This window comes from Acinetobacter sp. AOR14_HL (genome assembly GCF_027855175.1).
Lineage (GTDB): Bacteria > Pseudomonadota > Gammaproteobacteria > Pseudomonadales > Moraxellaceae > Acinetobacter > Acinetobacter calcoaceticus.
The window spans coordinates 1-57,671 of record NZ_JAKTII010000012.1 but is presented as its reverse complement, the minus strand read 5'-3'; the positions used below and the strand labels follow the sequence as shown (position 1 = coordinate 57,671).

Annotated in this window: 50 protein-coding genes, 3 tRNA genes, 3 rRNA genes and 1 pseudogene (1 of these 57 running past the window's edge); 28 read left to right on the top strand and 29 right to left on the bottom strand. The window is 38.8% G+C overall.

Annotated features, from left to right (window positions below; genetic code table 11):
- Together MKL38_RS12905 and MKL38_RS12900 are read left to right on the top strand one after the other, a co-directional pair.
- Positions 1-1,655: the 3' portion of an acyl-CoA dehydrogenase C-terminal domain-containing protein gene (locus MKL38_RS12905; protein ID WP_004638890.1), read on the top strand. The gene continues 127 nt to the left of window position 1, outside the view; 1,655 of the gene's 1,782 nt are visible here — the last part of the coding sequence; its start codon lies beyond the left edge, outside the window; its stop codon occupies positions 1,653-1,655.
- 122 nt (positions 1,656-1,777) lie between these two features.
- Complete coding sequence (locus tag MKL38_RS12900; RefSeq protein WP_209832009.1) at positions 1,778-2,260, top strand: phosphate-starvation-inducible protein PsiE; 483 nt, start codon at positions 1,778-1,780, stop codon at positions 2,258-2,260.
- Positions 2,261-2,308: 48 nt separating this feature from the next.
- On the opposite strand, the gene MKL38_RS12895 is transcribed toward MKL38_RS12900, so the two are convergent.
- Positions 2,309-2,698, bottom strand: coding sequence for an RcnB family protein (locus MKL38_RS12895; protein WP_005036171.1), 390 nt, complete (start codon positions 2,696-2,698; stop codon positions 2,309-2,311).
- 165 nt (positions 2,699-2,863) lie between these two features.
- Here MKL38_RS12895 and MKL38_RS12890 point away from each other — a divergent pair, with 165 nt between their 5' ends.
- The gene (locus MKL38_RS12890) at positions 2,864-3,310 is read left to right on the top strand and encodes a hypothetical protein (RefSeq protein WP_004638883.1); all 447 of its coding nucleotides are present in this window, start codon (positions 2,864-2,866) and stop codon (positions 3,308-3,310) included.
- A 279-nt stretch (positions 3,311-3,589) separates the two neighbouring features.
- Here the strand turns inward: MKL38_RS12890 and MKL38_RS12885 are convergent, their stop codons facing one another.
- Both MKL38_RS12885 and znuD read right to left on the bottom strand, forming a co-directional pair.
- On the bottom strand, positions 3,590-5,053 hold the full coding sequence (locus MKL38_RS12885) for a phospholipase D family protein (RefSeq protein ID WP_270903446.1): 1,464 nt from the start codon (positions 5,051-5,053) through the stop codon (positions 3,590-3,592).
- A gap of 75 nt (positions 5,054-5,128) precedes the next feature.
- Complete coding sequence (znuD, locus tag MKL38_RS12880; protein ID WP_270903445.1) at positions 5,129-7,204, bottom strand: zinc piracy TonB-dependent receptor ZnuD; 2,076 nt, start codon at positions 7,202-7,204, stop codon at positions 5,129-5,131.
- A gap of 137 nt (positions 7,205-7,341) precedes the next feature.
- Here znuD and MKL38_RS12875 point away from each other — a divergent pair, with 137 nt between their 5' ends.
- Together MKL38_RS12875 and aspS are read left to right on the top strand one after the other, a co-directional pair.
- Complete coding sequence (locus MKL38_RS12875; protein WP_270903444.1) at positions 7,342-8,106, top strand: DUF4184 family protein; 765 nt, start codon at positions 7,342-7,344, stop codon at positions 8,104-8,106.
- A gap of 171 nt (positions 8,107-8,277) precedes the next feature.
- A complete protein-coding gene (gene aspS, locus MKL38_RS12870; protein WP_004789117.1) occupies positions 8,278-10,062 on the top strand; it encodes an aspartate--tRNA ligase in 1,785 nt (594 codons plus the stop codon).
- Positions 10,063-10,127: 65 nt separating this feature from the next.
- Here aspS and MKL38_RS12865 read toward each other — a convergent pair whose 3' ends face one another.
- Positions 10,128-11,156, bottom strand: coding sequence for a stealth conserved region 3 domain-containing protein (locus MKL38_RS12865; RefSeq protein WP_270903443.1), 1,029 nt, complete (start codon positions 11,154-11,156; stop codon positions 10,128-10,130).
- 204 nt (positions 11,157-11,360) lie between these two features.
- Between MKL38_RS12865 and MKL38_RS12860 the strand changes: the two genes are divergently transcribed.
- Both MKL38_RS12860 and MKL38_RS12855 read left to right on the top strand, forming a co-directional pair.
- The gene (locus MKL38_RS12860; protein WP_005036150.1) at positions 11,361-11,576 is read left to right on the top strand and encodes a hypothetical protein; all 216 of its coding nucleotides are present in this window, start codon (positions 11,361-11,363) and stop codon (positions 11,574-11,576) included.
- Positions 11,577-11,608: 32 nt separating this feature from the next.
- Complete coding sequence (locus MKL38_RS12855) at positions 11,609-12,532, top strand: glycosyltransferase family 32 protein (protein ID WP_017392425.1); 924 nt, start codon at positions 11,609-11,611, stop codon at positions 12,530-12,532.
- 6 nt (positions 12,533-12,538) lie between these two features.
- Here the strand turns inward: MKL38_RS12855 and MKL38_RS12850 are convergent, their stop codons facing one another.
- Positions 12,539-13,483 (bottom strand): glycosyltransferase family 2 protein, encoded by a 945-nt coding sequence (locus MKL38_RS12850; RefSeq protein ID WP_231762552.1) that lies wholly within the window; start codon positions 13,481-13,483, stop codon positions 12,539-12,541.
- A gap of 38 nt (positions 13,484-13,521) precedes the next feature.
- Positions 13,522-14,280 (bottom strand): glycosyltransferase family 25 protein, encoded by a 759-nt coding sequence (locus tag MKL38_RS12845; RefSeq protein ID WP_270903442.1) that lies wholly within the window; start codon positions 14,278-14,280, stop codon positions 13,522-13,524.
- 83 nt (positions 14,281-14,363) lie between these two features.
- On the opposite strand from MKL38_RS12845, the gene MKL38_RS12840 reads away from it, so the two are divergent.
- Complete coding sequence (locus MKL38_RS12840; RefSeq protein ID WP_270903441.1) at positions 14,364-15,251, top strand: glucosamine inositolphosphorylceramide transferase family protein; 888 nt, start codon at positions 14,364-14,366, stop codon at positions 15,249-15,251.
- Here MKL38_RS12840 and MKL38_RS12835 read toward each other — a convergent pair.
- From MKL38_RS12835 to MKL38_RS12800, 8 genes are all read right to left on the bottom strand, one after another.
- The gene (locus MKL38_RS12835) at positions 15,248-16,282 is read right to left on the bottom strand and encodes a glycosyltransferase (RefSeq protein WP_270903440.1); all 1,035 of its coding nucleotides are present in this window, start codon (positions 16,280-16,282) and stop codon (positions 15,248-15,250) included. The genes MKL38_RS12840 and MKL38_RS12835 overlap by 4 nt on opposite strands.
- 7 nt (positions 16,283-16,289) lie before the next feature.
- Positions 16,290-17,057 carry a glycosyltransferase family 2 protein gene (locus MKL38_RS12830; RefSeq protein ID WP_270903439.1) on the bottom strand — a complete coding sequence of 256 codons (768 nt, stop codon included), beginning with the start codon at positions 17,055-17,057 and terminating at the stop codon, positions 16,290-16,292.
- A complete protein-coding gene (locus MKL38_RS12825) occupies positions 17,054-17,809 on the bottom strand; it encodes a polysaccharide deacetylase family protein (RefSeq protein ID WP_270903438.1) in 756 nt (251 codons plus the stop codon). The genes MKL38_RS12830 and MKL38_RS12825 overlap by 4 nt, the downstream gene beginning before the upstream one ends.
- Positions 17,806-18,834 (bottom strand): glycosyltransferase family protein, encoded by a 1,029-nt coding sequence (locus tag MKL38_RS12820; protein WP_209735013.1) that lies wholly within the window; start codon positions 18,832-18,834, stop codon positions 17,806-17,808. Before MKL38_RS12820 ends, MKL38_RS12825 begins: the two co-directional genes overlap by 4 nt.
- A 22-nt stretch (positions 18,835-18,856) precedes the next feature.
- Positions 18,857-19,747, bottom strand: coding sequence for a mitochondrial fission ELM1 family protein (locus MKL38_RS12815; RefSeq protein ID WP_017392417.1), 891 nt, complete (start codon positions 19,745-19,747; stop codon positions 18,857-18,859).
- Between the two features lie 67 nt (positions 19,748-19,814).
- Complete coding sequence (locus MKL38_RS12810; RefSeq protein ID WP_045435575.1) at positions 19,815-20,741, bottom strand: branched-chain amino acid transaminase; 927 nt, start codon at positions 20,739-20,741, stop codon at positions 19,815-19,817.
- 24 nt (positions 20,742-20,765) lie between these two features.
- On the bottom strand, positions 20,766-23,516 hold the full coding sequence (glnE, locus tag MKL38_RS12805) for a bifunctional [glutamate--ammonia ligase]-adenylyl-L-tyrosine phosphorylase/[glutamate--ammonia-ligase] adenylyltransferase (RefSeq protein ID WP_270903437.1): 2,751 nt from the start codon (positions 23,514-23,516) through the stop codon (positions 20,766-20,768).
- A 67-nt stretch (positions 23,517-23,583) separates the two neighbouring features.
- Entirely contained in the window at positions 23,584-24,855 is a 1,272-nt protein-coding gene (locus tag MKL38_RS12800) for a sensor histidine kinase (protein WP_017389863.1), read from the bottom strand.
- Between the two features lie 601 nt (positions 24,856-25,456).
- On the opposite strand from MKL38_RS12800, the gene MKL38_RS12795 reads away from it, so the two are divergent.
- Together MKL38_RS12795 and MKL38_RS12790 are read left to right on the top strand one after the other, a co-directional pair.
- On the top strand, positions 25,457-26,803 hold the full coding sequence (locus MKL38_RS12795) for an AAA family ATPase (protein ID WP_270903436.1): 1,347 nt from the start codon (positions 25,457-25,459) through the stop codon (positions 26,801-26,803).
- 15 nt (positions 26,804-26,818) lie between these two features.
- The gene (locus MKL38_RS12790; RefSeq protein ID WP_270903435.1) at positions 26,819-27,523 is read left to right on the top strand and encodes a hypothetical protein; all 705 of its coding nucleotides are present in this window, start codon (positions 26,819-26,821) and stop codon (positions 27,521-27,523) included.
- Between the two features lie 270 nt (positions 27,524-27,793).
- Here MKL38_RS12790 and MKL38_RS12785 read toward each other — a convergent pair whose 3' ends face one another.
- The 3 genes and pseudogenes from MKL38_RS12785 to MKL38_RS12775 all read right to left on the bottom strand — a co-directional run bounded on the left by MKL38_RS12785 (position 27,794) and on the right by MKL38_RS12775 (position 29,494).
- Complete coding sequence (locus MKL38_RS12785) at positions 27,794-28,897, bottom strand: hypothetical protein (RefSeq protein WP_270903434.1); 1,104 nt, start codon at positions 28,895-28,897, stop codon at positions 27,794-27,796.
- Between the two features lie 274 nt (positions 28,898-29,171).
- Positions 29,172-29,321, bottom strand: a pseudogene (locus tag MKL38_RS12780) (phage portal protein); the annotation flags it as partial.
- A gap of 86 nt (positions 29,322-29,407) precedes the next feature.
- A tRNA-Leu gene (locus tag MKL38_RS12775) sits at positions 29,408-29,494 on the bottom strand.
- A gap of 182 nt (positions 29,495-29,676) precedes the next feature.
- Here MKL38_RS12775 and queA point away from each other — a divergent pair.
- From queA to secF, 7 genes are all read left to right on the top strand, one after another.
- A complete protein-coding gene (gene queA, locus MKL38_RS12770) occupies positions 29,677-30,714 on the top strand; it encodes a tRNA preQ1(34) S-adenosylmethionine ribosyltransferase-isomerase QueA (RefSeq protein WP_270903433.1) in 1,038 nt (345 codons plus the stop codon).
- Positions 30,715-30,950: 236 nt separating this feature from the next.
- Positions 30,951-31,979, top strand: a complete 1,029-nt coding sequence (locus MKL38_RS12765; protein WP_270903432.1) for a hypothetical protein — start codon at positions 30,951-30,953, stop codon at positions 31,977-31,979.
- Positions 31,980-32,061: 82 nt separating this feature from the next.
- Positions 32,062-32,631, top strand: coding sequence for a LemA family protein (locus MKL38_RS12760; protein ID WP_270903431.1), 570 nt, complete (start codon positions 32,062-32,064; stop codon positions 32,629-32,631).
- Positions 32,632-32,784: 153 nt separating this feature from the next.
- Positions 32,785-33,918 (top strand): tRNA guanosine(34) transglycosylase Tgt, encoded by a 1,134-nt coding sequence (tgt, locus tag MKL38_RS12755; protein ID WP_003655132.1) that lies wholly within the window; start codon positions 32,785-32,787, stop codon positions 33,916-33,918.
- A 99-nt stretch (positions 33,919-34,017) separates the two neighbouring features.
- Complete coding sequence (gene yajC / locus MKL38_RS12750) at positions 34,018-34,347, top strand: preprotein translocase subunit YajC (RefSeq protein ID WP_003655131.1); 330 nt, start codon at positions 34,018-34,020, stop codon at positions 34,345-34,347.
- Positions 34,348-34,398: 51 nt separating this feature from the next.
- The gene (secD, locus tag MKL38_RS12745; RefSeq protein ID WP_127493941.1) at positions 34,399-36,300 is read left to right on the top strand and encodes a protein translocase subunit SecD; all 1,902 of its coding nucleotides are present in this window, start codon (positions 34,399-34,401) and stop codon (positions 36,298-36,300) included.
- 8 nt (positions 36,301-36,308) lie between these two features.
- Positions 36,309-37,274, top strand: a complete 966-nt coding sequence (gene secF, locus MKL38_RS12740; protein ID WP_017392409.1) for a protein translocase subunit SecF — start codon at positions 36,309-36,311, stop codon at positions 37,272-37,274.
- Between the two features lie 64 nt (positions 37,275-37,338).
- Here secF and coaBC read toward each other — a convergent pair whose 3' ends face one another.
- Positions 37,339-38,592, bottom strand: a complete 1,254-nt coding sequence (gene coaBC, locus MKL38_RS12735) for a bifunctional phosphopantothenoylcysteine decarboxylase/phosphopantothenate--cysteine ligase CoaBC (RefSeq protein ID WP_003655128.1) — start codon at positions 38,590-38,592, stop codon at positions 37,339-37,341.
- Between the two features lie 99 nt (positions 38,593-38,691).
- Here coaBC and radC point away from each other — a divergent pair, with 99 nt between their 5' ends.
- Positions 38,692-39,411 (top strand): RadC family protein, encoded by a 720-nt coding sequence (gene radC / locus MKL38_RS12730; protein WP_198496866.1) that lies wholly within the window; start codon positions 38,692-38,694, stop codon positions 39,409-39,411.
- Positions 39,412-39,472: 61 nt separating this feature from the next.
- Positions 39,473-40,384: a bestrophin family protein gene (locus MKL38_RS12725; protein ID WP_270903430.1), complete on the top strand. Its 912-nt coding sequence runs from the start codon at positions 39,473-39,475 to the stop codon at positions 40,382-40,384.
- A gap of 4 nt (positions 40,385-40,388) precedes the next feature.
- Here the strand turns inward: MKL38_RS12725 and MKL38_RS12720 are convergent, their stop codons facing one another.
- Positions 40,389-41,240, bottom strand: coding sequence for a PHP domain-containing protein (locus MKL38_RS12720; protein ID WP_270903429.1), 852 nt, complete (start codon positions 41,238-41,240; stop codon positions 40,389-40,391).
- 44 nt (positions 41,241-41,284) lie between these two features.
- On the opposite strand from MKL38_RS12720, the gene MKL38_RS12715 reads away from it, so the two are divergent.
- From MKL38_RS12715 to mnmC, 4 genes are read left to right on the top strand one after another with little or no spacing between them, the layout of a single operon-like run.
- Positions 41,285-41,899, top strand: a complete 615-nt coding sequence (locus tag MKL38_RS12715; RefSeq protein WP_045435602.1) for a septation protein IspZ — start codon at positions 41,285-41,287, stop codon at positions 41,897-41,899.
- A 34-nt stretch (positions 41,900-41,933) separates the two neighbouring features.
- Positions 41,934-42,236 (top strand): YciI family protein, encoded by a 303-nt coding sequence (locus MKL38_RS12710; protein ID WP_080027789.1) that lies wholly within the window; start codon positions 41,934-41,936, stop codon positions 42,234-42,236.
- A gap of 4 nt (positions 42,237-42,240) precedes the next feature.
- Positions 42,241-42,705 (top strand): hypothetical protein, encoded by a 465-nt coding sequence (locus tag MKL38_RS12705; protein ID WP_270903428.1) that lies wholly within the window; start codon positions 42,241-42,243, stop codon positions 42,703-42,705.
- A gap of 23 nt (positions 42,706-42,728) precedes the next feature.
- Positions 42,729-44,603, top strand: coding sequence for an FAD-dependent 5-carboxymethylaminomethyl-2-thiouridine(34) oxidoreductase MnmC (gene mnmC / locus MKL38_RS12700; RefSeq protein ID WP_270903427.1), 1,875 nt, complete (start codon positions 42,729-42,731; stop codon positions 44,601-44,603).
- Positions 44,604-44,640: 37 nt separating this feature from the next.
- Here the strand turns inward: mnmC and MKL38_RS12695 are convergent, their stop codons facing one another.
- Complete coding sequence (locus MKL38_RS12695) at positions 44,641-44,955, bottom strand: rhodanese-like domain-containing protein (protein WP_004638747.1); 315 nt, start codon at positions 44,953-44,955, stop codon at positions 44,641-44,643.
- A 91-nt stretch (positions 44,956-45,046) separates the two neighbouring features.
- Between MKL38_RS12695 and MKL38_RS12690 the strand changes: the two genes are divergently transcribed.
- Together MKL38_RS12690 and MKL38_RS12685 are read left to right on the top strand one after the other, a co-directional pair.
- Positions 45,047-45,535: a YajQ family cyclic di-GMP-binding protein gene (locus tag MKL38_RS12690; protein WP_005036089.1), complete on the top strand. Its 489-nt coding sequence runs from the start codon at positions 45,047-45,049 to the stop codon at positions 45,533-45,535.
- Positions 45,536-45,570: 35 nt separating this feature from the next.
- Entirely contained in the window at positions 45,571-46,065 is a 495-nt protein-coding gene (locus MKL38_RS12685; protein ID WP_005036088.1) for a DUF4442 domain-containing protein, read from the top strand.
- A gap of 39 nt (positions 46,066-46,104) precedes the next feature.
- Here MKL38_RS12685 and MKL38_RS12680 read toward each other — a convergent pair whose 3' ends face one another.
- The 3 genes from MKL38_RS12680 to MKL38_RS12670 are packed head-to-tail and all read right to left on the bottom strand — an operon-like array spanning position 46,105 to position 47,860.
- Complete coding sequence (locus MKL38_RS12680) at positions 46,105-46,524, bottom strand: acyl-CoA thioesterase (protein WP_270903426.1); 420 nt, start codon at positions 46,522-46,524, stop codon at positions 46,105-46,107.
- Position 46,525: 1 nt separating this feature from the next.
- Positions 46,526-46,963, bottom strand: coding sequence for a thioredoxin TrxC (trxC, locus tag MKL38_RS12675; RefSeq protein ID WP_003655112.1), 438 nt, complete (start codon positions 46,961-46,963; stop codon positions 46,526-46,528).
- Entirely contained in the window at positions 46,964-47,860 is an 897-nt protein-coding gene (locus MKL38_RS12670) for an alpha/beta hydrolase (RefSeq protein WP_270903425.1), read from the bottom strand.
- A 189-nt stretch (positions 47,861-48,049) separates the two neighbouring features.
- On the opposite strand from MKL38_RS12670, the gene MKL38_RS12665 reads away from it, so the two are divergent.
- From MKL38_RS12665 to MKL38_RS12655, 3 genes are all read left to right on the top strand, one after another.
- Complete coding sequence (locus MKL38_RS12665; RefSeq protein ID WP_270903424.1) at positions 48,050-48,385, top strand: TIGR01244 family sulfur transferase; 336 nt, start codon at positions 48,050-48,052, stop codon at positions 48,383-48,385.
- Between the two features lie 364 nt (positions 48,386-48,749).
- Positions 48,750-49,946: a hypothetical protein gene (locus MKL38_RS12660; protein WP_270903423.1), complete on the top strand. Its 1,197-nt coding sequence runs from the start codon at positions 48,750-48,752 to the stop codon at positions 49,944-49,946.
- 83 nt (positions 49,947-50,029) lie between these two features.
- On the top strand, positions 50,030-51,403 hold the full coding sequence (locus tag MKL38_RS12655) for a dihydrolipoyl dehydrogenase (protein WP_270903422.1): 1,374 nt from the start codon (positions 50,030-50,032) through the stop codon (positions 51,401-51,403).
- Positions 51,404-51,463: 60 nt separating this feature from the next.
- Here the strand turns inward: MKL38_RS12655 and MKL38_RS19250 are convergent, their stop codons facing one another.
- The 6 genes from MKL38_RS19250 to MKL38_RS12625 all read right to left on the bottom strand — a co-directional run bounded on the left by MKL38_RS19250 (position 51,464) and on the right by MKL38_RS12625 (position 57,493).
- The gene (locus tag MKL38_RS19250) at positions 51,464-51,994 is read right to left on the bottom strand and encodes an NMCC_0638 family (lipo)protein (RefSeq protein WP_333724203.1); all 531 of its coding nucleotides are present in this window, start codon (positions 51,992-51,994) and stop codon (positions 51,464-51,466) included.
- Between the two features lie 134 nt (positions 51,995-52,128).
- Positions 52,129-52,243 (bottom strand): 5S ribosomal RNA (gene rrf / locus MKL38_RS12645).
- 180 nt (positions 52,244-52,423) lie between these two features.
- Positions 52,424-55,317 (bottom strand): 23S ribosomal RNA (locus MKL38_RS12640).
- 370 nt (positions 55,318-55,687) lie between these two features.
- A tRNA-Ala gene (locus MKL38_RS12635) sits at positions 55,688-55,763 on the bottom strand.
- Between the two features lie 56 nt (positions 55,764-55,819).
- A tRNA-Ile gene (locus MKL38_RS12630) sits at positions 55,820-55,896 on the bottom strand.
- A 59-nt stretch (positions 55,897-55,955) separates the two neighbouring features.
- Positions 55,956-57,493: ribosomal RNA gene (locus tag MKL38_RS12625) — 16S ribosomal RNA — on the bottom strand.
- The 16S, 23S and 5S rRNA genes sit together here with 2 tRNA genes alongside, the layout of an rRNA operon.
- Between the last annotated feature and the right edge of the window lie 178 nt (positions 57,494-57,671).

The following is a 57,671-nucleotide window of genomic DNA, read 5'->3' as shown; positions in this document are numbered from 1 at the left end:
TAGAAGAAATGGCTAAATTTGCTCAGAACGTGACTCATCCATTAAACCGTACTGGTGATGAAGAAGGCGCTCGCTATGAAAACGGCGAGGTGTTCACACCAGCAGGTTTTAAAGATGCATTCCGTCAATATGCAGAAGGCGGTTGGATTGGCTTAGGGGCCGACGAAGAATGGGGCGGTCAAGGCATGCCAAAAATGCTCACCGTTCTTTCTGATGAAATGTTATTTGCAACTAACCCATCATTTATGCTCTACCCGCTTCTTTCTGTGGGTGCAGGCATGGCTTTAAGCAGCTATGCATCTCAAGAACAAAAAGAAACTTACTTACCTAAGATTTACTCAGGCGAATGGTCAGGCACGATGTGTTTGACAGAACCACATGCAGGTACTGACTTAGGTATTATCAAAACTAAAGCTGAACCTAATGAAGATGGTACTTATAACATTACAGGTACTAAAATCTTCATCACTGGTGGTGATAACGATTTAGCAGAAAACATCATTCACTTGGTACTTGCTAAAACTCCAGATGCACCTGCTGGTTCACGTGGTATTTCTTTGTTCATCGTACCTAAGTACTTTGTGAATGAAGATGGTTCATTAGGTGAACGCAACCTAGTTGGTCCAGGTTCTATCGAACATAAAATGGGGATTAAAGCATCTGCCACTTGTGTGATGAACTTTGATGGAGCAAAAGGTTACCTCGTTGGTAAAGAAAACGAAGGTCTTGCTGCCATGTTCGTTATGATGAACTACGAACGTTTATCTATGGGTATTCAAGGTTTAGGTGCATCTGAGTTTGCCTATCAAAATGCAGCTCAATATGCGACTGACCGTTTACAAGGTCGTAGTGCATTAGGTGTTCAATCACCAAACAAACCAGCAGATAGTATTTTGGTACATGGTGACGTGCGTCGTATGTTGCTCAACGTACGTGCAAATAATGAAGCATCACGTGCATTTGCAGTCTATGTAGGTCAACAGCTCGATATCACTAAATTCTCAACTGATGCCGAAGCTGTGAAAAAAGCCAATAATCGCGTTGCGCTTTTAACACCGATTGCTAAAGCTTATCTGACCGATACAGCATTCCAAGCAACTTTAGATGCTCAGATGGTGTTCGGTGGTCACGGTTATATCCGTGAATGGGGCATGGAACAATGTATTCGTGATCTCCGTATTGCTCAAATCTACGAAGGAACGAATGGCGTTCAGTCTCAAGATTTAATTGGTCGTAAAACCATTAAATGTGGCGGTGCGTTCATTGCTGAATACATCACTGAAATCCGTGACTTTGCAAATGACTTAGACACAGACTTGAACTTTATTAAAGATGCAACTTTAGATGCTGCAACTGAAATTGAAGCAATCACTCAGTTTATTATCGAACAAGCTGCTGAAAATGTAGACTTCCCGAACTCAGCTGCGGTTGATTACTTACATGCAGTTGGTTTACTCAGCTTCGCTTATATGTTTGCGAAAATTGCTGCTGCTGCCAAAGATAAATCTGGTGATTTCTATCAAAACAAACTTGCTTTAGCTCAATACTTTGTTGAACGTATCTTGCCAGATATTGATGCGCGTATTGCTAAAATCAAAGCAGGTTCTGACTTAATTATGGGCTTTAGTGAAGATTACTTTACGAACCAAGCTTAATTAAGTTCTTTATGAAAAACGCCTGAAAAATCAGGCGTTTTTTTATTTTGTATTTACTATTTCCATTGGCATGGAATTTGTTTTAATTTCTAAACATTCTGAAGCAAATAAAAGATCTCACTATGCCTGATCCAAAAAAATACGAGCGACTACTTGACCGTTTCGGTCATTACGCCGTAGAAGCATTCCATTATTTAGCCTTATTCATTATTGGCTGTATGGTGGCTTGGTCCGCAGCCAATACTGTTTTTGAAATTTTGACAGTCAAAAAGTATGCTTCAATTGATGATATTTTATTATTATTTATATACTTAGAACTTGGAGCAATGGTTGGAATTTACTTTAAAACCAATCATATGCCTGTACGCTTTCTTATTTATGTTGCGATTACAGCATTAACTCGACTACTTATTTCAGATATCCAACATGACCATAAAGCGGATATGGACCAAGTCATTATTACAGGCTCAATTCTTATTTTAGCCCTTTCTATCTTAGTCGTTCGTTTTGCGTCTTGGAATTATCCTTCAGTGATGAAAGAAAAGCATGCAAAAACACCTACAACTTTAAAGCCACCTCAACCTCAAGATGATGAGTTAGCATAAAAAAATGGCCTCAATATTGAGGCCATTTATATATTCTATATTTCAAAATTAACGAACACGATAAATTTGATGTTTTGAGTCTACAAGTAAATATTGGTTAGGCGTTTTAACCCAACGGTATCCACGTGGCGGCTCATACAAACGATGCGATCTCCAGTCTGAAACATAATAGCGACTATTACGGTATTCCGCAGGAATACGATCACCGCGTTTAAATGCTACATATCGACCATAGTGCTTACCACGATCGGCATTTGACCAACTTGGAGCCCGATGATCATTACGATAATCATGGCGACGATCATCACGATCACGGTGTTCATATCGGTCATGGTCTCTACCATGATTATTATCCCAACGATGATTTGTATCGGCCATCGCGGTAGCTGATATACCTAACATTAACGTCGAAAGTACAAGAACGATTGGCTTTTTCATGCCCTATTTCCTTTTAATCTTGATATGAAGCTAGATTAGAAGACAGTCAAGGAGAAACCATGAATAAAACAGATAACATTGCTAAGGTTTGTAATGACTATAAAGAAAATATGAAGAATCTGTATCTATGCTAACATTAGCTTTTTTCTAGCTAGGTCAATTGCTGTGTCTGAAATCAGTTTTGAACGTCTTCATCAGTTTTTTTGCAAAGTTCCAAGTGTGCAAGAAGCACGTATCATGGCGAATGGAGCAGATGGCGAACACGCTTGGTGGTTTAAGTTCAGTATTGATGTAGAACACCCACTTGCATGGCAAACAGTTCAAGAGTTAGGGCATGTTTTAAACTACCTATCAACAAACGAACGCCTACCGACCTTATTCTTTCCTGTTTCTCCACCTCCGTATATGAATGGTGAAGCAAAAGATTTTTTATCGTGGATTATCCAATGTAATCATCCGGAGTTTTCTCCAGATGTAGTCTGTGATTGGCTTGAAGCGCGTTTGCCAAATCCTGTTGATGATGAGTCACAGTGGAAAATTAAGACTGATTTGAGTGAATTAGAAAAGTTAGATGATAAGACTTTGGATCAGTTGATTCCGCCAGCGCCTTAAATTATTTCAATGATGAGATAGGCTAAGTGATATAGAAATTAAATATTTTCCAATATTCGCTGGTGCTAAATGTTATCCACAACCTGCCCGAAATTTATGAATATATTGTTTTTGCAATAAAATCGGTTAAATGGAGATATTGAACAGGTTTTGTGGATGACAAATGCCTTTGGTTACTTTGGGCAAAACCAAAGTAACGAATGAGCTGTAGGTTTAGGGTGAGACTAGGTAAGACTCCGTCGTGAACATATAGCCTCAATGTTTATATAAAAAATAGAATTAGAAAGTCGATAAACCTGACCATTCCATAAAACGATAAATCCAATACTTCACTTTAGACTCATCTGCATACTTCGCATAGTCCACGCTCATCTGTCTGCCTTGCAGGTTTGACCACGATGTATTGAAGTAATTTTGAGCATCTTTAAAGACTTGATCTTGAACTTTTCCAATGACCAGCATGTCAGTTTCAAGGTTATAATTTTTTAAATTACGGGCTGTAAAATTGGCCGATCCTACAATCAACTCAGCTTGCTGAGCGTTATATTTTAATATCATTTTGCTATGGTTCTGCTCGCCATGCGTATCACACCAACGGATTGGAATGCCCGTAGCATGTAGCTCTGAAGCAACTTGTCGGTTTGGAATACCGTTCTTTTGTCTGCCAAAAGCATCTTTATTTGGATCAAGCAAAACTCGGACAATAACACCTCTTTCTTTAGCACTTTTTAGAGCCTGAATAATCTTACGTTCAGATAAATAGAACATACTTAAATCAAGGTGCTCTTTAGGCTTAGCTGAGTTAATCAATTTTAATACAGATTGATAAATCGCCCCTTCAGTTAAGACTTGGACTTGAGGTTTAGTTACGTCTTTTTCAAAATCACCTAAAATGAGTGAGGGTGCACTACTTCCCGACATTCGTGCAACCGCTGCTTCAGTTTGTAGAACATCAGCTGCTGTGGCTCCCGTTACAACCAAAGCAACATTTGAGTGTCTAGAACTACCATCATGTGGGTTTGCAGAAGTTACGAGTGATTTCCAGCCCGCATCGGTATCGACGACCACGGTTTTACGGTGATTTGCCTTAAAGTTAAATAAGTTTAAATAGCTACGCAGTGTAATTTTTTCATCACCGAACGGATTTGGTAACCAGCCTTTTTCAGGATTATTTCCAACATTCTGGCAGCAGATGTACCATAAGCCGGACCAGAATGGGTTAGACGCACGTAATGGGCCTAAATTGGTTTCAATCACATCAACACCTGCTTGACGTAACTGACGGTAATTTTCAGGTTTTAAGCCCCCATAGACCGAGTTAATCGGGTCAGTAATCATTACAATCTGAATTTGGCGATTTTGTCTTTTTTTACTTACCAATGCATCAGTTAACTCTTGCATGAGTGGTCTTTGCTTTATTTTTGAATCGCCAACTTCTGAATTAAACAAGAACATATCCACCACAATCGTGGTTTTGGCCTCATCAATCATTTTCAAGATTTCATCAAAGATGTGCTGATCAACCTGTTGTTGCCCTTTTGCATCAAGGTAGGTTTTATCTGCTAAAAATTTGACATCGGCATGTCTAAGCTTGCCACTAAAGTTAATCCCTTGTGGCAATGGTTTTACTGTGTGGTAAATTGCCGATGCAAGATATGCAATAGCAACAACGCAAAGTAATATCGCCATATAACGACGCCCTGACCAATTTATTTTTTGATGAATTCGTTGAAAAATACGCATAAAAAAGACCTAACTTGATAGTTTCAAGTTAGGTCTTTTGGTTTGATTTTTCAAGTTTAGTTTCGTGTTAAACCCTTAAAATTTAAAATCAACACCTACTGTAAAATTGCGTCCAACTTGTGGAATATTTGATAAGAATGATGCATGTTGATAAACGGTGTCATCTAACAAGTTGTTCGCTTTTAAATACACACGATAATCTGTTTTTACACCATATTGCCCTGAATATGCCACACCAAGATTTAGCATATTATAGCCTTCAGTTTCGGTCTCGTATGCCGCGATTTTGTCTTGGTTAAAGACATGATAATACTCAGCAGAACCACTAAAACCATCACCAAAATCTGCGTCGACTTTAGTCCCTAACCGTCCTGCTGGAATACGTGGCGCATTACCTTCAGCATCAATTTTACCGCGCACATAGTCACCAAAAGCACTGATCTTGTACATTGGGGTAATTTGATAACCAATTTCACCCTCTGCACCATAGAAACGTGCTTTATCTTGAGTGTATTGAACTAAACGGAAGTCTTTATAACGGTCAAGGGTTTGTGCATAGATGTAGTCATCAAACCAGTTATGGTAAACATGAAGATGATAGTCGAGTTTGTCATTATCAAAATGTAAACCTAACTCAACATTATTCGATTTTTCCTTACTGAGTTGATCATTTCCTAACTCATAAGTATTTGTCGCAAAGTGCCCACCATTTGCATATAACTCTTGAGCTAAAGGCAGACGTTCTTGATGTGAAGCTACAAAAGAGAGTTTGTAGTTTGGTGCAAACTCCCAGTTTGCAGCACCTGCGTAAGAAAATGCCGAACCATCAAAATCTTGTTTTGAGTTATCGTCTACATCAATTTCTTGCTGATCTGCACGTGCAGAAAGCTCAAAATGTACGTCTTTCCATTGCTTATGTTCTAAGGCAAATACGCTCCACTTTTTCGTAGTGGTCGGTGCCATAAACGCTTCTTCGCCAGTTAAATCTAATTTTTGCTGGCCTAACTGCGCGCCAATGACCCCTTCCCAATCAGCAATAGGGTTATGTACTAACTCAATACGCCCGTCATAACCTTTGTTTTGGAATCGGGTAGCAATTGCCCCTTCTTCAATTTCATCATGTTGATAATCAGTATAGCTCGCCTGAGCACGTAATTTTTGGAAACCAGCAAAAGGATCATTTAACTCAGTTTTAAAATCATAACGCTCAGATTTTAAATCAATCCATGGACCACCATGTTCGTGCTCGTGTTCTTCATTTCCATGATCATGAGCTTCTTCACCATCTTCATGCTCATGATCGCCACAATGTAAATGCGGTATTCCTGTTAGGTGAGCACTACAACTTTCATATTCATGGCTATGCCCTGGTAAGCCATATTGATCGCGACGGTTGCTATAAGAAATACCCGTATAACCACGGTCATAAATCCAAGACAACCCGACGTTAACTGAATCACCCTGAGCAAAAGTATTGTCTACACGGCGCTCTTTTTCACCTTCATGAATATAATTTGGTGCAATGTAGTTATTCGCATCACGTGTTAACCCTTCAACACGTAAAGCTACTTGGCTACCCAAGCCAACAGTTACACCCGCGCTTGCCAGTTTTTCATCACTTCCAGTGTTATAACGTAAGCCAACTTGTCCTTCATAGCCGTTTTCAGGCATTTGCGTAGGGATCTTGTTATCAATAACGTTAACTAAGCCGCCGACAGTTCCAGCACCAAACAGTAAAGTTGAAGGACCTCGAATCACTTCGACTTGTTTTGCAAGCACAGGATCTACTGTTACCGCATGGTCAGGAGACAAGGTCGAGACATCAATATTTTCTGATGAATTTTGAAGCACTTTAACGCGTGGACCATCTTGTCCACGAATAACTGGACGACTCGAACCAGCCCCAAACTGATTAGCATAAATTCCCACTTCGCTACTGAGTGCATCCCCAATGGTCGCAGCACCTTGCGATAAGTGCTTTTGGTCAACAACAGTATCTGCAACTGCAAAATCTTGTGAAGTTTGCTCAAGTGGATGAGCCTTAATTCGAATGGTTTCTAACTTTTCAACATTTTCACTTTCTGCTGCAAACGAAGGAACGGATATGACAGCTAAAATGGATAAGGTCAAAATATTTTTATAAAACTGCATTGGATGTGTCCCGAATCACGATATGTTTTATTTTTGTTATACTATAACATTTCATTTGTTTTGCAATAAAAAACATTTTTAATTAGACGATTCGTTAGACTGGTCAACTAAATGATGTGAGTAATTTTTGATTTCTAATGCCTTTTACCATCTCTCATGCCGTTATAGCTTCTCCCTTATCTAAGCTTAGCCAAAACACTTTACCGATTGCTGCTTTAGCCATTGGGAGTATGACACCCGATCTTTACCGCTTATTTACAGTTCATTCCAGTATGCTGACTCACCAATGGAAAGGTCTGATTTATCCCAACCTCGCATTAGGCTTACTGTTTTGTGCTGTTTGGTATTTTCTTTATCGCCCAGTAATTTACCGTTTTTTTGGTGTACAACATGATCTTGCTCTCAATTCTTTAAAACGTATTTCTATATTTTTTATTGGAATCATATTTGCACTCATCATCGGTATAGCGACGCATCTGATTTGGGATGGTCTAACACATGCAGACTTTCGGACCTTTGTATTTAAAGATGTATTAGCGACAACAGTTCATCTTTTTGGACGTCCATATCCATTACATCGTCTTTTGCAACTTGGCTCCTCTGCTCTTGCTTTGCCTTTTCTCGCTTGGATGTGTATTCACTATTACCAGCACTATAAACAGCATTGGAAAGTAAGTAGAAAAATTAAAAATTTTGCATGGTCTTTATTTATTCTATCTACGCTCTTGGGTTTATTTTCTTTTTGGGATTATGCTCGCTACATTCCTCATGAGGTTTGGCATGCTGATACCTATTATTTTACAGGCCGTTCGATTAATGAGTTTATGCAGGGCTGGTTAAGCACCTTTAGCTTAGGATGCTTATTATTCTTGTTTTTAGATCGGCAACAAAGAATGGGATGAATCAGGAAACTTGCTGCCAAATTGCTCATTTTCAGGTTAATTTCTGCGGTTTTTTGATCTACTTCTTGTGACAAACCATGCAACAAGGCATAATCGAAAACTTATTTTTTTTGACGGTGCGCGGTTTACGCATCCGTCTTTTCAGCCAATATAGTTTGGATAATCTTCATTATGATGCGAACTCATTACTGTGGCTCTTTAACTGAAGCCCAAATCGACCAAACCGTTACACTATGCGGTTGGGTACATCGTCGCCGTGACCATGGTGGTGTTATTTTCCTTGATATGCGTGACCGTGATGGTCTCGTTCAAGTGGTTATTGACCCAGATACTCCAGAAGCATTTGCAACTGCAGATAAAGCACGTTCTGAATATGTATTAAAAATTACAGGTCGTGTTCGTCGCCGTTATGAAGGTACTGAAAATGCCAACATGGTGAGTGGTCAAATTGAAGTTTTAGGTAAAGACATCGAAGTTCTTGCTGCTTCAGAAACACCTCCATTCCCATTAAATGATGAAAATACCAATATTTCTGAAGAAATTCGTTTGAAATATCGTTTCTTAGATATTCGTCGTCCTGAAATGTTGGATCGTTTACGCTTCCGTTCTAAATTGACTAATCTTATTCGTAATTATTTCGAAGATAATGGTTTCTTAGACGTTGAAACACCTATTTTGACACGTGCAACACCTGAAGGTGCGCGTGACTATTTAGTACCAAGTCGTGTACAAAATGGTAGTTTCTATGCACTTCCACAATCACCACAATTATTCAAACAATTGTTGATGGTGGGTGGTATTGATCGTTACTACCAAATCGCGAAATGTTTCCGTGACGAAGACTTACGTGCTGATCGTCAACCAGAATTTACTCAAATCGACGTTGAAACATCGTTCATGAGTGACGATGACATTATGGACTTAATGGAAGTCCTTACTGTGAAGATGTTCGATGAACTTCTTGGCGTTAAATTCGATAAATTCCAACGTATGACGTATGCAGATGCAATGCGTGACTATGCATCAGACAAACCTGATATGCGTATTCCGTTGAAACTCGTCGATGTTGCAGACTTAATGCAAGAAGTTGAGTTCAAAGTATTTGCGGGTCCTGCAAAAGATCCTAAAGGTCGTATTGTTGCCTTACGTGTTCCAGGTGCAGCATCATTGCCACGTAGTGCAATCGATGAATACACCAAATTCGTTGGCATCTATGGCGCAAAAGGTTTGGCTTATATCAAAGTTAATGAACTCGCTAAAGGAATTGAAGGTCTTCAATCTCCAATCGTGAAATTCATTGAGCCGATCGTACTTGAACTGTTGGCACGTGTTGGTGCGCAAGATGGCGATATCGTATTCTTCGGTGCAGATAAAGCTAAAGTTGTAAATGATGCAATGGGCGCGCTTCGTGTGAAGATTGGCCATGATTTGAATCTTGCAACTTGTGAGTGGGCTCCACTTTGGGTTGTTGACTTCCCAATGTTTGAAGAAACTGACGATGGCAAATGGACTTCTGTTCACCATCCATTCACGCTACCAAAATCAAGCGTAGAAGAAGTGAAGAGCAATCCAGGTGAAGCACTTTCTGTTGCTTACGACATGGTATTGAACGGTACTGAAGTTGGTGGTGGTTCACTTCGTATTTATACATTAGAAATGCAAAAAGCGATTTTTGAAGCGCTTGGTATTTCTGATGAAGAAGCGGAAGAGAAATTCAGCTTCTTATTAAATGCGCTTCGTTACGGTGCTCCTCCTCACGGTGGTTTGGCATTTGGTCTTGACCGTTTAGTAATGTTAATGACTGGCGCGACTTCTATTCGTGACGTTATTGCATTCCCTAAAACTAAGACTGCTGAATGTCCACTTACTCAAGCACCTGCTCCTGTTGAAGCAAATCAGCTTCGTGACTTGGGCATCCGCTTACGTGAAAAGCCAAAAGCTGAAGAATCTAAATAATTTTTAGATTCTCAAATTAAAAAACCCTGCTTATGCAGGGTTTTTTATTCATTAATTTTCAAATTTTAATGAGATATTTCTTTTTCAAAACTTGAGAGCGTTTTAAATTTTTGATCAAAAATCTGAATGATTTCTGTTTTAAGCTTTTCAAAATCGACCACGTGTTCATCGTCATTTAGACAAATTTGTGGAAGCCTTTCATTCTTAATAACATTATCAATTTCAGGAAGATTTTGCAGCCTTAAGTTAAAGTTTTGTCCACGCTCAAATATATTGACAGGATAAAAACGAGATGAGCACAACTGCCACAACCGAAAAAGATACTGATTAACATCTAAAGGCTGTCTAAATCGATGACTTGATACTTCTTTTAAATAAGCTTCTTCAGTTTTCCAAACTTCTTCAAATACCGATTTCAAAAAAGGTTGAGGCAAATGAGTACTGTAAAAACTTGAAAATTTTCGGTTATATAAACTTAAAAAATTACCCAAATTACTGCTCATAGAATAGCGATAGTTAAAAAGTGCATAGGGATTTTTATGAAGCAATTTTCGCTTATCAAAATGCTTATTAATAATCGCAACATCCGTTAGGGCAACTGCACCTAAAAAGTTCTCTTCACCTACGACCATGAGTGGCTGTAAACGCACACCATCACAAGGTAAACCCTTTCTAAAAAAGAAATCAGGCTCTAACGGCCTATTGATAAAGGTATCATCATTAAAATAGACAAAATGCTCTGCTAATCCCTCAATTTTATGAATATTGATTTCAATGGCATGTGAGTTAAATGTCGGTAAACAGTTTGGTTCCATGATTTGATCGTGTGTGACCAAATTTAACTTAGGATGATTTTTGACTAAAAATTCAGGAAAATGACCACAAGTCACCAGATGGATCTTTCTGACCCACGGACAATATTTCTCAACAGATCGAAACCAGTAATGAAGATTATTCCAGTCGCGATAGCGGCATTGATCAATAGATTCAACTACCTTTGTTTTAGTTTCTCTGGATTTATAATATATGTATTGTTGCTGCCATTTCGTATCGGTTGAATCCACCCAAATCATTACAAAATCAACAGGCTGCATTAAACATATATCCAAATAAGTACAGAAATTTACTAGAAAATTTCAGATAAAAAATGGACCTCAAAGTTTATTAATGTTAATAAAAATTCACAATTTATTCATAATTTTAGTTTTTCTACACAATTTTACTCAATTAAGGCTCTATTGAGATGAGAGTGGGCAAATGGCATAATACCTCCACTTTTTCTCCCTTGGTGATTCATTATGGCAATGCGCCCTGATGTACGTCGACATGCTTTAATCGTAATTGTATTCTCTCTTGCGCAATGGTTTTTCATGCGCTATATCCTTGCCAATGAATTATTTAACATCAATACAAATCAACGTATTCTTTATTTCTGTGTAAGTAGCTTAGCAGGTGCATTGCTTATTTTTGTTGCGCTGATTTATATGGTTTTAAAAGGAAATACGGATAAATAAAAAATTCTTTTTATTTATCATTTGAGGTTGTTATGGGTTTACGCAAATCTACAAGAAAAATTTTTTTCCTTTTAAGGTTTCATCTTAAATTCTATATAGATAAGCGTATCAAAAATCTTGAACCTAACAACCTAGCAAATCTAATTACCCTTCATCCTCAATCTGAAGGTAAAATTAATATTCCAAAAATCATATGGATATACTGGGACTCTAAAAAACCAGAACTTGTAGAACGTTGTTTAGAACGTATTAAAAGTTTGAATCATGAATATACTGTTCACATTTTAGATAATAACAATATAAGTGATTTTTGTGAAATTGACTTTTCTCAATTTGAAGGTCTCACTCCTCAATTAAAATCTGATCTACTACGCTTATATTTATTATATAAACATGGTGGTATATGGGTTGATGCAAGTGTAATTCTATATAGTAATTTAGACTGGATTATTGATCTATGTAATAACAATAAAACCAAGGCATTTGGTTATTATAGCAATGCCAATACTACTGTAAAACAGTACCCAGTCATTGAAAGTTGGCTTCTAGCTTCTGAGAAAGATAATCCTTTTTTTAAAGAATGGTTAATTGAACTAACCTATGCCATTAAATTAGGGGTTAAAAACTATATTGAGGAAATTAGAAAAACATGTCCGAACTATAATGAATATTTTCAAAATATTTGTCGACTCGAATATCTAGTTATTTATGTAGCTTGTCAAAAAGTTTTAAGAAAAATGGATATGAGTATTTCACTAGTTAATTGTGATGAAAATGCTTTTATCTATCATGGTTTTAATAAAAAATCTCACATCCATTTTATTGAATCATTAGTACTGAACTATAGACCTTCAAATATGCCTTATCTTATAAAGTTAATTGGTTCAGATAGAAATTTATTAGCACCATATATTAAATCAAACAAAGTTAAGAAAAATTCACTTCTTGATTTTTAAAATCTATTAATATCTATATTTAGTTATTTCTTTTTTAAATTTGTTATTTAAAAAAAGAAATAGTGCAAAAACAAATATATTAAAAACTACAATTATTTGAATATATCGAGTAGAACCACCCCAAAATGCAATAAAGAAACTTATTAGTGATACGATAAAAATCAGACTAACACTTCTACTATACCGTTTAGAAATTTTTATGGCTTCATTATTCTTTTCAACCATATTCCAGATTGAACCAAGTTGATCATTGTATAAATCCTTATGGTTATCAAATATTCGATTCAAAGCGATTTCTTTTGAAATTTTTTGACAATCGATTTGATCAGTTAAACTAGACTGATCTGATCTTTTTCTATAAAAATATAAATATTCCGGAATAACAAAATATTTTTCGTTATTTTTCAATAAAGATATATATAAGTTCCAATCTTCACATACTTTAAGTTTTTCATCATAGCCTCCTACTCTTTTAAAGTCAGCAGTCCGCATTAGAGCAATACATGGAAAAATAGCATTATGAAAAATGAACTCTTTTAAACTTACTATTTTATGGCTAATCTTATTATTTGAGCGTTCAAACTCTTGAACATTTGTACACACTAATGCTAAATCAGGACGCGTTTGCAATATATTTAAGCATTTTTCAATATAGCTAGATGCAATTTTGTCATCAGAGTCAACAAACATCAAATAATCACCAGAGGCATTATTTGCTCCCCAGTTTCTAGCACTCGACACTCCCCCATTTTCTTTTTTAAAATATTTATACTTATCTTTACCTAAATAATCAGATATATTTTCACACAACTCAGCACTATCGTTTGATCCATCATCTACAATTATGCACTCAAAATTTTTATAAGTTTGTTCGTCTATTGATTTAATAGTATCAAGAATAGTATTTGAGGCATTATAAGCTGGCACAATAATACTAACTAAAGCTGTCATATAAAATATCTCTAAGCTTAAAAATATAATTAAAAAATTTAAAAGTATCGTTTATATGATAATTTCGCCAAATTTTTTCTTAAGCCATGACCATATTTACTTTTTTCTAAATCTTCAGATTTTGCTCTTTCACTTTCTAACCGGCTTAATATTGGATCTTTTTCTCCAACTTCGATTACAGGATGATCGATGATAAATGACATTAAAATATGAACTGTTGAATCAAAATCAAATAAATAACTCCAATCATCTGCTTTTCTTATTTTATGATGATATTTAAGTAATGTTGCAGCCATTTCTCTATCAACAATGTACGCAAAAGCATAGCAAGCACGATGGAAAAAATCTGGAACCACTTCTAGCACTTTTTTATTCAAAAAATTATAATCTTTAAACTCACCTCTTGTTTTTAAACATTCCTTCATTTGAATACCGCCCAAACTAAATAGCAAATTCGATGGTAGAGCTACTTTTTCTAATTCTTCTTTTAACTTATCAATCGTTAAATCATCAGGCAATATTGCATCATCTTCAAAAATCAATGCATATTCATCTTCCGATTCAAGAAAAAGCTCTAAAGCTTTTAAATGAGATAAGGTACAGCCTAGCTCACTCGGTGTTAAAGGTTGGGAACGACCTTTTACGGCCATTTCAAAATATTGTTTTACGGATAAATCCACCCCCTTAACGCCTACTTTTGTGTAGTCAACCTTACTCGTCTTGAAAAAATTTTGGCCGAGGAACTTACTTAAACGAGGTGATTTTTCATCTTCTATAGTTACAACATAAATCTTCATTAAGCTATTCCCCTTTTAAACAGCGAGTATCATATCTAATGTAAAATAGAGTTAATATATCTTTTTTATTTTCTTGTATTGTCATGATTCGTTCAATTCAAAAAAAATGGTACAAATACCAACAAGCAAAAAAAGCAAAATCTTTTGACTCTCATTGGTATATGCGTTTCGGCTGGCTAGAACAACCTTTTACAACACTTGAGCAATTAGATTCACTCTTTGAGATCCATTCCCCTAAAAAGTTTACATTTGCAGATAGCTTTTATGCTTATGAAAATGTCCGTCATTTTATTTTTTTTGAAGAAGTCGATGATCAGCATCCTGTCGGCTTTCTTTCTGTTTTAGAAGTCTTTAAGGATGGCACCTACACACCGCCTGAGACAATCTTAAAACTCGATTACCACCTCTCATATCCTTGTGTATTTAAAGTAGAAGACACTTGGTACATGATTCCTGAGACTTCTGCTAATAAAACCATTGAGCTTTGGAAATGTACTGAGTTTCCACTGAAATGGGAAAAGCATTCTAATCTGATCGAGAATATCGAAGCAGTCGACAGTACACCTTTTTATCATCAAGGCTTATGGTATCTTTTTACTTCAACGCGCCGTGATTGTAAGAAGTTTGGTGACCGTTTAGATCTATTCTTTACCGAAGATATTTTGAATCCTGAATGGCAAGAGCACCCAATGAATCCAGTGTGCCGAGGCAGTCAGCAATTCCGTATGGCAGGTAAACCTTTTATTTATAAAGGACAATTAGTTCGACCAAGCCAAGATTCTTTAAAACGTTATGGCGGCAATATCGAATTAAAAGCGATTACTCAACTTAGCCCAACAGCCTATGAAGAAAAATTACTAGAAGTGGTTTTACCAGACTGGAATCAGGAAGATGACGGTTGCCATACCATTAATGTCGAAGATAACTTCGTGGTGCTTGATGCCATCCGCCTTACGCCAAAAAATAATTAAGTTTTTAACAGCTGCTTATAAATATTAAGCGTCTGCTCAGCCATGGCTGGCACAGTCAGTTCAGCCTTGGCTTTTTCATATAGAGGGCTAAAGTCATTTTGTGCATCTGGCTTAAGTGCAGCTTGAATTGCGCTTGCTAGGCCTTCTGCATCTCCAATTTCTGCTAGATATTGTTCTGGCAGCCACTCGAGCACACCATTCACGTTAGTTGAAGCCATAGCTTTATCGGCCTGTAAAGCTTCTACCATTACGAGCGGAAAACCTTCACGGTCAGAAGATAAAACTACAACATCTGCCAACTGAACCAAATCTCGAGCATCAGTTCTAAAGCCAAGAAAAGCAACCCGATTTTGCATATTCAGTTCACTGACTTGTTTCTCTAAACTTGCTCGAAGTGAACCATCGCCTACAATCCATAAATTGGCATCGATATGTTGCATCGACTCAATCAATAAACTGATATTTTTTACTGGTTCTAGACGTCCAATACACATGACAACTTTTTTGCTAGGGTCTAGCTCAGCAAAATCTTTTTGAATCGATTGAAGTAATTTTTCTTTATTTTCAGCTGTAAGTACGGGTTGAGGATATACCCCGTTGTAAACCACGTGTGCTTTCGACTCAGGAATGCCTTGCGTTAGAGCTTGGCTCACCGCAATAACAGCATCACCGGTTAAATAGGCAGATTGATTCTTTTTAGTACCGTGTACCGTCGTTACAAATTTAGGGCCAGCTAAAAAAGGCTTAATACGGGCAATCAGCTCAGCCGCCTTTCCTGCTTGTGCATGAACAATAGCAGGTTGAATTTTTTGGATCAGATTTTTAAGTTGCCAAAGTAAAAAAATATTCCAGCGGCTGCGTGCAAAATCAACAGCATGAAAATGTACCTGTTGGCTAAACTTGTCTAGATAGCAAGGATGTGCAATCACATGTACTTCATGATTTAAAGCGAGCTCATTAACAAGATTAAAAGTGTGCTGCTCTAATCCTCCAATTCCACCACTTGTTGCCAACACCTGAACAATTTTCATAGCTTGCCTACTTATTTTTATCTTTATTCATAGTCTGTTCAAATAGTTTTGCTTCTTTTAGAAAAGCGTAAAACGCGTTAATCATACTATTTACGAAACCACGCCAACCATTTAAGAAACTACGGCGAATAAAATAAGACTTCATGAAAGTCACTGGCATCACCAAAACCAATTTTGCAACGCTTGGAGACTTTCCTTTTTGGAATTTCTCTAATGCTTTTAAATTGGAATATTGGTTATTTTTTTCGACTTTAACAAAAATGCTCGACTCGCCATAATGATAAATATCATGTTGAGCGCGCTGAGATTCACCATCCACAATCACATTTTCATGGACTTTATTGGCAAGGTCGTAAAGTCCTTTAGACTTGCGAAAAAAACGCACTTTTGCATGCTTTTTAGTATGTTTGCTGTTGGGAACACCTAAGAACACATCATTAATCGGTGTGATTAATGCATCAAGCTTGTTCTGTTGAATGGTCTCAACGATCTCTTGTTTTAACTCGTTAGATAAGACTTCATCACCATCTAAATTAAGTACCCAATCATTTCGGCATTTTGCTAAAGCCAAACTTTTTTGCCCAGCATAACCTTGCCAATCTTGGTGAGAAATTTGCGTATTCTCAAAGCGCTGTGCAATTTCATAAGTATTGTCGGTACTGCCAGAGTCTAAAATAATGACTTCATCAAAATCACTGATACTTTGCAAAGTTTGCTCTAACCAAGCACCACAATTTAAAGTAACAATATAGACACTACATGGAATTTTATTCATAACTTATAACGTCCTTTAGCAAGGGCGATACGCATCTGTAAAGCATTCATGGCACCATGCGTGCTGACACGTGGAATATTAAATTGATTAACTGCTTCATAGGCTTCGATTTTTTTACGAGTTGATACGGCATTTTTAAAGCCAATCTCTTGCGCCATTTTCTGGTGTTTTTCATTAAAACGACCAAATGGATAGGCAAAGCTTGGGCACTTCCCAACTAGTGCTTCGACATCTTGTTTAGACTGAAGCATTTCGTCGTAAGCAGTTTGATCATCAAGCTTAAGTAAGTTCACATGGTGTTGCGTGTGCGCACCAAATTCAATGAAGCCTGAATTTGCCATTTCATGGATTTGATCATGAGTTAGCTTTTCAATTCCTTCAATTTGTGTCGCCAAATAAATGGTTGCCTTTGCATTATATTTTTTAAGTAATGGATAGGCATATAGATAATTATCCATAAATCCATCATCAAAACTTAAAGCAACAACGTTCTTTTGACCACGATATTGTTCAAGCTCAGAGACAAAGCAAAAAGTAGCTTTTTTACGCGTCAACAACTGTAAGAGTTGTTCAAACTTTTCAGGAGGCATATTCATGCCAGAGGCCGCATCTTTAGGGGTCACCTGATGCAGCATGACAATACGTGGTAGTTTGCTCGAACGAAACGGAAGCCAAAATGTATAATTACCCAGCACATATAACAGTGCAGCAAGTGCTAGTAGGCCTACCGCAACGTACAAAAACCACATCATGCATAAACCTCATGTGACCATTCATAATTTTCTGAAAGGGGCTGCTTAAATGTCACTTCAATCATAAATTGGGTGATGCGCTTAGCATTGAAAGATTTGCGTGTTTTCTCCCATCCCTCTTTCGCTATTTTTTCAGCTTGCTCTGGATTCTGATCAAAGAATTGTATCTTTTTGGCCAAGTCGAACTGATCATCAAAGTAAACCACTTCCTGCTCAGTGTAGAGTTTTTCAAAGCCAGGAATTCTTGGGCTAAAGGTGAGTAAACCATTACCGGTCAGTTGTACAATACGGTCAGAACTATACAAGGTTACATCATTACGGCGTGAGTAATTGAGTCCCATTTTTGTCTCAGACAGAACCTTATAATAACCTTTACCGTAAACACCTGGCTGTTCAAAGCAACCATAATATTGATAGTTCACATGGCCTTGTTTCAATGCATCTGCCAAATCTTTTAAGAACTTCTCACGCTCAGGTTCTTTATAAACCACGCCACAGAAAATAAAAGTCTTGTCTGTGTTAGCGTTTGAAAATTGTTGTAGCGTTTCTACATTACGGTGACCAACATTTGGCAAATAGGCGACGCTTAAATGAGGCTGCTTTAATTTTTGTAGATATTCGCCACCTGTTGTGCAGAAAATAGCGTCCAGATAAGGCGAAAATGCTTTTACGAAATCGAGTTTGCTTTCGAGATAAAGCGGGTCAACATACCAAAATGCAATTTTAGTATTTGGATAAGATTCTTTAATCTGTTTTAAAACATCTGGACTCATTAAATCACTATGTCCAATGAGTACCAGATCAGGTTCAATATTATTAACGACTTTTAGTACTTCTTTATTGGCCCAACTGGCACCCAGTTTTTTTGTTTTAAAAATGGTTCCCATGCGAGCCATGTCACGAAAACTAAAGTCATAAACGAAATGGCCATTTTCAATTAATCCGGCAGAAATTTTACGGTCTGTGCAGTAAAAATGGGCGCCTTGTTTATTAAAGCCAAAATTCGCAATATGCAATATTTTCATTTATTTACTCAAAATAAAAAATTTAATTTTTCGCTAAAAGATATGTTGCCACACGGTCTGCTTCTTTAAAAGCATAAGGTTGTGGTAACTGTACAACACAAGTCTGCTGTGAAATTAATTTTGATTCTAACATTTGATCAACTGAGTAGGTAATGCGGTCGTCTTTCAAACGGTCCATCGCCATTACCCCTACTCGACAACCCGCAGTAAGTGCCTCAAAAATCATAGATACGCTATCTTCTGTCACCCAAACAGCTTCTGCTTTTTGCATTTCTTCAAAAATCCAGCCTTGAGGTGTTTGCTCAACCGGAAATATTTGCAAATGCTCGGCAAAGCTTTGCTGTCTTAAAATATCGACAAATCCTGCTGGTGTTCGGCGTGAAGTCGTCAGAATAATTTCAGCGTCTGGATTATTCTCAACAATTTTTTGAACACTGCTTAATACTTTATCTTGGTTCCATTGATGTCGTTTAGATGAGCCACCTAAGGCTATTAAAATTCTGGCTGTTTGATGGCGGTTTTCATTACGAATTGGATTGAGTGCACCACGCGTGACAATCACATGGCTGTCAGCATGAATACCATCATGTTCGGGAATAACAGCATAATCAAAACAAACCACAGGTAAGTTAGGCTTCATCAAAATAATAGTTTTAGCTTTTCTAAAAATTTTACCGAGTAACCAGACCCGAAAATGAGTGTGACTGCCCACTCCAAATATAAAATCGGGGGCTTGTTGAAATAAGGAGTTTTTTGAAGAGAAAAGTACCTGAATTAAAGAAATAATAGGTAAATCAGAAATGAGGATTTCTTCAAAAGTTGTATCTGCCTGTTGTCTTTGCATCGCCTGAAACAAGCCTAATGCTTGTGAGCGATGTCCTGCCTTACCATCAGAGACATAGACAATATGCATAAAAGCTCCATAAGCCAAAAATAAAAAGGCGAAACCAAAGTTCGCCTTTTTATGTTAACGGATTAACTTATTTTACGTAAGTTAACCAGTGTTCATATTTCGGATTTCTACCTTGAACTGCATCAAAGTAAGTCTTTTGAATTTCAGTAGTAATTGGGCCACGGCCACCTGTACCGATTGGACGGTCATCGTATTCACGAATTGGCGTTACTTCCGCAGCAGTACCAGTGAAGAATGCTTCATCTGCAATGTAGAATTCATCACGTGTAATACGACGCTCAACAACTTGATAACCAAGATCTCTCGCAATTGTCATTACTGTTTGACGTGTAATACCATCAAGTGCACCACCAGCGATATCTGGAGTGTGTAAAACGCCATCTTTAATTAAGAATACGTTTTCACCAGAACCTTGGCATACATAGCCTTGTGGGTCCATTAACATAGCTTCATCGTAACCAGAATGTGCAACTTCTTGATGAGCAAGAATTGACAACGTGTAGTTACCAGATGCTTTTGCTTTACACATCGTCACGTTTGGATGATGGTGAGTAAATGATGAAGTTTTAACACGAATACCATTCGCCATTGCTTCATCACCAAGGTATGCGCCCCACGCCCATGCTGCAACTGCGGCATGAATCGTGTTATTTGTTGCTGCAATACCAAGTTTTTCTGAACCGATCCAGATTAATGGACGTAAATAGCAAGAAGCTAATTTATTTTCACGAACAACATCGATTTGTGCTTGTTCAAGCGTGGCTTGATCATACGGCACTTTCATTTGATAAATTTTTGCTGAATTTAACAAACGTTTTGTGTGGTCTTGAAGACGGAAAATAGCAGTACCTTTAGGCGTTTCATAAGCACGAACACCCTCAAATACGCCCATACTGTAGTGTAATGTATGGGTTAAAACGTGAATCTTTGCATCACGCCAATCAATTAATTTTCCATCTTGCCAAATAAAACCATCACGATCAGCCAAATTCATGGAACACTCCAAATTGTTATAAAATCATTCACTATCCAACTCAACCGAGGCGGTTGGGTCTATTAATCTTTGCCATAAATTGCAAACGACCGCACGGGTACTACGCCAGTCCGCTGCGCTTACTTGCATGGATTGATTTGCAAGGGCTAAACGGTGGCTTTCGGCACGTTCACTAAGATAGGCTCGAATTAATGCTGTGGCATCTTCACTGGATAAGCAGTCTGCTTTAGCAGCATCTTCTAATATTCTTACATTATCAGAATAATGGGCGAGATCGGGTTTCGTCCCGCTCCATGCAAGTACAGCATACTGTGCCATAAATTCGATATCGACGATACCACCTGCGTCCTGTTTTAAATGAAAAATACCATGTTTTTTTTGTTCAGAAGACGAACCTAGGTGGTCTTTCATTTTCTGACGCATTTTCAACACTTCTTCACGAACATAAGCCTCATCTCTAGATTGAGTCAATATCTCGCGGCGAAATATTTCAAATTTCTGGCAAAGCACCTCATCGCCAGCAATAGAACGTGCTCGAACTAATGCCTGATGCTCCCAAAGCCATGCACTTTTCAACTGATAGTGTTCGTAGGCCTTAAGACTCGTCACCAATAAACCTGCTTCACCTGATGGTCTTAATCGTGTATCAATTTCATAGACACGGCCATCAAGCGTTTGAGTGGTCATGAGTGACATAAACTTTTGAGCAACACGCATCGCAAACTCAAAGCCACTAATAGACTTCGTTCCATCCGTATCGGCTTGTTCATCCAGATAGTGAATAAAGACAAGATCTAAATCAGAGCCATAACCCAGCTCAATTCCACCTACCTTGCCATAACCAATGACAGCAAAGGCTTTGTAGTCGAGAGAGCAACGTTTTCCATCGACATCACATGGATAACCATGACGCTTTGCTACAGTCTGATAAGCTAAATGGAGGGTTGCGTTTACACTCACTTCAGCAATATCAGTTAACGCATCGGATACTTTCATTAGTGGGCTTTCAGCTAACACATCGCTTGCAGCGACAGTGAGTACATTGCTCTTTTTAAACAGGCGAAGCGCTCGCATTTGGTCTTCAACCTGATCAATTTCAATGCGAAGTAACTGCTGACGCAATGAGTCTTCTAAGTCCTTGCGTTTTGGCAACTCGAAATCCATCGATAAAAATTCATCAAGCAGTACTGGATATTGCGTTAGCTCTTCACAAATCCATGGACTTACGGTCGCCATTTTAACTAAGCGTTGTAATGCTCCTTTACTTTCAATCAACATCACTAAGTACACGGTTCGGCGCATGACTGATTCAATCAGCGGCATTAAGCGCAAAAGTGCAGTTTGAGGTTGTTCAGACTGTAAGATCACTTCAATTAAATGAGGCCAGAATGTTTTTAAACGCTGGACTGCATTTGAAGGTAGTTTTTTAAGTGCATGACCGTGCCAAAACTCATGAATCAGATTTTTCGCATTGTCATCCAACACTTCATCTAATTGCTGCTCTAACTGCCCAAAGTTTTCAGTCGCTGCATTTGAACTTGTATCTTCAATCAATTGCTTAAATTGAACTTTTACTTTCTGGCGTTTCTCATTGAGAACATCAATAAATTCATTCCAGCTCGCAAAGCCCAAGGTATCTATAATGCGTTGTCTTAGGTCAATTTCTTCTGGCAATAGCTGAGTTTGTTGGTCATTGAGCGCTTGAATTGCATGTTCAACACGGCGTAAAAACAGATAGGCATCTTCTAATTCTAAAACGGCTTGTTTTTCTAACAAACCAGCTTCGCCAATGTGCTCAAGGCTAACTAAACATTGGCGATCTTGTAACTCACGCTTAGACCCGCCATAAATAAGCTGGAACACCTGAACAATAAATTCAATTTCACGAATGCCACCCGCCCCAAGTTTAATATCATCCTCGATATGACGGCGTAGAACTTCTCGCTCAATCATCGCTTTCATATCGCGCATAGCAGCAAAGGCGGTGTAATCGACATAGCGGCGGAAAACAAAAGGACGTGTCATTTCTAACAAGTCTTGCCCTTCTTTATCTCCAGTTACAACACGTGCCTTGATCCATGCATAGCGCTCCCATTCACGACCATGCTGACTTAAATATTTTTCCAAAGCTGCATGACTAATCGCCAATGCCGAGCCATCCCCCCAAGGACGCAAGCGCATGTCTACTCGAAACACAAAACCATCTGCGGTAATGTGCTCAAGCAAATAAATGAGTTTTTGTCCCCATAAAATACAAAACTGCTGTACATCAATGCATTTACGACCATTGGTTTCGCCTTGTTCATCAAAGGCAAAAATTAGATCAATATCGCTCGAGAGATTAAGCTCTTGTGCACCGAGCTTACCCATGGCAACTACAATCAAATCTTGAACTTTGCCAGAGTAACCCACAGGTTCACCGTGTTTCGCTACGAGTGCTACACGTGCAAAAGCCTTTGCCGCACAAATGCTGGCATCGGCAAAATCAGAAAGTTCACGAGTAAGTGTCACAACATCGGTAAGCTGATTGGCATCTTGCCAGATCCAGCGAAACATTAAACGACCACGCAAAATACGAAGTGCGCGCATCCAAGATGTTTCATCACCAATTCCATCTAATGTGGTTTGTACAAATTGGTAAATTTGATCAGTTGAGAGCGGTGCAGTAAATTGATCTATTTGATAATCTTGTTCTAAAACAGCCTGATGCAGGCCTAAAACTTGTTCTGCATACTGACTAGCACGCAATGTTTTTTGTAACTGCTCCGCATTCATATAAAAAGCTCTTTTCCTCGTACTCTCTTTTTAGTTATATCAGCTCGAGTAGTGGTAGGAAAAGGGATTAGACTAATTTTGCTTCCGATGATGATTGATATTCGATATGAGGATCATGACTGTCTTGAGCCGAAGGTAATAAAACTTTAAATGTAGTTCCAACACCCTCTTTGGAACTGACATTAATTTTCCCCTGATTAATCTCGACAAAACGTTTACACAAGCTCAGACCTAAACCCGCGCCTTTTTCACCTGCGGTACCTTTGAAGCTGGCAGTAATACGTGGATGGAACAAATTCGCCATTTGTTGCTTGGTCATACCGAGACCTGTGTCTCGCACTGTTATTTCAATATTTTCGCCAGTTTGTTTGGCTTCAATAAAGACTTTGCCCGAACCATCAACATCTGTAAATTTCAGCGCGTTTGACACCAAGTTTTGAATCACTGAGGTCATCATATTGATATCAGCATAGATTTTTAAATCTTCTGGTACAGCATTCACCAATTCAATATTTTTCTTTAAAGCTAAGGTATATAAAACATCAAAAACGATATTACTGACTTGTCTAAGATTAAAGTTAATCGGGTGATAAACAAAACGCCCACCCTCAGCCATCGCCCATGTCAGTAGGCTTTCGAGCAAGTTATAGGTCGATTGAGAAGTGTCATATAGATAGTCTGCAATGTTTTGAATGCTCGATTCATCTAAAGTTTCACGCTCTTTGGCAAGTACTTCTGAAAAACCTAGCAGACCATGAAATGGTGCTCGAAGATCATGTGAAATGATTGAAAAGAATTTTGTTTTACTTGAGTTAATCGCGACTTGTTGCTCATAGAGTTCATTTAACTCTTCATAGTTAAACTTCAATTCCACCTGTTGCATAAAAGTAGAACAGTAATCGAGCAATAACTGAATGTCTTCATCTTCAAATGTTGCTGCATCGTCATCAAAAAAAACGGCGAAACCCATAGAGGTTTTATCAGGGTGTAGAAGATGTACGGCTAACGCCCTACTACACTCAATATTTAATTCTTTTAAATAGTTGGTTAAATTTTGATAGGAAGGATGTAAGTGATTAATCACCTGTTGTTTAGCAAAGCACTGTTTTAAATGTTTTGAAGGTTTAAACGAAATGGCGGTCATACCATCTGGGCAACGATGCCAAAAGTAAGGTTCTTGATTAAAAGTCAATAAGGCTTTTTTACACTTCAAAAGACGAAGACTAAACCGGAAAAATTGCTCGATATAGTTCTGCTCGGCATTTAATCCAAGCAAAAGCGATATTCTACAAGCACTTAACTGCTCAATCTGGTTTAGTTCTAAATGTTGGAATGTCATTGCCCGCCTCACAGATTTTGTCGTTTTTGGTCGGAACCGCTCTTAAAAGAAATGTACTTATAATCATTATGATCTACTACAAACTTTAACACAGTACATTAAAAGAGCAACTTTCTTTTCAAAATAGAAATGTGAAGTTTCAATTAAAGGTTTTTAGATACATAAAGTGGGCAGTTTTTAGGAAAATACAACAAATGTTTGAAGGTGGAGAGTTGTAAGATGGTAGAAATGCGAGTTCAGAATACTCGTAAAAAGATGGTAAAAAAGCATTATTTGAATAAAATTTAGAAAGTCCGAATGAATACGCTTGGTGTATCGCTGATACATATAGTGAAACGGACGTCTTACACGATTTCTTTTATAAAAAGGCATAACGAGCCTTCAGATGAAAATACTGCTTTAGCAGCGGTTGTCTACCATATTTTTTCTAAACGAGCGACCCACCTCGCCCACCATGTGGGTGGTAAATTTGAGTAGCTTAGATACTATTGCTAGTCGATGGTGTATATTTGAGAGAATCTCACATTGATGAAGAATTTTGATAACATAACTTTACGTCAAGAATCTTTAGTGAACTGATTTAAATAGGCTAATATTTAAAATGTTATACTCCATTTATGCAAAAAACTATAAATCCATTAAAGAAATACAAGTTCGTGTTGGTACTTTCAATATTTTAATAGGCGAAAATGGTGCAGGTAAAAGTAATATTTTAGAAGCGTTAGCTTCTTATTCAGCAATTATTGAAAATAGTTTTACAAATGAATTTATGCTCTCCCGAGGTATTCGAGTAACAGAATCACAAAACCTATTCTCCTGCTTTAGCAATAAAGAAGCCAAAAAAGCTGTTATAGGTATAACTGATACAAATACCTTCGGTTGTAGGGTTACTATTAAAAGTTCTGACGAACCCTTTGCGCCATTACAACATGAAATTCAATTGTTCTCGCCTAAATTTAATGATGAAGATGAGATAGATTTTGAAACTTTTGATCTAAAAGACTTAACAATTAATTTACTCGCTGAAAAATATGAAGATTTATGGAAAAAGTATGGGTCATTTGAAAACTTTTCCCAAAAATTAGATCTAATTACTGAAGAATTAGATAAATTAAATTCTTTAAAAAAAGAAAAAGATATAACTCCCTCCAAAGAATTCAAAAATGAAATTATGGAATATAAAAAATTTCGTGATGAGGTAAGTCGTATTAATGTTTCAGTACAAGCTCTTAATAAAATTATGAAAATTACTGAAAATTATAATGAAATTAACAAAGAACATAAAAATATTAAAAATTTTATCATTTTCTCGCCTGAGCTATCCTCTTTAAGAGTTTTTTCTAGCGACTCCCAAATAGAACCATTAGGTGTAAATGGAGAAGGCTTGCTCAAACTTCTTCAAGTTATGCAAGAACATGAACCTGAAAACTTTAAAAAGGTTTGCGAAACAGTAGAAATGTTTCAGTGGGTAGAAAAAATTATTATCGATAACGATATTAAAAATACTGAACAGCGTATCAAAATTATTGATCGTTTTATGGGAAGAGAAATTGATCATCGTAGTGCTAATGAAGGTTTCTTGTTTGTGCTTTTTTATGCAGCCTTATTTACTTCTAAATTTACGCCTCAAAGTTTTGCTGTAGATAACATTGATGCGTCATTAAATCCAAAATTATGCCGGGTACTAATAAAAGAATTAATTAGTTTAGCCAAGGAAAATGGTAAGCAAGCATTTGTTACTACACACAATCCTGCAATTCTAGATGGCTTAGATCTACATGATAATGAACAAAGATTGTTTGTAGTTGAGAGAGATGATGAAGGGGCAACTCAACTTAGACGTGTTGGTGTAGATGATTTACCTAAGCCTACCCGCTCAGGTCAATCAATTAAATTATCTGAGAGTTTTATGCGTGGCTTTTTAGGCGGTTTGCCAACCAATTTCTAAGAGATATGAAATAAAATGAAATTAGGGGTTATTTGCGAAGGTCCTACAGACTTTCATGTTTTAAAACATACAATACAAGCTTATTTAGATCCTATACAAATTCGGGATATACAGCCACCATTAAATGCCCAACAAACTCAAATAGCGTCAGATGCCTGGGGAGGATGGGAAAAAGTCAGTGAATATCTAAAATCAGAAGATTTTTTAATATTACTAGAAAATATGGACTACGTAGTTATTCAAATTGATACAGATGTTTGCGAACATAGAAATTTTAATGTTTCTCCAATAAGCTTAGCGAATAATGATCACAATTTATTCTATGACGCAGTAAAGCAGAAACTATTAGAATGGATTGATTCTGCAGGTATCCCATTTAATAAAAAGAAAGCAAAAAGGTTTATTCATTACCAAAATCTTAGAAATCGTAAAATTAGTATTAGTTATATTGATAAAATTATTTTTGCTATCTCTGTCCATAGCTTAGAATGTTGGTTACTTGCTTATCACGATACACGACCAAGACGTTGTAAAATTACTGGCTGTGAAAATGCTTTAACTAGATACCTTAGTAGTGTGGGAAAGACTATTAATAAAAATGCTAAAGACTATATTCAACATAGTCTAGATTTTAAAGATGTAAGAAATCATCCGCAAATATCCAATAAATCAGAAAGCTTTAAGATTTTTGTTGAACAGTTAGCGACAATTTCAGCTTAAAAGCAAGAGAGTTTAAAACTCTCTTTTTCATTTGTAGTGCTCACATTCTATTGTTATATCGAATGTTTAGTTCGAAAGTGCATTCACTTCTCCAAAAGATTTGAATCCTAATATTTCATCCCTTGCCCATTTATTGACAGTATTAACTATTAGGGGTTTTTCGGGAGTTATACCAAGTAGCTCAATCAAAAAGCTTCAAAATTTTATAAATCAGCTGGCTGCATCTACTTAATAGAAAAGAGAGCGTTAAGCTCTCTTTACACACATATATTATTGTTGATTTCGAATATTAATTAGCCCTTTCTTCTTTAGCTCCCAGACAGGTATTTCTGCGACCCTGCTCCCAATATTAGATGGTGTTTGTGCATTTTCAGTATCTTGAGGCAAAAATGGCACCTCCTTATAAGTAACATCTCTTAAATATGTCATACATATATCACTTAAACTTTTTTGGTCATCATTTAAATTACTATCCATAAACCTTTTTTGTAGTAGTGATAAACATAAACTTCCCAACTCATCTGAACGTATAATACTGTTTGCTAGTAAATAAATGCTTTTGGTAACCTCACTGATATCTTTAGCTGTAGGGGTAGTTGTGGGGATTGTGATTACACTCGCTGTACTACTCATTCCCTGATTTTTTAAGGTTTCTAAAGTAGTTTCAAATTTTGCAATTTGATCTGTGTTAGCTTTAATTTCAGTTTTTATACTTTTTTTCTCTTCTTCAGTTTTTCCTGTTTCACTAGCGGTTAATTGATCATTTTCATCTTTCAGTTTTTCCTTTTGTGTTTCTAAATTTTGTATTATCCCTCCCTCGCCTACAGCACCTTGCGAAATCAAAGCAATTGTTGGAACACGATTGACCCCATTAAGTTGTTCTATAGTAAATAATACAACTAGATTTTTTTGATACCGTCTCAAAAGTGATTCATATTGAACTTCATTAATTGCTCCTGACATATAGGCTTCACAAATACGATATCCATAATCCCTTAATGCTTGGATTGATGCAGTACGCATTCCCACAAATGATGCACTTTCCTGCATTGCAGCGGATAATTCACCATATGCCTTACCTTCAGACCCACCTTTTGCTGCCATTTCGGCGGCATATGCAGACATGGCATCTGGACTTGGTTCTGCACAAACAATTGGGTGCCTTATTGTTCTTGTAATTTTTTTATCTCCTGTACCCTCCTCAATCTTTTCTTCCGTCGAAGATATGAATATACCTCTTTGTTTAACATCAATTAATTGGCTCTTCTCATCGCTTATTTTAAACTTATGCCTGACACTATTCATATTAGCTATACATCCACTTAAAGTTAACGATGTAATAGCAATCACAATTACGTTTCCTAGAATTTTCATATCGCCCCTCACCTTATGCTTTTATTCCATTAAATTTTTTTCTGAATCTTATTTATGACTTGAGGTTCCTTATTCACTTAAGTAACCCTTAAATTATTATTCTCTTAATCTTTTATTTTAACTAATTTTTTATAGTCATTAAAAAAAATGGGGGTAATCAATTAAATTGATTAATGCAAATAAACTTGAAACTGAATCTAATTATTAAATAATATTTACATATACTGTTATCAAATCCCTATTTTAAATAGCATTCCTTTGCTATTTCGATTATTTATTTAGATTCTGGATTTACTTCTCCAAAGGATTTGAATCCTAATATTCTATCCCCTACCCATTCGTTAACGCTATTTGCAATACGGTTCTGCTCTGGAACAATTTCATTAAACCAATAGGCTTCTCTTGCATCTTTAATTGAACGAAAGCTTTTAGAAAATTAAAAACTAGCCCAACAAAAAACCCCTAAGCCGTTAGCTTAGGGGTTTTTGTAGAATCTTACGATTCTGAATATGGTCCCGAGGGTCGGACTCGAACCGACACGTCATCTCTGACAGCGGATTTTGAGTCCGCCGCGTCTACCAATTTCACCACCTCGGGAGAGGAAGTATGTTTGTGTTGCGTATATTAACGCGTTTGTAAAACTTGTCAAACCCTAAGTGAATATTATCGTTCACTTTTAGATCACTTAAACATTTTTCATGATTTAAGCCAGAAGCACAGCCATAAAAAAGCGAAAAAGTTTATACTAGGCGCAATTTTTGCGGTGTTTTTTTCTAAATATGCAACTGTCTGACTTTTCCTTTGAATTACCTGATGAACTTATTGCCCGTTACCCTCTCGAATCACGTAGTGCTTCACGGTTGTTGCACTTAGACTCAAAGGGTCAATATCACGATCACATGTTCACAGACATTATTGATCTGTTCGAAGAAGGTGATCTGCTAGTGCTCAATGACACCAAAGTCATGAAAGCTCGACTTAAAGGAAAACGTTCTACAGGCGGTGCTATCGAGATTTTAGTTGAACGTATGCTGAACCACACCACAGCGTATTGTCATATTAAATCGAGCAACTCGCCTAAAGCAGGTGCTGAGCTTTTTGTTGGTGCAGATAACATTCCTGTGATTGTACGTGGTCGTCACGAAAATTTATTTGTAGTTGAGTTTTCACAGCCAATTTTGCCTGTACTTGAGCAATATGGTCAGTTACCTATTCCGCCTTACTTTAACCGTGAAGCAGAAGAAATCGACACCGAACGTTATCAAACTGTTTTTCATAATCCTGAAAAAATTGCCAGTGTTGCAGCACCCACTGCCAGCCTACATTTTGATGAAGAACTATTAGCAAAGTTAGAACAAAAAAATGTTCAAAAAACTTTTGTGACTTTACATGTTGGTGCCGGCACATTTATGCCCGTTCGTACTGATGACATTACCAACCATATCATGCACAGTGAATGGTGTGATGTTCCTCAAGAAACAATTGATTTAATTTTGGCGACTAAAGCACGCGGAAATAAAGTGATTGCCATAGGTACAACTGCAACACGTGCTTTGGAAAGTGCAGCTCAAGCTCATGGCGGTAAAATTGCGGCTTGGACTGGCGACACGCAAATCTTTATCTATCCAGGCTACCAGTTCTGCATCGTAGACCGTTTAATTACCAACTTCCATTTACCAGAATCGACCCTGCTTATGTTGGTGTCAGCTCTTTCAAATCGCGACAACATTTTAGCTGCCTACGAACATGCAGTTAAAAACCGCTATCGTTTCTTTAGTTATGGCGATGCAATGCTGATTGATAAATTAGAAGTTTAAAAAAATTGAGGTTGGGTTAAACCACACTGGTGAATTAAAAGGTTTAACCCAGCCCAGATATTTACAATAAAAAATCATGAATTTAACCCTGTGTGTTGCAGAAATTTATAGATAAAACTCAAGCATCAATTTTTTGAAGACAATTTCTTAATTTAAAAGAATTTAGTATTTATCTCTTTCAATTTAAAAGATAATCTTAGATAGCACTTTTCTATCATAATCAACTCATTACCTCCATGCCAATCGATACCGTACAAGAAGCTCTTCATATAAGACGTAAAAAAAATACACAGGTTTTCCGCAATATTGCTCGACTTTGGGATGCTGGACAAAAATCTCATTCAGCCCAAGATCTTTTAGATGCTTTACATCCATGGCGTGAAGATCACAACCTTCGCTTTTTTAATGTGCTCCCCTACTTACTCGCAATTTGCAGCATCACAATATTGGCCTTTGGCTATTTTCTTCATCCGTATATTCAATATATTTGGAGCTTTTTAGGTGCCTTTTTAACGGGTTTTTTAGCGTATTTACTCTATCAATCTCAAGAACCCTTAACACAAGTCATTCGTTATCTAGAACAGCGCATGGTGATATTGCGTTATGGTTTACAATTTCAGCAGTTGCCAGCCTATCTTCCCATTCATGCGCAGCCAGTTTTAGTTCTGAGCAAATTAAAACAGTATTTCCCACTGTTTAACCGAGGGACTGAATCTAATGAAATTACCCAATATGCTTCTGTCACATGGAACGATGGCGTAACCGATCATCAAGTCTTGCTGTTTCAATATCATTACGTTAATGAAATACCGATTATTCAAGATCAAAGTAGCGATAAAAAAATTATAAAAGAAATTCATAAAGACCTATGGGGCGCTTTTATATTTGAAATGCCTGCCCTAGGTATTGCTGTCAGCAATCAGCGTTCTCGTTTTTTTACTCCCTACAGCAGTAAATGGCAAAGTAGTGATATTTTAATTAACCAAGAACTTAATATTTTTGGGGTTAATCAACATCAGTTAGCCAAAGAAGTCAGCCCAAGTCTAACTTTAAAATTACATGATTTTTTTCAGCACTTTACAGGTGATTTAATTTATCATCACGAAGAACAAATTTTGTGTTATCTGGGTGAGCAAAATCTTTTTCAGACCACCAGTAAGCAAAGTGAAATTCATGATGTTTCAGCATTGCGTGGGCACTTACGTACCATGACCATGCCGCAATATGAAAAATTTCAGCAATTAATGTTGAACTTAATTAAATAAATCTCTCGTATTACTTAATTGTCGACTCATAAAAATGAGAAGTTAAAAAGTAAACTGAGGGAATAACAATAAGGAACTGACCATGACTGGTTTATTTATTTTCCTGGGGATTTTTGTTGTACTGATTGTCTGGGGCATTCACATCCGTAATACCATCGTACGTTATTTTAACGCGACCAAACGTGCTTGGGCAGAGGTTACCAATTTCGAGCGTCAAAAAGTCAAAACTTTAGAAGCGCTTGAGACAACACTGAATCAATATACTCAGTTTGAAAAATCGACATTAGAAAAAGTCACCGAACTACGTCAGCAAATTCTTAATTTAAATGTAAATAACACTGATATTTCTCAGCTACAGCAAATTGAAAAAATGAGCCAAGAACTGATTCGTAGCTTAAATGTGGTTGTTGAAAACTACCCTGAGCTTAAAGCCGATTCACTTTATAGCAAAATGATGGATGACATTCAGGAACAAAACGAAAATGTGGGTGCGGCTATTACCATTTTTAACCGTAATGTCGAATTATTTAATAACCAAATTGAAGTATTCCCTAACAATCTCATCAATACATTAACTTTATCTAAGAAAGCGATTCGTCCTTTTAAGGATAATCTTGTTAATGAAAATTTTGACTATAAACCTAATTTTTAATAGGAAAAAAACAGCCTGTAACCTAGCGAAAATTTTATCTATTTTATAGCCAGCTACATTTAGTAGTAGAACTACATCGCAGAATCAAGGAAAATAGCTCTCTTTTTAGCAGCGAACTGTTTCTTCGCCTCTGCTCGTGTTCAGGATTTTTAGATGAAGTTTGAAAAATTAGGTCAGTCGGGGCGCGCCCGTCGTGGTCGTTTAACTTTAGAGCATGGTGTTGTTGAAACACCTGTTTTTATGCCAGTGGGGACTTACGGCACAGTCAAAGGTATGTTACCGCGTGATATCGAAGATATTCAGGCACAAATTATTTTAGGAAATACCTTCCATTTATATTTGCGTCCGGGTCTTGAAGTGATTAAAGAACACGGCGGTTTGCATAACTTTATTAAATGGGATAAGCCAATTTTGACTGACTCTGGCGGTTTCCAGGTTTTTAGTCTTGGCGCAATGCGCAAAATCAAAGAGGAAGGTGTTACTTTCCGCTCACCGATTGATGGTTCAAAAGTATTTTTATCACCTGAAATTTCTATGGAAATTCAGCAGGTTTTGAACTCTGACATTGTCATGATTTTTGATGAATGTACACCTTATCCTGCAACGCATGAAGAAGCACAAAAATCATTGCAGCTTTCTTTACGCTGGGCAAAACGTTGTAAAACCCATCATCATGATGAGCTCAAAAATAAGAATGCATTATTTGGCATTATTCAAGGTGGTATGTATGAAGACTTACGTGATGAGTCTTTAAATGGCCTTCTTGAAATCGGATTTGATGGGTATGCGATTGGTGGTTTATCTGTAGGTGAACCTAAAGATGAGATGATCAAAGTTTTAGATTATCTACCAAGCAAAATGCCACAAGATAAACCGCGTTACTTGATGGGCGTTGGTAAACCGGAAGATATCGTTGAAGCGGTGCGCCGCGGTGTCGATATGTTCGACTGTGTAATGCCAACCCGTAATGCGCGAAACGGTCATTATTTTGTCACTGATGGTCTGGTACGTATTCGTAATAGTAAATATCGCCATGACCAGAGCCCACTCGATCCACATTGCGATTGCTACACTTGTAAAAACTTTACCCGTGCTTATCTATTCCATCTTGAAAAATGTGGAGAGATGTTAGCGTCTATGCTAGGTACCATTCATAACTTACGTTATTACCAACGTTTAACTGAAGGTATGCGTGATGCATTAGAAAATGGCACATTTGACGAATTTGTTCAGGACTTTTATGCCCGCCGTGGTTTAGAAGTTCCACCATGTCCGATCGATGAATAAGCCCGATTTGCGCTCAACCTCAAGACAAGGTAAATTGCAAAACGAATTAGGATTATGTCAGGTATCTGACTCATATTTTTTAACTTTAAGGAAATCAAAATGAGCTTTTTAATTTCTGCTGCACATGCAGCACCAGCAGCTGGCCCAACTACGGGTATTTTGCCAAACATCTTGATGATTGTCGTATTCGTTGCAATCTTTTATTTCTTAATTTGGCGCCCTCAAGCAAAACGTGCTAAAGAACACCGTTCTTTAATCGAGAGCTTAGGTGTAGGCAGTGAAGTTGTGTTCGCTGGTGGTTTAATGGGCAAAGTGACCAAAATTGAAGGTGACTATGCAGTTGTTGAACTTAGCCGTGGTGTAGAAGTAAAAATTCAGCGTGCCAGCGTAATTTCAGTATTACCTGAAGGCACTCTAAATAACCTTTAATCATAAAACAGTCGTGCTTTAGCACGGCTTTTTCATTTAAGAAGAAAGCGAATGCGTTACCCTGCATGGAAATATTTACTGATTCTGGTTGTTCTGGTAATCAGTACATTATACGCACTGCCTAGTCTATATCCGGATGAGCCCGCCGTTCAAATTTCCGGTGCCAAAGCTGGCACCCAAATTGATCAAAGTGTGGTGCAAAAAGCAGAGCAAATTTTAAAAACAGCAAATATTGCAAGTCACGATAATACTTTTACAAATAATGCTGCCCTATTGCGTGTCAGCTCTTCTGAAGCGCAGTTGAAAGCAAAAGAAGTATTACGCCGTGACTTAGGTGATCAATATGTTGTTGCCCTAAACCTTGCACCAACCACACCGGAATGGTTGCAAAAGATTGGGGCTAAACCAATGAAACTTGGTTTGGACTTACGTGGTGGTGTCCACTTCTTGCTTGAAGTAGATATGGACAAAGCCGTTGCCCAACGTATGGAAACCTCTGCCACCGATTTGCGTCGTCAGTTCCGTGAAAACAAGATCAAATTTAATAGTCTTGCATTAACCAATAATGTGATCACTGTTCAATTTGCTGACAATGCTGACCGTGATGCAGCAATGGATTTTTTACGTCGTAATGGGAATGAATATACCCAACAGGCATTAGCAAGCTCTACAGGTTCTACTTTAAAGCTTTCTTATACTGATGTACGTCGCCAAGAAATTCAGTCATATGCGGTGAATCAAAACTTAACAACATTACGTAATCGTATTAACGAACTTGGTGTTGCAGAAGCATTGGTACAAAGTCAGGGTAGCAACCGTATTGTCGTTGAATTACCGGGTGTTCAAGATACAGCTGAAGCTAAACGTGTTTTAGGCCGTACTGCAAACCTCGAATTCCGTTTGGTTTCTGACGCAAATGATCAATATATTGACCCATATACAGGTAAATATAATGGTCAACCTTTACCTCCGGGCACAGAAGTTTTTGCTTATGAGTCTTTAGATAGCGGTCGTCAACTTTTGTTGCAACGTAACCGTATCTTGACGGGTGAGCGTGTTCAAAATGCAAGTTCTGGCTTTAGCCAAGACTCTGGCGGTGCCGAAGTAAATATTACTCTCGACAGTGCTGGCGGTAAGCTTATGTCCGATGCAACTCGTAATGCTGTTGGTAAACGCATGGCGGTATTGTTCATCGAAAATAAGCAAAAAATCACTTATGTCACAGATCCTAAAACTGGTGCACAAACAGAAGTTCGTACTCCATACACTGAATCTGTAGTCATTAATGCTGCAACTGTTCAGGCTGTTTTAGGTTCAACTTTCCGTATTACCGGTTTAAGTTCTCCTCAAGAAGCATCAGAACTTGCATTAATGCTACGTGCAGGTGCTTTGGCTGCACCAATGTATTTTGTTGAAGAACGTGTGGTTGGTCCAAGCCTTGGTCAAGAAAACATTGATAAGGGCGTATTATCAACTCAAATCGGCTTCTTGCTTGTTGCAATCTGGATGGTGGTTTTCTTCCGTCTATTCGGTTTAATCGCTAACTTTGCACTCGTTGTTAACTTGGCAATGATTTTAACGGTTATGTCATGGATTGGGGCTTCCCTCACCTTACCAGGTATTGCGGGTATCGTTATTACCATTGGTATGGCCGTCGATGCGAACGTATTGATATGTGAGCGTATTCGAGAAGAAATGCTCTGGGGTGCATCGCCCAAACAGGCCATTGTGGCCGGTTATGATCGAGCCTACAACACCATTTTTGACTCGAACTTAACGACGTTCCTCGTTGCTTTCATTCTGTTTGCAATTGGTACAGGCCCGATCAAAGGTTTCGCCGTAACATTAATGATTGGTATTATTTGTTCAATGTTTACTGCAATTACAGTGACTCGCGCAATTGTACAGATCATTTATGGTAAACGCCGTAATTTGAAAAAGTTGAGCATTTAAGGAGATCGATGATGACTAAAGTGACTCAACAAGATTCAAAACAATATGGACGTCCGGATGATGCAAAAATCATCCCGTTCATGAAGATTGCCAAACCTGCGGCAATCTTCTCGATCCTTATTACGTTAGCAAGTATTTTCTTTATTGTAACTAAAGGTCTTAACCTCGGTTTGGACTTTACAGGTGGTGTTTCAGCTGAGCTTAACTACGCTCAACCAGCAAATCAGTCTGAAGTTATTCAGGCACTCGACAAAGCTGGCTTTAAAGATGCTGTAGTACAGACACTTGGTAGTAATAAAGACTTACTTGTGCGCATGCCTGTACAAGAAGTTAAGGTTGAAGACCTTAATAATGCGATTACTAAGGCTGTACAGTTGCCAAACAATGCCGCAGAAGTTCATAAGGTGGACTCTGTAGGTGGTCAAGTTGGTAACGAGCTTTATGTTCGCTCTGCTGGTGCGGTTGCACTTGCACTTATCTTAATGTTGATTTACGTGACGATCCGTTTCGAGTTCAAACTCGCGATGGGTGCCGTGATGTCTTTATTCCACGACATCATCATTATTATTGGTGCTTTTGCATTATTCCAGTGGCCATTTGACCTTACGGTTTTAGCTGCGGTACTTGCTGTTATTGGCTTCTCGCTTAACGATAACATTGTAGTTTCAGACCGTATCCGTGAAAATTTCCGTAAAATTCGCGGTGCGACTCCTCGTGAAATCATCGATATTGCTTTAACCGAAACTTTACGTCGTACCATTCATACATCAATGACCTTATTGCTTGTCGTTCTAGCAATGATGTTCTTAGGTGGTGATGGTCTACACTGGTTCGCTGTTGCAATGTTTGTTGGTGTCTTTGTAGGTACTTACTCTTCAATTTATATCGGTACAGCTTTTGCCTTATGGCGTGGTCTTAACCGTCAGGACTTCATCGTTCAGGTTAAGCCTGAATTTGAAGATGAAATTCCTTAAGTTGTCTAAAGTAAGACATATAAAAAAAACCGCGATTAATTCGCGGTTTTTTATTTAAAACATATTATTTACGGCGCAATGCATCCGAAATTGCTTCAACTAACTGTTGAGAAATTTCTTGTTTAGATGCTTTCTCTAACTCACGCTTTTTCATGTGATAGTTTTCAGCAAAGAAAACCGTCATGGCATTTTCATCAGAAGCAAAACCAATATCTGCACGTGACACATCGTTGCATGCAATCATATCTAGTTTTTTAGCGACCAGTTTTCCTGCCGCATATTCTTCAACATTTTGTGTTTCAGCAGCAAAGCCCACCATAAATGGACGTTTTTCCTGACCCGCAATGGTTGCCACAATATCTGGATTTTTCACAAGGGAAACATTCAACTCATCCCCTGCCTTCTTAATTTTATGCTCGGCAACTTCTGCTACGCGATAGTCCGCGACTGCGGCAGTTGCAATGAAGATATCACAGCCTGTTTCTAACGAGTTCATGCTGATATCTAACATTTGTCGTGCTGAGGCAACATTTACTCTTTTTACACCATTCGGTGTATCTAAACTTACAGGTCCAGCAATTAACGTCACTTGTGCACCAGCAGCGTAACAGGCAGCAGCTAAAGCAAAGCCCATTTTACCAGTACTGTGGTTCGAGATATAACGAACAGGGTCAATCGCTTCACGCGTTGGCCCAGCGGTAATCACAACTCGCTTTCCAGCCAACAACCCAAATTTTTCAGCGATTGCACGTTGAGCCTGATGGAAATAGCCAGCCACTTGCCTTGCAATTTCTTCTGGCTCTGGCATACGGCCTAAACCGACATCACCACACGCCTGCTCACCCGCATCTGGCATAATCACATGCACGCCATCTTCGACCAAGGTTTGTAAATTTCGTTGTGTTGCTTTGGCCGCCCACATTTGCTGGTTCATGGCAGGTGCAACCCACACAGGAGATTTTGTTGCCAAAAACACTGTACTGAGCAAATCATCTGCTAAACCATGCGCAAATTTTGCCAAAGTATCGCAACTTGCAGGCGCAACCAGTAATAAATCAGCCCAACGTGCTAATTCAATATGTCCCATCCCAGCTTCAGCCGCAGGGTCTAAAAGTTCAGTATGAACGGGATTACCAGAAAGAGCCTGAAACGTTAGTGGGGTAATAAATGCTTGAGCACCATGTGTCATGACCACACGTACGTCAAAGCCATAATCTTTAAGGCGACGGACTAAAATGGCACTTTTATAGGCAGCAATTCCGCCAGTGACAGCTAAAACAATGTTTTTATGAGGAATAACACTTAGATCAAAGCTCACGAACAGGATACCTTACTGTTGCAGTGGCGCTCACAATAGCATTAAATACGCGCAGACCCAAGATTGATTGGGCAAACAAAATAAAATTTTAAGCGAATTATGCTGGGGAATATGAATACTTCTATTAAAAATTGGCCCGAACAAGAACGGCCAAGAGAACGGTTATTACAACAAGGTCCGCAAAGTCTATCAGATGCAGAGCTGCTCGCGATTTTTCTTCGATCAGGTTCACGACAACATTCAGCAGTCGAACTATCACGTTTACTCATTCAGCACTTTGGTAGCCTAAATGCAGTATTTGATTCATCGTTAAGTGAGTTAACTCAATTTAATGGAATTGGAGCAACAAAATATTCACAATTATTGGCAGTTAAAGAGCTCGGGCGGCGTTATCTCGATCATCACTTTCAGAAAAATAATCTCAGCCTTCACACTTCTGATTTGGTTTTGGATTATTTGCGCTACGAATTAAAAGGCGAAAAACAAGAAGTCTTTGCAGTGCTGTGTCTAGATCCAGAATTAAGAAAGCTCCATTTTAAAAAGTTATTTTTTGGGTCAGTTCAACATTGTGCGGTTTCAGTCAATCAAACCCTACGCTACGCCCTACAACAACATGCTTGCCAACTGGTCATTGCACACAATCATCCCTTTGGTTCAGCACAGCCTTCTGCTGAAGATATTGCCTTAACTCAGCAACTGGAACATGCCTGTCAGCTTGTCGAAATACGCCTCTTGGATCATTTTATTATCTCACCAGAAGGAAGCTTTTCATTTGCTGAACAACAACTGCTCAACCCAACAATAATATCAGTTCAATGATATTGACAAAGGGGCACTAAGCCTAGAAGATCAAAGCAAAAATAGTGACGTTAAAAACAAAATGATTGTTCGTGAGCAGCCTAGTATTTTCAAAGTATTATTCTCTTGGCGAGGGACAATTTTACCCAAAATTTTACCCTCTCTAGGGGTCGTTATGCTGATTTCGGCAATCATTGGGGGCGTAGAATATATCAATCTTTATCGCTTTCCAGAGATTCCTTTGGTTGGCTTTACCCTTATTGGCGTCGTACTTTCTATTTTCTTAGGATTTAAAAATACTGCATGTTATGACCGTTGGTGGGAAGCCCGAAAATTATGGGGCGTTTTAATTGCAACCTCACGCCATTTTGACCGCGACTGCAGAATTTTGACTCAGGCCCGCCGTGAACGTGTGATTCAGCATGTAATTGTTTTTGCTAACGTGTTACGAGATCGTTTACGTCGTCAGACGGCGAACCCAACTGAGCTCATACAAACCAGCGGTATGAGCCAGCAAGCACTCAACCAGCTCTATCAGCAAAATAATGCCCCTCAGTACACACTTAGCCTCATTCACTGGGAATTATTACAAGCGCTTAAAGAAGGTGAAATATCAGACATCATCTATGCACAGATGAATAAAAATGTTGCAGATTTAAGCGTTGTGCAAACAGGCTGTGACCGAATCGCCAATACGCCTATTCCATTTGCCTATTCAGTTTTGCTCAATCGCACTGTCTATTTTTTCTGTTTTATGTTGCCGTTCAGTCTTGGTTCATTGCTTGGGTTAGCAACACCTTTACTGGTGGGAATTTTGGCATATACATTCTTAGGACTTGATGCACTCAGCTCGGAAATTGAAGAGCCTTTCGGTACTCAAAGTAATGATTTACCTTTAGATGCCATGGTTCGTAGTATCGAAATTGAACTTTTAGGGACTTTGGGTAAACCTACCCCACCACCAATTCAAGCTCAAGATAATAACTTGTTGTAATGTCTTAGAGAAAACGTTCCCAAACACCTTGCTGATTAGCCGTTGGCTTAGGTGTATTTCCCAGTTTAATCCATGGCATATTTTCACCATGAAAATCACTGCCAATCGATACAGCTAATTGATATTGCTCAATCATCCGATCAATCATCTGGCGAGTATATAAAGTTTCCATCGGTGGAGGTAATTCAATTGCATCTCCACCTGAAGTTGCGAACAATTCAATTAAATATCGAACGTTAGTTGCAGATAAATCATAACGAGTCGGATGTGCTAAAACTGCCAACCCTTTACTTTCGTGAATCATGTCAATTGTTTCTTTTAACCCCAATCCTTCAAACTTTACAAAAGCACGTCTTCCTTCTTTTAAGAAACGATCAAATGCTTGTTGAGGACGGGTTACAACTTTTTTCTCGACGAGTGTTTTAGCAATGTGTGTTCTGGTGATGCGGTCTGCCTGATCTTCTACTTTGGCAAGAACATCCTCATAAATCTGAAAACCAATACATTTTTCTAATAAATCGCAAATTACTTTAGCTCTTTGCGCTCGTACTCTTTTTTGTTGTTCTAATGCTTCTAAAATTGGCGCTTCATTTTGCATGTTTAAAGCAACAATATGTACGCCATAACTCTTCTTCGTTGTTGGACGTGACCACTGACTTGAAATCTCTGTACCAGAAATGATTTTTAAATCATGACCTTGTGCAGCAATTCTAGCTCGCTGCAACCCATCCATTGTATCGTGGTCAGTTAAAGCCAAAGTATGCAAATTCACATCTATAGCAGCTTGCACCAGTAATTCCGGAGACAAAGTTCCATCAGAAATATTGCTATGTGTATGTAAATCTATGCCTTGCATCTTTTATACTATGCCATTCACCAAACCTGATCAGATACTCTAACATGAAAGCACTTCTGGACTTTGTTCCATTAATTATTTTCTTCTATTTATATAAAACAGTTGATCCAACCGATACACAGCATCCTTTACTTAAACTGATCGGGTCTGCTGGTGGTGCCGATAATAATAATATTCTTGTAGCGACTACTGGCTTAATTATTTCAATGCTTGTGGTATATGGTGCCCTATTTGTTTTCCAAAAATTCCGTCTAGATAAACAACAGTGGTTTGTATTGTTTATGACTGTCATTTTTGGTGGCATCACCCTCATGTTAAGTGATGATTTCTATATTCGTCTGAAAGCTGCAATTTTGAATTTGGTTTTTGCAGGTGCATTCTTAGTTTCACCTTGGTTTGGTAAAGATCGTAAGCCACTCATACGACGTCTATTTGACCCTATTTTAGAGTTAAGTGAAAAAGGTTGGAAAAATCTAAATTTTGCTTGGGCAGTCATGTTTGTGGTGATGTCTTGTTTACATATCTTCTTCGCGTTTTTATTTCACGGCGGAAAATATTGGGGTGAATTCACTGCATTTGGTGACATGATCGTCATGTTTTCATTTATCATTATTCAGTTCATTATTTTACGTAAACATTTTAAGTCACCTGAAGCTTAAAATGATTCCTGATTGATTACAGAGATACGATTACATGCCTTTTTTTGTTCTAAGCTGTACCGATAACGAAGGAACTTTAGAAAAACGCTTGGCCGTACGCCCTCAGCATATCGAACGTTTGCAAAAACTTGATGATGAAGGCCGCCTTGTTACAGCGGGAGCTATGCCAAAAGACCCGAATGATCCTCAAGCAGGTTTTTATGGCAGCACCATGATTGTTGAATTCGACAGTCGCGAAGCATTAGACGAATGGTTAAAAGACGAACCATTTCTCAAAGAAGGCATTTACGCTCATATTGATGTAAAACCGTTTAATAAAGCATTTCCAAAAGGGTAATCATATGCACCCTGCAATCAAAAGCTTTCTCGGCTTGTGTTTGATCTGTTCAACTGCTAATGCAGTTGAACCTGCTGCCACACCAGCAACGACTCCTCCAAGTGCACCTTCAACTCAGGCTGCGAATCAGCCAGTTCCAACAGCTGCTACAACGGCGTCGACCGCAACAAAACCACTCACGGCTGAGCAACTTGCAAAGAATAAACAACAGCAAGATGCGAAAATCAAAGCTTTAGTTCAAGATCAAGCATCTCGTTTAAAACAGTTAGAACATGCCAATCTTGAAGCACTCGCCCAAAACCAAGAGTTACAGTTAAAAAATGATAGCCTCTATGTTCAAGTCCAAGTCTTACAAAGCGAACGTAGTGCGCAAATGTTTTTATATGGCGCGGTTACCTTAGCTGGTGGCGTATTGCTGGGTTTCTTTATCTCTAGTTATATCCATACAAAACGTCGACGCCAGTGGTAAATCCAAGCGATCTATTAAACTAAATGAACGTATCAAACCGTATACAAACAGCAGAACTGGACTGGGAATTAATCGATGGTATCGAGGTTCCCATTTCCAAACAATTTGGTGATGTCTATTTCTCTAAAGATAATGGCCTACTTGAAACACGGCATGTTTTTCTAAATGGTAACGACTTATCAGAACGCTTAGCCAATCTAAAAGATTTTGAATATTTCAGTGTAGGAGAAACCGGTTTTGGTACCGGTTTAAACATTCTTGCACTTTGGCAACTTTGGCAACAAGTCCGTCCTAATAATCAAAGCCATTTACACGCCATTAGTGTTGAAAAATTTCCATTAAGTAAAGCCGATCTTATTCGTGCTTTAAATGTCTGGGATGAGCTTAAACCACTTGCAGACCAGTTAATTGAACAATATCCGCTACCTATTGCTGGATGTCATCGTTTAAGTTTCCCTGAAGAACGTTTTAGCATCGACTTATGGCTAGGGGATGCCCAAGATATTTTTCCAAGCATGGCTAAAACTAAAGCAGTAAATGCTTGGTTTTTAGATGGCTTTGCGCCCTCTTGCAATCCAGACATGTGGGAGCAAAATGTTTTAAACCATATTGTTCGTCTTTCTGACTATGGCAGTACATTTTCCTCTTTCAGTGTCGCGGGTGTTTTAAAACGTGGGCTAAAAGCACATGGTATTGATATTTCACGTCCACGTGGTTTTCGGCATAAACGTGAAATGCTCAAAGCAATTTGGAATCCACCTCAATCTGATGATGAGTCCTCCCCATTAGACCTAGTTCACTCATTGAGTAAGGGACAACAGCATATTGCGATTATTGGGGCCGGTATAGCAGGTTTAACTACGGCGTGGGCATATGCAGCGCGTGGGCATCAAGTCACCTTATATGAGCAAACAGAAGCATTATCTGGCGCTTCTGGAAACCCTTTAGCCCTACTTAATCCAAAGCTATGCCCAATTGAGCAAAGTCATGAACATCTGATGACCTTAAGTTGGCAACATGCCTTGAATTTTTATAAAAATTTTCAAGCATTTCGTCCAGTTCAAATACAACAAATCGCCTTGAAAAATGCAGATGAACTTCTCGATCTTGTAAATCAATATCCAGCTCAGGTTGTTACCCACTCCACGAACTCACTTGAAACTGTATATTCAAGTGTTTTACTTACCGAAGCGGGCTCGGTTTCACCACATCAACTACGTGATGAAATTTTGCAACATCCTTTGATCGATTTAAAAATTCTCAATATTACAGAGCTTGTATCTTGTGAAAATAAAGTTCAATTGAAGACTGGCAATGAAGTTATTGCAGAGGCAGACCATGTTGTTGTGTGCTGTGCGCGTCAAAGCGCGACTTTTTTTGAAAGCTATCCACAGTTAAAACCAATACGTGGGCAAGTAAGCTGGGTTGACAATACTTTTGCTCCCCTACCTATACAGGAAGCTTATAGCTATGGCGGCTACTGTATGCAACTTAATGCTTCACAGATGATTTTAGGTGCGTCTTTCTACCCAAATCGTGAGGATCAAGAAGTAGGGCCAGAAGACCATGTGCATAACTTTGAATTAATCCACAGCGTATTCCCTGAATATGCACAACAATTGCCTTCTACAACTACTTGGCAAGGCCGAGCATCTATCCGCGCACAAAGCTTAGATTATTTTCCTCTCGTTGGAAAAATGCAGGAGAATAGCCGAATTGCTACTTTTGCTGGTCTTGGTTCTAAGGGCTTCTTATTTGCTCCGCTATGCAGTGAGATCTTAGTTGCCCAAATGTTAGGAGAAGCTTGTCCAGTACCGGACCGCTTATTACAAAAATTGAATCCGCAACGATTCCAAAGAAAAGTAAAACCTAAAAAGCCTTATTTCAAACCACAATAGTTCAATTCCATAAAAAAGCACCCGAAGGTGCTTTTTTTTATGCGCCCTGCTCTAGAGGCAAGCCGGCATCACGAGCTGCACGTGTCCCCCCCATCAGCACGACATATTCACGCGAGGCATCGAATCCTTCTAGTGTCTCAGCTGCACGAGGAGCTTTGCTACCACCACCACATAAAATATAAATCGGCTGACCCGCAGAGACCTGGTTCAAAATATCAGCATTCAAATCATTAATCGGGCGATTTACCGCACCTTTAACATGCCCTTCTGCATAAGCATTTGTATCACGGACATCCCAGATAACAGCATTTTCTGGGAATTCAAATGTTGTAATTTCTTGTTTACGGATCATTGTGCACTCCTTTGATGTAAACAACACTTGGCAAATGAAGAAAACCCTCTTAGCATCTCAAATATTCTTTCCCTTTGTAAAGGTCTAAACTATGCCTTCTTTCGATATTGTCTCTGAATTAGAGATTTTTGAAGTTAATCATGCTGTACAGAACACACAAAAAGAGATTGCAACACGTTTTGACTTTCGTGGTCATGATGTTTCAGTCGAAATAAACGAAAAAAATAAAGAAATTAAAATCAGTACCGAAAGTGATTTCCAGTGTGAACAAGTTTACAACATGTTAGAAAATCATTTTTACAAACGTAAAATTGATATACAAGCTCTAGACCCACAAAAAGCTGCTGCTTCAGGCAAAAATTTTGTACAGGTCATTAAACTTAAAGACGGTCTTGACTCAGATACTGCAAAAAAAATTAATAAAGCCATTAAAGAAAGTGGCGTTAAAGTGCAATCTTCTATCCAAGGCGACAAAATTCGTGTAACGGATAAAAAGCGCGACACTTTACAACAAGTGATGAATTTTTTACGTGAACAACAATTTGGTGTGCCATTACAGTTTAATAACTTTAAAGATTAATCTCTTGTCGTGACATTCAAAGCTAAGGTAATTCCATGTCTCAATCCAATCGTCTATCAAAACTGGTAAAAGCGACTTCAAAATTCCCTAAAGGTATTCGGAGTACACTTTGGAGCAAGGCGTTTGGTCGTATCGTGCCAATGGTGGGTACAGCAAATATTCGCTATCTGGAAGTAGACTCAAACCATGTTACTGTCCGTTTAGAAAACCAAAAAAATATGCAGAATCATATTAAAGGAGTCCATGCTGCTGCTATGGCTCTTTTAGCAGAAACTGCAACAGGTTTTCTAACGGGTTTACACATTCCTGATAACCGCATTTTATTAATCAAATCATTGCATGTAGATTATTTAAAAGTGGTTGAAGGTGGTTTAACTGCTACAGCAACGTTATCTGCTGAACAGCAAAAGTTTATTGCGGATAATGAGAAAGGTGAACTTGTAATTCCGGTTACTGTTATTGATGATGCAGGCAATGAACCAATCCAGTGCCAAATGCTGTGGGCATGGTTACCTAAACGTAAGAAATAAAGATATAAAAAAGCCCAAATTTAAATTTGGGCTTTTTTATTATTCACAAGATGCTAAAAACTTTTGTCTTGCTTCTTCGGGTATTTGACGCTTATTACCTTTTACATCCACTGCTACAAAGGTAAAGACTCCTTCAGTAATACGTATTGGCTCACGAGAGTCATCATGACTATCCCAAACTTCAATTTGCATCTGAATAGAAGTATTTCCAACTTTTAAGATTTTGGTATAGCAGCTAATGACAAAGCCAACCTTTACCGGAACCAAAAAGGTCATTTGATTAATGGAAATCGTAGCGCAGCGGCCACGACTGAAACGTTCTGCGTGAATTGCTCCAGCCAAGTCCATTTGTGACACAATCCATCCACCAAATACATCACCACTCCAGTTTGTATCGGCTGGCATGGCAATCGTTTGTAAGGACAAAATTCCTTCTGGTTTGGTATAAGCTTCTGACACCTTAGCTCCCGAAATTCGTTTGAAGTTGTTGATCGAGCCACTGCTGTAATTCAGGCGCACGTAATGCACCGCTAATACGCGCGACCTCTGTCGTTTTATTCATTAAGACAAGTGTCGGAATACTTCTCACATGAAAAGCTTGGCTCAAGCGAGGAGACTCTTCGGTATCAATCTTGGCAAAAATAACGCCTGGATTCTGTTTTGCGACCTGCGCAAAATGTGGTGCCATCATTTTACAAGGTCCGCACCATTCTGCCCATAAGTCTATGAGAATAGGTAGATCACTATTCGTGATGTAGTTACTAAAATTTTGCTCATTTAACTCAATAGGTGCAAGCGGTAGTAATGGCTGATGACATTGCCCACAGCTTGGTTGCTCAGGAAGTTTTTCTTCAGGAACTCGGTTTTTTGCACCGCACGATGCACATACAATAATCATTTACACCACTCCTATATGCTGATGTAAAAATTCTAATTGGGTTATCACTGCTTTTTCAAACCATGAACCGTGATAAATATCAAAATGTTTCATGTCCCACTCATGATAACTCACAAAAGGCGCAATATTTGTCGCAGCTTCGCGACTGGATTCAAGAGGAATAAGGGAATCTTTTTGGGCTGCAATAAATAAAACCGGAATATTAATCTGGCGTACAACTTGAATTGGACGGTATCTCATCAAATTAAAAAAGACACGGGCTGGGACTTCCCCACTCCAATAATAGTCAGGATTTACAATCGATAAATAACCATAATAACTATCAGCTGTAGGCATAAAACATAAATTATGTTGATCGACGACAGGCAATCTTTTGGGATTAAGCCCCATTTTTGATCCCATATAGTCCTGACTCGATAACTTCAATGCTTGAGGATAACGTTGCAAAGGATAAAGCTTGGCAGTTTCAGCGCCATCGACATAAGGAATTTGTACTAAAATTGCCTGAATATTTTTTAATTCAGAAGCCAGACTTAGCGCATATCCACCACTTAATGAAGTCCCCCACAGCACAATCCTTCGGTTATCTACAATCTTACAGGTAGAAGCATATTGAATTACTGTCTTCCAATCTTCTAACTGGGAATTAATAGAGACCAATTCTCTTGGCTTGCCAGTACTCCCACCCCAATATCGATAATCAAACAAAATAACAGCATAACCTGCTTGAGCGAACCGCTGAGCATATTGGATTAGTTTAAATTGACGCAACGCAGCAAAACCATGGGCCATAATAATAACGGCAGATTTCTTATTTGTTTTTGGAATATAAAAATCAGCTGCGATCGTTTCCTGACCACATGGAACATATAAAGGCTCAACCGTATAAGCGTGCATATGTGCTCCGTTGAAATAGAATATGAATAACCAATTTTAAAATAGCTTGATGATCATTTTTAAAATTTATAACTTAGCTATAAGACATAACTTTCTCAATCAGAACAACACATGAGTGTCTTGTATCTCAGGTTAAGCTTAATGCTATGATACAGCATAAGAGGTTTTGTTAAATTTTGGAGTGACGAAATGTCAGAGAATGTTGGTTTCGCAGGTCAAATTGGTCCAGAGCATGTTGGCCAAGTTGTAGAAAAAGGATTTAAATCGATTATTAATAATCGACCAGATATGGAAGGCGGCCCAGAACAACCTACAAGTGCTCAAATTGAAGAAGCAGCACGTCAAGTAGGTCTAGACTACGTTTATCAACCTGTTGTAGCTGGACAGATTACAGAGCTTAATGTACGTACTTTCGCAAATCATTACAATGAGTTGCCAAAACCTGTACTGATGTTCTGCCGTACAGGAAACCGCTCAAACAACCTATATCAATTAGCAAAACAAATGGATTTGCTAGACGATTAATTTTAAGAAATTAATATTTTATAAAACCCTATTTCTTCTTTAAAGTAGGGTTTTTTGATAACTTATTTTGCATATCTCTGCACGAACTCAACAGAACTAAAAATAATATTGATCTAAAGTATTTAAATCTTTTTGAATCATTTATTAATTTTCATGAATAAATTTATATTTGCTCTTTTAACCTGTTTAATTCTTACAGCATGCTCATCAATGCAAGTAAAGCCTACAGTTGGAGTAACTATGGGTACAAGAATTTAATTAGCTAACTGCTCATAAATATAATGAGCAACCTCATGAAATATATGTTATTTTATAAATCTAAAAAATTATTTTAAATAACTTATCATTTTAATTGGGGATAATCATGAAACTTACTCATGGGGTATGTGGGATTACTTTGGCTGCTTTTTTGACAGCTTGTGGTGGAGGTGGCGGTGATGGCTACTATAACCAAAATTCAAATTCTGGCTCTACAACAACACCAACCACACCATCAACAGATCAAGAGTTGGCTACTTCTGTTTTAAATAGCGTAAAGCAAGAAGGAAAATATTTGTTTGGCGCCTATGATCTTAACGATGAAAAGTTATCAAAAGGTTACATTGATCACGCACTAGACACCTTCGCTCAAGGCCCGCTCAAGTTAACCTTAGATATTCGAAAAGTAGATCTTACAAAATATTCTGATCACTATCGTGAAAAATGCTTTCTAAAGAGTACTACAGACTACCGTGCCTGCTACGTATTTAAAGGCGAAGAAATTAAAACTTTGCTCTCTGGTTATAATGATTGGGACTTTGATATTACAGCAGACGATTTAAAAAATATTAAACTGGCAAGCGATAATACATCTCCAAATTTAGAGGATTATCAATCAAATACCAGAATTTATATTTTTCAAAATGAAAATAATGATAAGAACTTCCAAGATGTAACAATTACTGGAGCCTTTGCATATCCATTCCAACAATCATGGGGACTTGAACAAACTAAACAAAAAAGATTTGTATTAATTAATTCAACAACAAGTGATTATAAAATTACTACAACGACTATTGTTCAAGATCCAGAAACAGGTCAAGCCACTGAAAAAGAAGTTACTACTGGTGCAATGAGTGTATATAAAGATAATACATCAACTGATGGTGATCTCTACGTAGTTCAGGGTGGTTCTGGTTTCAACGTACTTATTAATGATAACCCTAATGTTCCTTTTGCTGAGCCAATTTCATTTATTGTGAACTCGACTCCAGGCAATACAAACAATGCGACATACAAAGTAAGTTTAAATGGTAACCAAATATTGAGCTTACCTAATATTACTGGTCTTGAAGGAAGTCGCGTTGAAAATGAATCGCCAACAACGAATGCACAAAAATTTAATGGCAGTATTTATTTAGAAGGACAAAATATTTTTACTTTTAAACAAAGCTTGAATGGAACTACATTAGACTTTAAGCATGTCATTAATGGTATAAGCATCGAAGGTCAGTCTATAAATCAAAATGGGACTGTTTCAACCACTTTAAAAACTCCTTTTATGCAAAAATTTACATTTTAAAGCTAAATAATTAGAACCAAACCCTCTGTTCAAGAGGGTTTTTCTATATATTCTAAATATCTATTAAAATAGCTTAATGAAAAATGTTCGATATTATTATCATTGGCGCAGGTACAGCAGGCATCAGCGCCTACAAAGAAGCGGTTAAATATACCAAGAATCTTTTAATTATAAATGATGGACCCTGGGATACGACATGCGCTCGTGTAGGCTGCATGCCAAGTAAAGTCCTCATCTCTACAGCAAACCGTATGTTTGACATTCAAAATGCTCAAGAGGTTGCTTTGGATGTATCTGCAAAAATTAATACGACTCAGGTTATGCAGCACGTACAAACATTACGTGATCGTTTTACGCAAGCAACTTTAAAAGATGTAGAACAATGGCCTGCTAAACATAAAATTTCTGGTAAAGCACATTTTATTGATGCACAGACTGTAGAAGTTAACGGGAAACAGTACCAATCAAAAAGTTTTATTCTAGCGGTTGGTTCAACTCCTAATTATGATCAAACCTGGAAGCAAGAACTCGTTAATCGACTTATAACAACAGATCAAATATTCGAATTAAAAACACTACCTAAATCTATTGCAGTCATTGGTAGTGGTGTGATTGCCCTCGAGATCGCACAGGCCTTGCATCGTTTGGGCGTAGAAACCACTATATTTGCTCGCAGTAAACGAATTGGGATACTGACTAGCTCGAAACTTCAACAACTTGCGCAAAAAGAGCTAGGGAAAGAATTAAAAATTCTATTCGAGACTTTACCAAGTGAAGTTAAGTGTAATTCTGAGGGTGTCATATTAAATTATAAACTAGAAGAAAAAGAGAAAACTCTCAAAGTTGAATATGTTCTAGTTGCAACAGGCCGTTCAAGTTTGCTTGATACTTTAAAACTAGAAAATATTGATAGTTCTTTTAAAGATATTAAGTCATTACCTATAAATGCAAAAACCAAGCAATTAGAGACCTATCCAATTTTTATTGTCGGTGATGCTTATACCTCAACACCATTACAACATGAAGCAGCACATGAGGGGAAAAAAGTTGTTCATAACTGTTTGAACTATCCACAAGTCAATCCAGTTAAGACTCTTACTCCATTAGGAATTGTATTTAGTGATCCAGAAATGGCGATTGTTGGACAAAGCTATAAACAACTAAAAGACACTGGTATAGACTTTATTACAGGTGAAGCTTCTTATGAACGACAAGGCAGAGCTATCGTTCTTGGAAAAAACAAAGGAGGCATTGAGGTTTATATAGATAAAGAAAGTCAAAAGCTTCTGGGTGCTGAGTTATTTACAGAAGCAACAGAACATATGGCTCATCTATTAAGCTGGATAATAAGTGAAGATTTAACCTTAAATGATATTTTAGAGAAACCTTTCTATCACCCAACTCTAGAAGAAGGTCTTCGCACTGCTTTAAAACATGCACGTAGACAGTTGAAATAATCAATCTTAGAAGAGCTCTTTTAATAAAAGTTGGCTCTTCTATACATTAAATTGTTTTAATTAATTCATTTGATGGGAAATAACTGCAACTAGTGAAGCATTCTTTTCAGATGAACTAGTATATATCCATGTCTCTAAAGCCTTTCCATCTTTAGAAATAATATAATTTGTTGTAGTCAAATTTTTATCTTTAGATATTTCCTTTTTATAAGTTAAACCAGTAGATTTAGGGGGCAACCAGCTTTCTAAACTCTTCTGAATTTCAGTTGAGTTTCCTTTATTTATAAATAATGAACATACGCCGTTATCGAGTTGAGTAATAACAAACTTCCCTTCTGAAGAGCTTATCATCCAAGCGCTCCCATTATAATCTTTTAAAAAATGTGCAGCATACTCATTAGGCATTTGAATAAAACCCATATTTTTTGCTTGTTTATTTATTATTTCTGGATTTCCTCTAGAACTAACACAAATATTTAAAAAAGCTTTTGTGCTAAATAAACTTTCTACAACTTCATTAGCATAGATAGATTTACTACCAAGTGTTATAGCTAGCATACAGACAAATATTTTCAATCCTACAAATTTCATTATTCATACTCTTGTTATCATTTTAAGGTATTTGATTTATATCATAATACATTCCAAAATTATTCTATCATTTTCAATTTTGCAGTCATAAAAAAACACCCCCAACTGTTAAGTTGAGGGTGTTTCGAATAATGAGCTGGCGATGACTTACTCTCACATGGGAAACCCCACACTACCATCAGCGCTAAGAGGTTTCACTTCTGAGTTCGGGAAGGGATCAGGTGGTTCACTCTTGCTATGGTCGCCAGCACAACTGGTATGGATACTTACATTGGTCTTATTGGTTGCCGATGCGTTTTCCAAATCTTTACAGATGGGCTGATTGAGTCTTAATATTTTGTTCATTTTAGCTAAGCGTATAACTAAATCAAGTTGCTTTGCATATTAATGAATCGATTGATGCTTTATATACAACTGCTTGGGTGTTGTATAGTCAAGCCTCACGAGCAATTAGTATTGGTCAGCTTCACATATCACTATGCTTCCACATCCAACCTATCAACGTCCTAGTCTCGAACGGCTCTTTAGAGGACATAAAGTCCTAGGGAAATCTTATCTTGAGGTAGGCTTCCCGCTTAGATGCTTTCAGCGGTTATCCCTTCCGAACATAGCTACCCGGCGATGCGACTGGCGTCACAACCGGTACACCAGAGGTTCGTCCACTCTGGTCCTCTCGTACTAGGAGCAGATCCTCTCAAATTTCCAGCGCCCACGGTAGATAGGGACCGAACTGTCTCACGACGTTCTAAACCCAGCTCGCGTACCTCTTTAAATGGCGAACAGCCATACCCTTGGGACCTGCTTCAGCCCCAGGATGAGATGAGCCGACATCGAGGTGCCAAACACCGCCGTCGATATGAACTCTTGGGCGGTATCAGCCTGTTATCCCCAGAGTACCTTTTATCCGTTGAGCGATGGCCCTTCCATACAGAACCACCGGATCACTAAGACCTACTTTCGTACCTGCTCGACTTGTGGGTCTCGCAGTTAAGCGCGCTTTTGCCTTTATACTCTACGCGTGATTTCCGACCACGCTGAGCGCACCTTCGTACTCCTCCGTTACTCTTTAGGAGGAGACCGCCCCAGTCAAACTACCCACCAGACATGGTCCTCGCCCCGGATTACGGGGCAGAGTTAGAACCTCAACATTACCAGGGTGGTATTTCAAGGACGGCTCCATTGGAACTAGCGTTCCAACTTCAAAGCCTCCCACCTATCCTACACAAGTAAGGTCAAAGTTCAATGTCAAGCTGCAGTAAAGGTTCACGGGGTCTTTCCGTCTAGCCGCGGGTACACTGCATCTTCACAGCGATTTCGATTTCACTGAGCCTCTGCTGGAGACAGCGCCGCCATCATTATGCCATTCGTGCAGGTCGGAACTTACCCGACAAGGAATTTCGCTACCTTAGGACCGTTATAGTTACGGCCGCCGTTTACTGGGGCTTCGATCAAGAGCTTCGCTTACGCTAACCCCATCAATTAACCTTCCAGCACCGGGCAGGCATCACACCCTATACGTCCACTTTCGTGTTTGCAGAGTGCTATGTTTTTAATAAACAGTTGCAGCGGCCTGGTTTCTGTGGCTGTCATCAGCTCAGGAAGCAAGTTCCATCACCAACAACAGCGTACCTTCTCCCGAAGTTACGGTACCATTTTGCCTAGTTCCTTCAGCAGAGTTCTCTCAAGCGCCTTGGTCTACTCGACCTGACCACCTGTGTCGGTTTAGGGTACGATTCCTGTGTAACTGAAGCTTAGAGACTTTTCCTGGAAGCATGGTATCAGCCACTTCGCTGTACAAGTACAGCTTGCTATCAGATCTCAGCATAGAGCACCCCGGATTTGCCTAAGATGCATGCCTACTTCCTTTCACCTGGACAACCAACGCCAGGCTGACTTAACCTTCTCCGTCCTCTCATCGCATTACACAGAAGTATTGGAATATTAACCAATTTCCCATCGACTACGCCTTTCGGCCTCGCCTTAGGGGTCGACTCACCCAGCCCCGATTAACGTTGGACTGGAACCCTTGGTCTTTCGGCGAACGGGTTTTTCACCCGTTTTGTCGTTACTCACGTCAGCATTCGCACTTCTGATACCTCCAGCATACTTCTCAATACACCTTCATCGGCTTACAGAACGCTCCCCTACCACTTGACTTAAAAGTCAAATCCGCAGCTTCGGCACATAGTTTTAGCCCCGTTACATCTTCCGCGCAGGCCGACTCGACTAGTGAGCTATTACGCTTTCTTTAAAGGGTGGCTGCTTCTAAGCCAACCTCCTAGCTGTCTATGCCTTCCCACATCGTTTCCCACTTAACTATGATTTTGGGGCCTTAGCTGGCGGTCTGGATTGTTTTCCTCTTGACTACGGACGTTAGCACCCGCAGTCTGTCTCCCGGATAGTACTCATAGGTATTCGGAGTTTGCATCGGTTTGGTAAGTCGGGATGACCCCCTAGCCGAAACAGTGCTCTACCCCCTATGGTATTCGTCCGAGGCGCTACCTAAATAGCTTTCGGGGAGAACCAGCTATCACCAGGCTTGATTAGCCTTTCACCCCTATCCACAAGTCATCCCCTGGCTTTTCAACGACAGTGGGTTCGGTCCTCCAGTTAGTGTTACCCAACCTTCAACCTGCTCATGGATAGATCGCCTGGTTTCGGGTCTATACCCAGCAACTAAACGCCCTATTAAGACTCGATTTCTCTACGGCTCCCCTATACGGTTAACCTCGCTACTGAATATAAGTCGCTGACCCATTATACAAAAGGTACGCAGTCACCGAACAAGTCGGCTCCCACTGCTTGTATGCATGCGGTTTCAGGATCTATTTCACTCCCCTCACAGGGGTTCTTTTCGCCTTTCCCTCACGGTACTGGTTCACTATCGGTCAGTCAGGAGTATTTAGCCTTGGAGGATGGTCCCCCCATATTCAGACAAGGTTTCACGTGCCTCGCCCTACTCGTCATCATTATGTGTGCCCTTTCGTGTACGGGAATATCACCCTCTACGTTCGCACTTCCCAGAGCGTTCCACTAAAACACACATAACTTAATGGGCTGATCCCCGTTCGCTCGCCGCTACTAAGGGAATCTCAATTGATTTCTTTTCCTAAGGGTACTGAGATGTTTCACTTCCCCTCGTTCGCCTTGCAACACTATGTATTCATGTTGCAATACCTACCTTAAAGTAGGTGGGTTCCCCCATTCAGAAATCTCCGGATCAAAGGATATTTGCCGCCTCCCCGGAGCTTATCGCAGGCTATTACGTCTTTCATCGCCTCTGACTGCCAAGGCATCCACCACATGCACTTAATTACTTGACTATACAACCCCAAACAGTCGTTATTACCTACAAGGAGTAATAAGACATGATTAATGATTTCTCATCAATCTCTTACAGTTTGAAGTACTGTGTATTTAAACACTGTACAGCTTCAATCTAATTCATATACCAAAACGCTTGATTCAGTTAATTTGCTAGTTCTCAATTAATTCCAAGATCAGAATTACTTCTTCTCTTTTCATTATTGAGTGAACAATTTATTTCAGACTCAATTTTGCCAATCTGTTAATGAATAAACATGCCTTCGTCAGGTCATGCTTAATACCGTGATACTTAAATCACAGAAGTTAATAAACCAAGATCTTAATCTTTATTTACTAATTTCTGTAATCCGAACTTCTCTTAAGTTCTGGTGGAGACTAGGAGAGTCGAACTCCTGACCTCCTGCGTGCAAAGCAGGCGCTCTACCAACTAAGCTAAGTCCCCAGCTTACATCATCAGTTATGTATCTTCTTTTCTATAACTTCAACCAGTCAAAGTCATGGTGGGTCTGACAAGACTTGAACTTGTGACCCCACGCTTATCAAGCGTGTGCTCTAACCAACTGAGCTACAGACCCTCAGATACATCTATGAAGAACAACTTGTTGTGGATTCTTACCAATCGTCAATCTTTCGTTAAGGAGGTGATCCAGCCGCAGGTTCCCCTACGGCTACCTTGTTACGACTTCACCCCAGTCATCGGCCACACCGTGGTAAGCGTCCTCCTTGCGGTTAGACTACCTACTTCTGGTGCAACAAACTCCCATGGTGTGACGGGCGGTGTGTACAAGGCCCGGGAACGTATTCACCGCGGCATTCTGATCCGCGATTACTAGCGATTCCGACTTCATGGAGTCGAGTTGCAGACTCCAATCCGGACTACGATCGGCTTTTTGAGATTAGCATCCTATCGCTAGGTAGCAACCCTTTGTACCGACCATTGTAGCACGTGTGTAGCCCTGGCCGTAAGGGCCATGATGACTTGACGTCGTCCCCGCCTTCCTCCAGTTTGTCACTGGCAGTATCCTTAAAGTTCCCGACATTACTCGCTGGCAAATAAGGAAAAGGGTTGCGCTCGTTGCGGGACTTAACCCAACATCTCACGACACGAGCTGACGACAGCCATGCAGCACCTGTATATAAGTTCCCGAAGGCACCAATCCATCTCTGGAAAGTTCTTACTATGTCAAGGCCAGGTAAGGTTCTTCGCGTTGCATCGAATTAAACCACATGCTCCACCGCTTGTGCGGGCCCCCGTCAATTCATTTGAGTTTTAGTCTTGCGACCGTACTCCCCAGGCGGTCTACTTATCGCGTTAGCTGCGCCACTAAAGCCTCAAAGGCCCCAACGGCTAGTAGACATCGTTTACGGCATGGACTACCAGGGTATCTAATCCTGTTTGCTCCCCATGCTTTCGCACCTCAGCGTCAGTGTTAGGCCAGATGGCTGCCTTCGCCATCGGTATTCCTCCAGATCTCTACGCATTTCACCGCTACACCTGGAATTCTACCATCCTCTCCCACACTCTAGCTAACCAGTATCGAATGCAATTCCCAAGTTAAGCTCGGGGATTTCACATTTGACTTAATTAGCCGCCTACGCGCGCTTTACGCCCAGTAAATCCGATTAACGCTTGCACCCTCTGTATTACCGCGGCTGCTGGCACAGAGTTAGCCGGTGCTTATTCTGCGAGTAACGTCCACTATCTGAAGGTATTAACTTCAGTAGCCTCCTCCTCGCTTAAAGTGCTTTACAACCATAAGGCCTTCTTCACACACGCGGCATGGCTGGATCAGGCTTGCGCCCATTGTCCAATATTCCCCACTGCTGCCTCCCGTAGGAGTCTGGGCCGTGTCTCAGTCCCAGTGTGGCGGATCATCCTCTCAGACCCGCTACAGATCGTCGCCTTGGTAGGCCTTTACCCCACCAACTAGCTAATCCGACTTAGGCTCATCTATTAGCGCAAGGTCCGAAGATCCCCTGCTTTCTCCCGTAGGACGTATGCGGTATTAGCATTCCTTTCGAAATGTTGTCCCCCACTAATAGGCAGATTCCTAAGCATTACTCACCCGTCCGCCGCTAAGTGATAGTGCAAGCACCATCACTCCGCTCGACTTGCATGTGTTAAGCCTGCCGCCAGCGTTCAATCTGAGCCATGATCAAACTCTTCAGTTAAAAATCATTTTGCACCTTATTAAAGACAAGGTGCCAATTCTGGCTCATCAATTTTCTGACTTAAATTTCGCTCAAATAAACTTCGAGTAATTTAAACCAATCAATCAATGATAATATTTCGATCAATCAATCAGTAAAAATCCACACAAGTTGTTCTTCATAATCTCTTAATGATCTT

Coding starts and splice junctions, on each gene's coding strand:
- MKL38_RS12820 (WP_209735013.1), bottom strand. CDS start 18,834: ATGAAAATATTGCATATTGCGAATTTTGGCTTTAATAAACAAGGCGCC.
- MKL38_RS12840 (WP_270903441.1), top strand. CDS start 14,364: ATGATTCGTTCAATTCAAAAAAAATGGTACAAATACCAACAAGCAAAA.
- MKL38_RS12825 (WP_270903438.1), bottom strand. CDS start 17,809: ATGATGTGGTTTTTGTACGTTGCGGTAGGCCTACTAGCACTTGCTGCA.
- MKL38_RS12725 (WP_270903430.1), top strand. CDS start 39,473: ATGATTGTTCGTGAGCAGCCTAGTATTTTCAAAGTATTATTCTCTTGG.
- MKL38_RS12865 (WP_270903443.1), bottom strand. CDS start 11,156: ATGCAGCCTGTTGATTTTGTAATGATTTGGGTGGATTCAACCGATACG.
- MKL38_RS12715 (WP_045435602.1), top strand. CDS start 41,285: ATGAAAGCACTTCTGGACTTTGTTCCATTAATTATTTTCTTCTATTTA.
- MKL38_RS12765 (WP_270903432.1), top strand. CDS start 30,951: ATGCCAATCGATACCGTACAAGAAGCTCTTCATATAAGACGTAAAAAA.
- MKL38_RS12660 (WP_270903423.1), top strand. CDS start 48,750: ATGAAACTTACTCATGGGGTATGTGGGATTACTTTGGCTGCTTTTTTG.
- secF (WP_017392409.1), top strand. CDS start 36,309: ATGATGACTAAAGTGACTCAACAAGATTCAAAACAATATGGACGTCCG.
- MKL38_RS12785 (WP_270903434.1), bottom strand. CDS start 28,897: ATGAAAATTCTAGGAAACGTAATTGTGATTGCTATTACATCGTTAACT.
- MKL38_RS12850 (WP_231762552.1), bottom strand. CDS start 13,483: ATGACAGCTTTAGTTAGTATTATTGTGCCAGCTTATAATGCCTCAAAT.
- MKL38_RS12690 (WP_005036089.1), top strand. CDS start 45,047: ATGCCTTCTTTCGATATTGTCTCTGAATTAGAGATTTTTGAAGTTAAT.
- MKL38_RS12845 (WP_270903442.1), bottom strand. CDS start 14,280: ATGAAGATTTATGTTGTAACTATAGAAGATGAAAAATCACCTCGTTTA.
- MKL38_RS12855 (WP_017392425.1), top strand. CDS start 11,609: ATGGGTTTACGCAAATCTACAAGAAAAATTTTTTTCCTTTTAAGGTTT.
- MKL38_RS12685 (WP_005036088.1), top strand. CDS start 45,571: ATGTCTCAATCCAATCGTCTATCAAAACTGGTAAAAGCGACTTCAAAA.
- MKL38_RS12885 (WP_270903446.1), bottom strand. CDS start 5,053: ATGCGTATTTTTCAACGAATTCATCAAAAAATAAATTGGTCAGGGCGT.
- MKL38_RS12810 (WP_045435575.1), bottom strand. CDS start 20,741: ATGAATTTGGCTGATCGTGATGGTTTTATTTGGCAAGATGGAAAATTA.
- MKL38_RS12860 (WP_005036150.1), top strand. CDS start 11,361: ATGGCAATGCGCCCTGATGTACGTCGACATGCTTTAATCGTAATTGTA.
- MKL38_RS12900 (WP_209832009.1), top strand. CDS start 1,778: ATGCCTGATCCAAAAAAATACGAGCGACTACTTGACCGTTTCGGTCAT.
- MKL38_RS12760 (WP_270903431.1), top strand. CDS start 32,062: ATGACTGGTTTATTTATTTTCCTGGGGATTTTTGTTGTACTGATTGTC.
- mnmC (WP_270903427.1), top strand. CDS start 42,729: ATGAACGTATCAAACCGTATACAAACAGCAGAACTGGACTGGGAATTA.
- MKL38_RS12835 (WP_270903440.1), bottom strand. CDS start 16,282: ATGAAAATTGTTCAGGTGTTGGCAACAAGTGGTGGAATTGGAGGATTA.
- MKL38_RS12830 (WP_270903439.1), bottom strand. CDS start 17,057: ATGAATAAAATTCCATGTAGTGTCTATATTGTTACTTTAAATTGTGGT.
- MKL38_RS12665 (WP_270903424.1), top strand. CDS start 48,050: ATGTCAGAGAATGTTGGTTTCGCAGGTCAAATTGGTCCAGAGCATGTT.
- MKL38_RS12695 (WP_004638747.1), bottom strand. CDS start 44,955: ATGATCCGTAAACAAGAAATTACAACATTTGAATTCCCAGAAAATGCT.
- trxC (WP_003655112.1), bottom strand. CDS start 46,963: ATGATTATTGTATGTGCATCGTGCGGTGCAAAAAACCGAGTTCCTGAA.
- MKL38_RS12655 (WP_270903422.1), top strand. CDS start 50,030: ATGTTCGATATTATTATCATTGGCGCAGGTACAGCAGGCATCAGCGCC.
- glnE (WP_270903437.1), bottom strand. CDS start 23,516: ATGAATGCGGAGCAGTTACAAAAAACATTGCGTGCTAGTCAGTATGCA.
- MKL38_RS12705 (WP_270903428.1), top strand. CDS start 42,241: ATGCACCCTGCAATCAAAAGCTTTCTCGGCTTGTGTTTGATCTGTTCA.
- MKL38_RS12710 (WP_080027789.1), top strand. CDS start 41,934: ATGCCTTTTTTTGTTCTAAGCTGTACCGATAACGAAGGAACTTTAGAA.
- MKL38_RS12670 (WP_270903425.1), bottom strand. CDS start 47,860: ATGCACGCTTATACGGTTGAGCCTTTATATGTTCCATGTGGTCAGGAA.
- MKL38_RS12875 (WP_270903444.1), top strand. CDS start 7,342: ATGCCTTTTACCATCTCTCATGCCGTTATAGCTTCTCCCTTATCTAAG.
- MKL38_RS12790 (WP_270903435.1), top strand. CDS start 26,819: ATGAAATTAGGGGTTATTTGCGAAGGTCCTACAGACTTTCATGTTTTA.
- MKL38_RS12815 (WP_017392417.1), bottom strand. CDS start 19,747: ATGCATATTGTCTATGTCTCTGATGGTAAGGCAGGACATCGCTCACAA.
- znuD (WP_270903445.1), bottom strand. CDS start 7,204: ATGCAGTTTTATAAAAATATTTTGACCTTATCCATTTTAGCTGTCATA.
- MKL38_RS12800 (WP_017389863.1), bottom strand. CDS start 24,855: ATGACATTCCAACATTTAGAACTAAACCAGATTGAGCAGTTAAGTGCT.
- MKL38_RS12795 (WP_270903436.1), top strand. CDS start 25,457: ATGTTATACTCCATTTATGCAAAAAACTATAAATCCATTAAAGAAATA.
- yajC (WP_003655131.1), top strand. CDS start 34,018: ATGAGCTTTTTAATTTCTGCTGCACATGCAGCACCAGCAGCTGGCCCA.
- MKL38_RS12895 (WP_005036171.1), bottom strand. CDS start 2,698: ATGAAAAAGCCAATCGTTCTTGTACTTTCGACGTTAATGTTAGGTATA.
- queA (WP_270903433.1), top strand. CDS start 29,677: ATGCAACTGTCTGACTTTTCCTTTGAATTACCTGATGAACTTATTGCC.
- aspS (WP_004789117.1), top strand. CDS start 8,278: ATGATGCGAACTCATTACTGTGGCTCTTTAACTGAAGCCCAAATCGAC.
- secD (WP_127493941.1), top strand. CDS start 34,399: ATGCGTTACCCTGCATGGAAATATTTACTGATTCTGGTTGTTCTGGTA.
- radC (WP_198496866.1), top strand. CDS start 38,692: ATGCTGGGGAATATGAATACTTCTATTAAAAATTGGCCCGAACAAGAA.
- MKL38_RS12720 (WP_270903429.1), bottom strand. CDS start 41,240: ATGCAAGGCATAGATTTACATACACATAGCAATATTTCTGATGGAACT.
- tgt (WP_003655132.1), top strand. CDS start 32,785: ATGAAGTTTGAAAAATTAGGTCAGTCGGGGCGCGCCCGTCGTGGTCGT.
- MKL38_RS19250 (WP_333724203.1), bottom strand. CDS start 51,994: ATGAAATTTGTAGGATTGAAAATATTTGTCTGTATGCTAGCTATAACA.